Source organism: Arthrobacter sp. ok909, from assembly GCF_900104405.1.
Lineage (GTDB): Bacteria > Actinomycetota > Actinomycetes > Actinomycetales > Micrococcaceae > Arthrobacter > Arthrobacter humicola.
Window position 1 is genome coordinate 1 of sequence record NZ_FNJS01000034.1, and the last position, 49,224, is coordinate 49,224.

Below are 49,224 nucleotides of genomic sequence, written 5' to 3' on the forward strand. Positions count from 1 at the left end.
AGGCGGAAAGCACCCTGGGCCTTCGCGATGTTGTTGGCTTCCTCGATGCCGACGGCGGACTCGACGAGCGGGATGACCGGGGTCTTGCCGTCCATCCGGTGGAAGCTCTCCGTGACCTGGTCCGCCGATTCGGTCTTGGCCAGCATGACGCCCAGCAGGCCGGGGGTGCCGCGCAGCCCGGCGAGGTCGTCGGCCCAGAACCGGCTGGTGGCGTCGTTGATCCGGACCCACGCGCTGCCGCCGGCGATCAGCCAGTTCACCACGTTGTCGCGGGCGGCGTCCTTCTGGGACGGGTCCACCGCGTCTTCGATGTCGAGGATGATCGCATCGGCCCGGGAGACGGCGGACTGGTCGAAAAGTTCGGGCTTCATCGCGTTGACCAGCAGCCAGGAGCGGGCAATGTCGGCCGGGATGTTGCGCTGGGGCCGAAGGGATTCGGCGGTGGTGGTAGAAGTCATGCATCTACGCTATCCGCCCGGAGGCGTTTGCGGCTAAGCGATCCGGCCCTCCGGGGTGACCATTACGACCAAAATCACATCCGCACCCAAGTAGCTGGCAGCTGAAGCCGTTTTCAGCGCGCATAGCGGCCTTAACTGCCAGCCAGTTGGGTGGCATGGTGGGCGGACTAGGGGATGTTGCTGCCCCGCGCTGCCACCCAGAGCCCGTACCACTCGGCGCGGGTCATGGATGCGGCGGCCTCTGCGGCGCCGGCGCAGGCGAGGATCCGGTCCGGGTTGGCGGTGCCGATCACGGGCGCGATCCCGGCGGGGTGTTTCATGAGCCAGCCCAGCACGATTGCCTCCCCCGTGGTCCCCTTCGCGGCGGCCAGGGCGGCGACGAGGGCGGTGGCGGCTTCCTCGGCCGGCGTCGGCACGGCGGCCGGCGTCGGCACGGCGGCCGGCGCCCCGGTGTACCGGCCGCGGGCCATTGAGCCGTACGCCTGCAGCCGGATGCCGTGCCGGACGCAATGCTCAACGGTGCCGTGCGGGAAGCTGTAGTCCGTGCCCTCGGCGTGGTTGACCAGCACCGTGCTCTCGAGCCAGGCCCGCTTCAGCAGGCTCATCTCCAGCTGGTTGGCCACAACCGGCACCTCAAGCCGGTCCTGCAGCATCTCGATCTGCCGACCTGACATATTGGACACGCCCACGGCGCGCACCTTGCCTTCGGTCATGAGCTGCCCGACGGCGGATGCCACTTCCGCCGGATCCATCAGGGGATCCGGGCGGTGCAGCATGAGCACGTCGACGTAGTCCGTGCGGAGCCGGGCCAGGCTTTCGTTGACCCGTTCCAGGATGCCGTCCCGGCTGAGGTCGTAGTACGCTTCCAGACCCTGCTCGTTGAGCCTGATGCCGCACTTGGTCTGGAGCCGGATCTTCTCGCGCAGTCCCGGAGTCCCGGCCAGGATCTCGCCGAAAACGGCCTCGGCCTTACCGTTGGTATAGATGTCCGCGTGGTCAAAGAGCGTGATGCCAGCCTTCAGTGCTGCCTCGATGGCGGCCGCCGCCTGGTCCACCTCCGCGGACGAGTACGGCTCCGCCGACCAGCTGCCGCCCAGGCCCATGCAGCCATAGATGAGCTCCTGGCCGGGGGCCGCCGTCTGGGCCGACGGGCTCACCGCAGCCAGACGGTGGTGTTGGCCGGCAGCATTCCGCCGTCCAGCGGGCCGCTGCTGACCAGCACCTCACCGGCGGGCAGCTCCACGGGCGTGTCACCGAAGTTGGTCATCGTCTGCCAGCCGCCGGGGCGGCTGAAGTGCAGGACGTCGGCGCTGCCGGATTCCTGCCATTCCATTTCCTCCGAGGTCTGCAGTTCGCGGCGGAACTTCAGGGCCGTGCGGTAGAGCTCCAGCGTGGAGCCTTCCACGCCGTCCTGGGCTGCCACGGCGTAGCGGCCGAACCAGGCCGGCTGCGGCAGGTGCGCGCCGCCGTCGCCGAACCCGAACGAGGTGCCTTCCGGCGCCCAGGGCAGCGGCACGCGGCAGCCGTCACGGCCGATCTCGACGCCCTTGTTCCGGAAGAAGGTGGGGTCCTGGCGCTCGGCGTCGGGGATCTCCGCGACTTCCTGCAGGCCCAGTTCCTCGCCCTGGTACAGGTAGGCGGATCCGGGCAGAGCCAGCATCAGGAGCGTGGCGGCGCGGGCCCGGCGCAGGCCGAGTTCGACGTCGAGTTCTTCGGCGGGGGCTCCGGTCAGAAGCCAGCCCTTGCCGTCCTGGCCCTGGGCGTGCTTGCCGCCGCCCTTGGGCAGGCCGTAGCGGGTGGCGTGGCGGACGACGTCGTGGTTGGAGAAGACCCACGTGGAGGAGGCGCCGGATTCGGTGGCCTCGGCGAGGTTCCGGGTGATGATTTCGCGGAACTCATCGGCGTCGAAGTCGGCCTGCAGGAGGTCGAAGTTGAACGCCTGGCCCAGGCCCTGCGGGCTCGCGTAGCGGGCGCGGCGGCTCGCGTGTACCCAGGCCTCCGCGACGGCAGTGCGCGGCGGGTTGTACTCGTTGAAGACCTCGCGCCACTCGGCGTAGACCTCGTGGACTTCGTCGCGGTCCCAGAACGGGTGCGATCCGTCGTCGAATCCGTCGGTTCCGGTGTTGGCGGCGCTGAGCTCGACCTTGGAGATCAGGGGCTCGGTGAGGTCCTTGGTCAGCGCGTGGGCGACGTCGACGCGGAAGCCGTCCACGCCCCGGTCCGACCAGAAGCGGAGCGTCTTCAGGAAGTCGTCCCGGATTTCCCGGTTGGACCAGTTCAGGTCCGGCTGTTCCTTGGCGAAGATGTGCATGTACCACTGGCCGGGCGTACCGTCGGGCTCGGTGATGCGCTCCCAGGCGGGGCCGCCGAACACGGACTCCCAGTCCGAGGGCGCGATCTCGCCGTTTTCGCCCTGGCCGTCCCGGAAGATGTAGCGCTCACGGGCGGCGGAACCCCGCGGGGAGGCGAGGGCTTCCTGGAACCAGACGTGCCGGTTGGAGGAGTGGTTGGGGACGATGTCCGCGATCAGCTTGATGCCGGCCGCGTGCAGGGCGGCGGACATCTCGTCGAAGTCCGCCAGGGTGCCCAGCTTGGGATCGACGTCGCGGTAGTCGTCGACGTCGTAGCCGCCATCGGCCAGCGCCGAGGGGTAGAACGGGGAGAGCCAGACGGCGTCAATTCCAAGTTGCTTCAAGTACGGGACCTTGGCGGTGATGCCCTTGATGTCGCCCAGGCCGTCACCGTTGGAATCGGAGAAGCTCCGCGGGTAGATCTGGTACACCGAGGCCTGGCGCCACCAGTTGGGGTCGGCGGCGAGGTCGGAACCGGACAGGGTTGCCAGCGTGGCGGTGTTGGACAAGGGATGATCCTTCGGGGCTGGGAGACGGCTTCTGGTATTTTAGATACAAGCTAAATATATTGCCTGAACAATTATGGGTCCGGGAACAGAAGAGGTCAAGAAGTGATGCCGCACGCAGCAGCCGCCACGCCGCAGCTGCTGCGCCGCGTCAACGCCCAGGCCGTGCTCCGCCACATCCGCGGCGCCGAAGTTGCCACCGGGACAGAGCTGATGGCCCTCACCGGGCTGACCCGGGCCTCCGTGATCGCCGTCTGCGAGGACCTGATCGGCCGGGGCTGGATCGTGGAGCTGGACCAGCCCGGAACGAACTCTGAAGGTCCCCGGAAAGGCCGCCCGGCCCGGCGGTTTGCCTTCAACCCGGAGGCCGGCTTCGTACTGGGCCTCGACATCGGCGCGGCCACCACCACCGCCGCCGTGGCCGACCTCCGCGGCACCGTCGTTGGCCGGTCCAGTGAGAGCTTCCGTGCCGCGGACATCCCCGCGCAGGAGCGGATCGGCGTCATCGATCGCGCCTGCCGCCGGGCCCTGGAGGCCGCGGGAACAGCCCCCGGCATGGTCCTCGCCGTGGGCGCCGGGATCGCCGCACCGGTGGACCGGGACGGCAACGTCCTCGTGACCCAGCGGTTCTGGAGCCTGTTCGACGTCGGGCTCCGATCCGCGCTGAAGGAACTGCACGGCTGGACAGTGCTCCTGGAAAACGACGCCAACCTGGCGGCTCTCGGTGAGCGCTGGCGCGGTTCCGGTGCGGGGGTGGACGATCTGGTGGTGCTTCTCGCGGGCGAACGCCTGGGCGCCGGGGTCATGGAATCCGGGCGCCTGCTCCACGGCCGCGGCGGGGCCGCCGGCGAGATGGGCTATCTGGACATGGTGGAGGGCGTTGGCTCCACCGACGGCATCGCGGCCCTGGCACGGCAGTGGTCCGCAGCAGGCGGCGGACCGTCCGACGGCGGTGCTGCCAGCGCACCGCGGGTGTTCGAGGACGCAGCGGCGGGAGACCCTGCGGCATTGGCGATCCTGAGCCGGATTTCGGAGCGCATGGCCCGCGTCATCGCCTCGATCGCGAGCCTGATCAACCCCGAGCAGGTGGTGATCAGCGGCGCCGTCGCCGATTCCGCCGGCGCCCTGCTTCCGGAGATCACGGCGCTGCTCCCCCGATTCACCGCGACTCCCCCGCGCGTAACGGCCTCGCCGCTGGGCGACGCAGTCGTCACGGTCGGCGCTGTCCGGCACGCTTTGGACTACGTCGAGGCGAATGCGATGGAGCTGGCGCTGCCCGCGCGGGGCTAACCCTGATCCGTTGCCCTAGTCCGGCATGATCATGGTGCGGAGGTCCAGCTGACGCAACACCCGGTCCGCCACTTCCGGGTCCATGCCCGGCTCGTTCCGGGCCGCCAAGACTTCCTGGCGGGCCGCGTCGAGGGCGATCGTCTGCACGGCAATCGCCAGTTCGCGGCCGCGCTTGCGCTTCTCTCCCGCGCTTTCATTCTTCAGGCTCCCGTCGAGCAGCTCCGCGTGCAGCCGGGTCATCTTCTCTTTCACCAGCGCCACCTTCTCCGCCGGCAACTCCTTCACGAGCTCGTTGTCTTTGAGCGCCGCGATGGCGGCCTGTTGGGCCCGGTAGGCCAGCACGCGGGCGGCGTCCCGTTCTTCCGAGCCGTCCTCGGACGCCTTCAGGACGCGCATGAGCCACGGCAGCGTCAGCCCGGGCAGCACCAGGGTGGCCAGCAGCACCGCGCAGGCGATCACCAGCAGCTCGCTCCGGGCCGGAAACGGCGTGCCGTCCGCAACGGTCAACGGAAGGGCCAATGCCAGCGCCAGCGTGGCCAGGCCGCGCATGCCGCACCAGGTAAGGATCAGCACGTCCTTCGCCGAGGTAGGGCGCAGGACGTCCTTCCTGGCCCGCGACAACCCGGACATCATGGCCAGCCAGGCGAACCGCACGGCGAACACGAGCACGCAGACCACCGCGGCGCTCCCGACCATGCCAAGCACGGACGTGCCTTCGTCGTGGATGACCTGCCGTACTTCCAGCCCCACCAGCCCGAACGCCAGGCCGGTGATCAGCAGCTCCACCACATCCCAGAACGCGGTGCGGGTGACCCGCTCGGCGGCGTCCTGTGGGCGGGAGTGACGCTGTATTTCCAGCGCGGTAACGACGACGGCGATCACCCCGGAGGCGTGCACTTCCTCGGCCAGGATGTACGCGGCGAACGGCACCACGAGGGTCACGGCGCTGCGAGCCACCATGGAGGCCACGAGGCGGGTGATCAGGCTCGTGAGCCAGCCCATGCCGATCCCGACCAGCACCGCGATCGCGGCGCCGAGGACGAACTGAAGGACGACGTCGGAGGCGATCTTGGTGCCGGCCACCGCGGCGGCCACGGCCGCCTGGAAGATGACGATGGCGGCGGCGTCGTTGAAGAGTCCCTCGCTCTGGAGCACGTTGATAAGCCGCCGCGGCATGTGAACCCGGCTTGCGATGGAGTCCACGGCCACGGGATCCGGGGGCGCCACCATGGCCCCCAAGGCGATGGCGGCCGGGATGCCGATGCCCGGGATCATGAGCCACGCCGCGCCGGCCACCACCGCGGTGGAGGCCACCACCAGCGCGACGGCGAGCATGAGCAGCGTGCGCCAGCGGACCCGGAAGACGGCCCAGGAGCTGCGCTGGGCCGTGGCGAAGAGCAGCGGCGGAAGGAAGATCGGCAGGATCAGATCCGGCGCGATCTGGACTTCCGGAAAGCCCGGGATGAACGTCAGGGCCACAGCCAGGAGCAGCATAAGCACGGGGTAGGGCAGCCTGAGCCGATCCCCCAGCCCAACGGCCACCACGGTGGCCAACAGGAGTCCAACGATGAGTGCCAACTGGTCCATGCGCCTGCTCTCCCCGAAATCCGGCCGCGCGCATCCCGGGTGGATGCACGGACCGCCCCCACTACCCTATCGGCCGGCCGCGGCCTCCCAAGGCCCGGATCTGGGCGGGGCTGGGCCCTGGTGCTAGGCCTGTGGGCCCAGGGCCGCGGCGAGCGGCAGGGTGCCGTCCCTGAATTCGATGGTGCGCCCGATCGTGGCGGGCAGGCCGAGCACCGCGGCCGCCACCAGGGCGACATTGGCGCGGGCGGTTCCGGTGCCGTCCGACGTGTCGGCGGGGTCGACGTCGATCATCCCGTTGCCTGGTCCGTTCGTCAGCGTCCCGGGGCCCAGGACGGTCCAGTCAAGGCCCGAGCCGCGCAGGTAGGCATCCGCGGCGGCCTTGGCCTCGGCGTAGGCGAAGAACCCGTTGTCGGCGGGGACCCCGTGGTCCGGCCCGGCGCCGAAATAGGAGACCATGACGTACCGCCCGACGCCGGCGTCTGCCGCCGCGTCCATGGAGCGGATCGCGGCGTCCCGGTCCACGGCGTAGGTCCGTTCGGGGCTGCCGCCCCCGGCACCGGCAGACCACACAACGGCGTCGTGGTTCCGCAGGGCGTCGGCGATCTGCGCCGTCGTCGCGTTCTCCACATCCAGAACGGTGGGCGTAGCGCCGGTGGCGGCGACGTCGGCCGCGTGGTCCGGGTTGCGGATGAAGGACGTGACCTCCTGCCCATCCGCCGCGAGGATCCTGGACAGTTCCAAAGCCACTTTGCCGTGGCCGCCGATGATTGCGATTCGCGTCATGGACCCATTCTGTCCCATGCCGCTCTCCGAGGACGCAACCCCGGCCCCCGTTGCGCTATCACTTTTAGTTGCTTGCAGGCTGCCATAAGGGCCCTAAGTGATAGGGCAACGGAATGGGGCGTTTCACGTCCGCGCCGCTCACCCGCCGTGGGTCCGGTGGCTTCCGGTCACCCCCAATGGTGATCGGCAGCACCGGGCAGGGAAGCCGGTGTCTGAGGTTATGTCAGTTTCGCGATGAAAGGCGCCCGGGGTCGGTGTCTTAGGCAGACGACGTGATCGTCCGCAGCCGGGCTGGGCCCGTGGACGGTTGAAATTCGGTGCGGCGCCACGTCGGACCCGGGGACCCGCGCATGGCTTCCTTAACTCCGCACAGCCGGGCGGTGACGCACCGTCCGGCGGGTCACGGGTGCGCGTTTTCGGGCTGCGCCGAGGGATGCAGAGCATTCACGGGCCCGGAATCGGCCCGGATCGGGTCGGCGCCGGGGGGGCGGGCTGTCTGGTCCGAAATGTGGGACGTGGCAGCGCCTTCCCGCACAGCCTCGACACCCTTAACTGCTGCGGAAAGGTCGGGGTAAGTTCGGGAGAGGGCCAGCACCATCCCGTCCCCGTCAACGAGCCGCAGGAGGAACCCTCCACCGTCGACACGGACGATCTCGAACGTACCGGGCGTCGAGCGCACCGCCAGTTCAGGGACGGGAACGGCGTCGGGAGCGGCCGACGCCGGGACAAATGGCCGGCTCCGGAAAAAGTGTGCGCGGTTAGCGGCGGACGGCAGGCCCTGGGAAAATTTCGGCATGGTTGCTCCACGATGAGATTCCAATGGCCACGTCCTAACCTCGTACGACTATACGCCCCCAAAACAGCGCCGGGATTTGCCGGGCCCCCATTGTAGTGTGCGGATCGACGCTGCTGCGCAGTCGAAGCCGTTCAGCTGTCGGCAGCGGGGGGTCTCGGAGTAATGAATTCCCCGCTGCTGGTGAGGTGTTCGGCGATATCCCGGATTTTGATGTTGGCTTTGGAGCTGGCGCGGCTGAGGAGGAGGAAGGCCTGTTCCGCTGTGAGCTTGTATCGCTCCATCAGGATGCCTTCAGCCTGGCCGATCATCTGCCGGGCAACAAGCGCTTCGCCGAGCTGGCTGATTTTCAGGGAGTCCGCGAAAGCGACGGCGGCGTGCGCGGCAACAAGTAAGCCGACTTGCTCGGATTCGCTGTCGAAGGCATTCGGGTTGGCTCCGTAAAGGTTCAGCGCGCCGAGGCGGTCACCTTCAACGAACAACTGGATCGAAAGCATGCTCCGTGCCCCGAGTTTCACAGCACCCCGGGAGAAAGCGGGCCAGCGGTCCTCCCGGCTGAGGTCCGGAACACGAACCACCCGCTCGTGGTAAGCCGCGTCCAGGCAGGGTCCTTGCCCGGTGGAGCTCTGCAGGGCATCGACCAGGCGTGGCAGGTCTCCCGAGGCGACTTCTGAATCAACTTTCTTCCGACCCGTAACGAGGCTAATCGAGGCATACGCCGTGCCCGGGATCAGGTCCAAGGCAGCTTGGACGATGCCGGACAGGACCGCGTGGACATCGTAGCCCTGCTGCAGCTCCCGTGCGAGGTCACTAAGCTGCGTAGCCAGCCCGGGGCTGACACGGCCGTTTCCTTGCCGGGTATTGCCTACCTCTGGTCGGTCCACGTCCATCACTGGCCTCCGCCGCTCCGTGCAATTCGACAGCGACCCGTTTTCAGGCACGTCATCCGTCTCTGTGCCAGAACAAACAGCGCTGTGATTATCGAGATATTTACAGGTTAGGGCCACACCCTTTAGATGAGCAGGGCAGTTTGTAGCTAATTGGATCGTTTGCGTCCTACTCCAAGGAAGAAGACGGCCACGGCCAGGACCCCGGCGAGTACAAGAAGCGTTCCGCGTCCCCCATTGAGACCCTGACGACTGTTATGTCGCTGAGGCCGATGGCTCCTCAGAGCAGCAACCCAACCGTCGTGTCCCCCTGGCGCGGACCTCGGCGTCACCGTCGCAGTGGACGAGGGGCAGGACGACACGAGAATGATTGAACCCGGACACCCGGCGCGGCATAGAAACAGAAAAACCCCCGGAATCTCAACGGATTCCGGGGGTCTTGCCTGTAGCGGTGGGGAGGCTCGATCTCCCGACCTCACGATTATGAGTCGTGCGCTCTAACCAACTGAGCTACACCGCCATAAATGAGGAAAACCTGCGCTAAGCCGGTCAAAAACCGCCTTGACACAGGCCCTCATTCAGAGCCCCCCACCGGAATCGATCCGGTGACCTCGTTCTTACCAAGAACGCGCTCTACCACTGAGCTAGGGGGGCAACGAGTAAATACTCTACCGGAAGATTCGCCCACCAACAAATCGGCGCCCAAACGACGGCGGTACTGCCGAAAGTCGCGGAAATCAGGGCTTCCAAGGCAGTCCAGGGAGCCAAAATCGATGCCCCCGGTCGGCCGCCCGCGGCGGGTGTGACGAAGCGAACACGGGCGCGGAAGGCTTAAAGAAGAACGGGCCGGCACAGCAGCCGGCCCGTTCTCAGAAAGTGCTAGTGGTTACCACTTGTTGCGGGGCTTGAAGCCGCCTTCGTGGCGGGGCTTGCGGGTGTCGGTGCCGACGCTCCGCTCGGAACGCTCGCTGAAGGAGCGGCCGCCACGGTCAGCGGAAGACCGCTCGCCGTCGCCCTTGCGGAATTCGCGCTTGAAGCCGCCGTTGCCCTTGAAGTTGCCGCTGCCACCGGAGTAGCCGCCACGGTCTCCCCCACGGTCGCCGCCGCGGTTGCCCTGGTAGGAGCCACGCTCGCCGGAGGGCTTGCGGCCGTTGTCGAGCTCGAGGTGGATCAGCTCGCCACCGATCCGGGTGCGGGACAGGGCCTTCAGCTGATCGGGGCTCAGGTCTGCCGGGAGCTCCACGAGGGAGTGGTCCGAGCGGATGTCGATGCCACCGATCTGGGCCGAGGAGATGCCGCCTTCATTGGCAATGGCGCCCACGATGGAACCCGGCATGACGCGCTGGCGGCGTCCGACGGCGATCCGGTAGGTGGCGTTGCCCTCGGTCAGCGTACGGGTCGGCCCGCGGGAGCCGAAGCCGTCCTTGGAGCGTTCGCGCTTCTGGAATTCCGGCGCGGCCGGGAGTTCCTTGACCAGCAGCGGCTGTCCGCCCTGGGCCATGACGGCCAACGCGGCTGCAATCTCGGCGGCCGGCACGTTGTGCTCTTCCTCGTACGAGGAAATGAGGTCGCGGAATGCCGCAACGTCCTCGGACTCGAGCGTCTCCGTGATCTTGTCGGCAAACTTGCCCAGGCGCAGGGTGTTGACGGTTTCGGCCGTGGGCAGGTGCATCTGCTCCACCGGCTGGCGCGTGGCCTTCTCGATGGAACGCAGCAGGTACTTCTCGCGCGGGGTCATGAACAGGATCGCGTCGCCGGAACGGCCCGCGCGGCCGGTGCGGCCGATGCGGTGGACGTAGGACTCGGTGTCGTGCGGGATGTCGTAGTTGACCACGTGGCTGACGCGCTCGACGTCAAGGCCGCGGGCCGCGACGTCGGTGGCGACCAGGATGTCGATCTTGCCGTCGCGCAGGGCCTCGACCGTACGCTCACGCTGCTGCTGCGGGATGTCGCCGTTGATGGCGGCAGCCTGGAAGCCGCGGGAGCGCAGCTTGTCGGCGAGATCCTCGGTGGCCATCTTGGTCCGCACGAAGGCGATGACGCCCTCGAACTCTTCGACCTCGAGGATGCGGGTCAGCGCGTCGAGCTTGTGCGGGCCCATGACCTGCAGGTAGCGCTGGCGGGTGTTGGCGCCCGTAGTGGTCTTGGACTTGACCTGGACCTCGGCCGGGTTGTTCAGGTACTGCTTGGAGAGCCGGCGGATCTGGCTCGGCATCGTGGCGGAGAACAGCGCAACCTGGCGGCCCGCGGGGGTCTGCTGGAAGATCTGTTCAACGTCCTCGGCGAAGCCCATGCGCAGCATCTCATCGGCCTCGTCCAGCACGAGGTACTGGAGTTCGGACAGGTCCAGGGAACCCTTGGAGATGTGGTCGATGACGCGGCCGGGGGTTCCGACAACAACCTGGGCGCCGCGGCGCAGGCCGGCCAGCTGGGGGCCGTAGGCGGAGCCGCCGTACACCGGCAGGACGGTGAAGTCGTCGATGTGCTTGGCGTAGGAGGTGAAGGCCTCGGCAACCTGGAGCGCGAGCTCGCGGGTCGGTGCCAGGACCAGGGCCTGGGTCTTGCGGGACGGGCCGTTGAGGTCGTGGAGCTCGGCCAGGCGGGACAGCGCCGGTACTGCGAATGCTGCAGTCTTACCGGTACCGGTCTGGGCCAGGCCCACGACGTCGCGGCCTTCGAGCAGCAGCGGGATCGTTGCTGCCTGGATCGGGGACGGCTTCTCGTAGCCGACGTCCTGCAGGGCAGCGAGGACGCGGCCGTCGATGCCGAGGTCAACGAACTTGACGCCCTCATCTTCGGTGTCCTCGTCCTTGGACGGGGCGGACTTGGCCTCGGTCGTGGTGTCAGCCTGCGGGGCGGCCTCGGCTGCCGGAGCCTCAACGTTCGCAGGAGCCTCGGTGAATTCCGGGGCGGAGCCGGCTGCGGGGGCAGCCGTTTCAGAAGTCTCGACGTCGACCTTGCTGTTCTCGGTGGCGAGTTCGGTGTCGACGGAGTTGTTCTGATTTTCGGGCATAGGTGAAATTTCCTCATCCATAGGGGCCAAGCGGCACAACCCGAGGTGAGCGGAGCCGCAGTACGCGTGACACGAGTTGCCGGGCGTACGTTGACCGGCGGGTCACAGAAGTCCGGCGCTTTCGCAATCCCGTGGCAGGACTTCCCGCTGCATCTCTTGGCTGCTATCCCAGCAGTCTGTACAGCGTTTTCTTTTGCCGGCTCTCCCTATGAAAATGCCCGCATCACATTTTGCGGGCCCCAACACTTACCAGTCCTGCCTCAAGAATTGGGCAGGAATAAGGGATTTCCGGAGTGGGGGATAGTTCCAGTGTAGGGCATGAACCAGAACAGTGGTAATTGAGCGGCGACGGCGGCGGGTGAGCTTGCGCACACCGGCGCGGCACGGCTACACGCCAAGCTGTCGCTGCAGCCTCTCGAATCGCTCGTGATATTCGGGCTGGAGGCGGATCTCGCCGTCGGCGTCGGCGTCGCGCAGGGCTTCCATGTCCTCCAAGGTGGGATCGGTGAACCACTTGGCAATGGTCACGCCGTGGACCGGGACAAAGATCCGGTGGATGTGGTCTCCGGCCTCGATGCTGCCGGTCCGTACCACCCGGAGGTACGTGCCGACTTTGCCCGCCTCGGTGAACCGCTTGACCCAGTGCGGCTCGCCCATCCGCCGCTGAAACGTGGCGCAGGGGACGCGCGGGGAGGTGACCTCCACCTCGACGTCCAGTCCAATCTTCCAGCGTTCGCCGATCACGGCATTGGAGGCGCTGAGTCCTGAGATCCGCAGGTTTTCGCCGAAGATGCCCGGCGGCATCTCCCGCCCGAGCTCCCCTGACCAGTAGTCGGCGTCGTCCTGCGCGTACGCGTAGAGAGCCTGGTCCTCGCCGCCGTGGTCCATCCTGCTCGCCTGGACATCACCGCGCAGGCCGAGTTTGTGGACCCGTACCGGACCGTCCACGGGGCGCTTGTCGATCGCGGTGACCCCGACGCTGCCGGCATCTTCGAGCAGCTGGTGAACCCGGCAGACGGCAAGCACAGATGCGGTTTCCATGGCACCAGTGTAGGCCCGCCCGGGCGCCGGGGGCGGGAAAGCAAAGGCCCGGCCGATTCCGGGCCATAATCGCTATCCGCGGCGGCCGGTAGCCCGGTTGGGCTGGCATCAAATTTCAGAACCCCTTGGCAGGCAGCGGCCGTTTCGCGGATTGCACTGCAAGCCATCGGGACGGAAACGGGGGGAGAGCGCATGTATCAGCACAGGCACGAGGGCAGTGAACCGCCCACCAGAGGCGGTTCACCGAAACCCCCACCCTGGCAGGTGCCCAAACCTGAACTCCGGCACGGGCTGCAGAATCTTCCCGGCCAGCCCGCCTGCGCCGGAGACGCCGCCGTGGACGGCGCACCGGGGGCCATTTTCGACCCGTTCGAACGCGGACGGGAGCGCGAGCTGGCCGGTGCGGCAGTGCGGAAGAAGCGCTCGCAGCGCCGCACCGTCGTCGGATTGGGCGTCGCGCCGCTCCTGGCCGACACCATCACGGCGATGGTGGCCAGCAACAACGAGGAACCTGACTACGCCAGGTGTGCTTCAACGACGACACCGGCGAGCGCGTCGAGGACACGCAGTGCGACAACAGCAGCACGGACGGGCGCAGCTCTGGCATCTACGCCTGGTACTTCTACTCCCGTGGCGCCAGCGTGAACCAGGGCAACGTTTTCCTCGCGATGAAGGACGCGGTGCCGGGCCCTGGGGCTGGCTGATCGTCGTCGCGGTACTGGCCTCCGTGCTGTCTTCGACTGTGACTGTTGGCTGGGAAAGGCGGGTCCTTCACGGCTCGGTTTGCCGGTTTCGCCTTATGCCGATGACGAGGATCGGGCGTGCAGCCTCAATGAGGTCGTCGATGATGATGCTGAGTTCGTTGATTTTAGTGACCTGTTCGATTCGGGGTGAAGAGCCTGTCGATGAGGCGCCACGCTCCGGGTCGCCGCCTCCAGTTCAGCTTTATTTGTTGGTTGTTAGGCCCAGGGCGTATTCGCGCCACCACTGGCCAGCTGGTGGCTCGCCAGGATGGCAGGCTCCGTCCGAGTCGCCTGGCTGCTTGATCCATAGCCAGGCTTGCACAGGTGCATCGTCCGGGGCGATGGCCGGTGGACGGCCCAGTGCGCGCCCCGGCGGGTTGCACCAGGAGAGCTTTTCGGGGGGTGCGGGGCCGGTGCCGTTGCGGCTGCTGTCCACGATGACTCCGGCCCCGCCGGTCACTGCCGCTACCGCGTTTCCGTAGCGGGCGCTGTCCTGGTCGGTGTAGAAGTTTGCCACGTTGACGGAAATGCCGCGGGTCTGCCCGACGCCGGCTGCCTCTAGCGGTCCGGCCATGTCTTTGGGCGACGTCCAGCCGGGGTTGCCTGCGTCCAAGTACACGAACAGGTCCGGATTCGACACCAGAGTGGTGACGGTCTTTCTCAGTGTGGCAAGACGTTCGGCAGCTGCTTCTCCGGACAGCCTGTGGTCGGCGACCGCGGCGACCCCGTCGGGTTCGACGATCACGATGGCGCGGTGGTGGTCCAGGGCATGTGCAATCCGGGTGGCCCACGCGGTGTAGGCTGCGGCGTTTCCTGCTCCGCCGGCCGAGAGTCCGGCCCCGGCATCGCGTTGGGGAAGGTTATAGAGGACGAAGACCGGGACTGTGCCCTGATTGACGGCTGCTTGAACGATGAGCGCAGCGACGTCCGGGTCGTCCGCAGCACCGGTAAGCCATCGGGCGGTAGGGTGATCCGCGATCGCCGACAATCTGGTAGCTGCTGCATGGTTTCCGGATCGCTCCAGCTCAGCCCTGTCGACGGCAGCGTGTCCGTCGGGGTCAAGGTACAGGTGGATGCCGGCCAGGGGATTGGGCGTGGGTGCGGGTATCTGGGCGTCCGCGGCGCAGCCGGGCAACAGAAACGCACCGGCCGCGGCCGCCGACAGCCGGACGCGCAAGGATCTCTTCATTGCAGCTCCCATATCCACGTGCCCGGGCAGCCTCTTGGCCCTTCACCCCGGACGCAGGCTTCGGATTTACATACCGGGCATCCCGGACATCCCGGACATCCCGCTGCCAGTTTTACTGGCTTCGCCCTCGTGGCCGACCTGGACCCATGTAGCGACCGAGGGGACGCCATGTTTGTCTACGAGGAAGAGCATGTAGTTCCCGGGGGGTACCAAAGTTGCTTCCGTAGGGATCGTTAGGAGGAGTTTGCCGTCGTGTTGGTGCAGGCCCAAGGCTATGGAGCGCTGTTCGACGTCGGTGACGTGAGTAACCGCGCTGGGGCGTATGAGACGTGCCGAGGCGATGTCAGCTGACTGGGGGGAGGCCACAGTCATGGTGTCGCCCAACTGGGCGGTGAGTGGTGCATCGGTTATTTGCGGACGGTCGCCGTGATAAAGATACGGCGGGGTGTAGACCTCGATGCGCTGCTCAAAGGGCGCGGTCTGCGTGTCAGTCTCGCCGGTGAACAGCGGATTCGATCCCAACGTGATGACTCGTCCGTCCGGCAGGAGCAAGGCCTCCGAGTGGTAGTCACGGCCAACCAGAGGGTCCGCGGCATCGCTCAGCGTCCCGTTCACGGGGTTGAAGATCCGCGCCGTGTGGTTGTCCGAGTTGTGTTTGCCGCGGTAGTCGGCGGAACCGCCGGTGATCAGTGCAGTGTCATCGGGCAACGTGACAACGCTGGGGTAACGGGTTCCCTGAGGCAGGCTGGGTCCGGGGACGAACTTGGGGTCGGGGCTGTTGAGTTTGATGAGGTCAATCCTGCCAGTGGACTGGTTCGACTCGCCGACGCCGCCGCCGCCGATCACCATCAGCGTCTGGTTTTGTACGGGGCCGACCCAGGAAGAACTGCTCGTTTCCAGCAGATCAGGGTCCCTTAGCCCGGTCACGGGCTGCATCGTGTTGTTCTGCAGGTTCCAGAATCCGGGGGTCCGGCCCTTGTCCGCCGGACCGTACCCGGCGTTGGAGCCGGTGTAGAACAGGGTGCCGGATTTTTCTGTCTGGAAAATCGCGGGATACGTCGGGAAATACCGAGTCAGGTCTTCCCTGTTTGTCCACTTTCGGGTGGCTGGGTCATAAACCTCGGTTTGGCCCTGCAGGATTTGGCCCTCACCGTCCAACCCCGACGTGGCCATGACATCGCCGTTCGGGAGGCCCGTGAGAGTCGGATACCATCTCTTTTCGTTGAGGTTTCCCGTCTGCTCATATTTTTCCGTCGCGGGGTCGAAGATGTACGACTTGTTCGTGCCTTCGAAGTCGTGCTTGTCCAGTGTCATCTTTTGGGCCATGCCGTACACGTTCTTCGCATCCTCGCCCTCGAGTCCGACGATTCTGTACAACTCGTCCCTGCTCGTTACCGCCGCGTCTCCTTGTGTCACCGCGTCAACCCACACGTTGGTGGCACTGGGGGTGACCGTGACCCGAGTTCCTAGGACCGTTTTCGAGGCCGCAGCGGCGTTCACGTCGGCGTCGCTCTTGTAGACCTGTCCGTTGGGGGCGGTGAAGGCCGTCCCCTTCGGCAGGGCGAGAGGCTTGTCAGGGTTTTCGTTCTTCACGACCATGACGCCGCCGGCATGTGTCGGGTTGAGATCTTCGTAGCGCTGGGTTCCCCCGGCGATCAACATGGTGCCGTCGGGTAGCATGGTCTGGCCGCCGCAAAACATGTCCGCCGGAGTGTCGATCAACCTGCCCGTTCCCCTCGCCGGGTCGTATAGCAGGCTCTTGAAGGTCCCAGCGTCAAACATGGCCGTGCTATTGCCCGAACCGGCGACGATGAGGATTTTCCCGCTGCTGAGCAGCGCGGCGTGAATCGCGTTCACGCGCAGATCGCCAGGCAGGTCGATAACGTCCCAATGGCCTTTCTCCGCTTTGTAGCTGCTGGAGTTTATTTCGATCTCGTGGATGATGGTTGCGGCCATCATGGAATTGGACCCTAGGACAATGGCGGCGATAGATGCGCCTACAGCAAGGTGACGCCCGCGCCGGTCGAGGACTCTAAGTGTCTTTTTCATACCCTCGCTTCTTTCTCTGCGGCAGGTCCAACCGGTGCAAGGGAATGCAGGAAATTGTGCCCGAAGGCGCCCTCCCGGGTACCTTCATGCCCGGTCGTTAAGCGTGTGTGGAGGTGGATCACGGGTGGTGCCAGGCAGGTCAGGATGGCCACCGCAGGCCAAATGTAAACCGCCCAGGTGAAATAGCCCTGAAGCAAAGCTGCTGCTGTCGCGGCAGTGAACACAGCCAGCCAGGCGAAATGGGTTCTATATGAGCGCAGTGAATCCCCTGCAACTACGGCACCCTTCGGGGTCACGGCGAACTTGCCGGCCCTGCCGAAAATACTTTGGACGAAGGCCGCAGCGTAGATTGGCGAGGCAACGATAGACATGGCCATGCCGGCTAGACCGAGGGTTCCAGCCGGTTCCACGGGGCTGACGTTATAGCGCCGGTTGCGCCCGTAGACCCACAATTGGAACAGCGTCGTGTCCGTGTACAGAGCGATCCACACTTCAAGGGGAACACTGATGCCGCTGGCCCCGAATGTCAGGAACAAGACCGCGTTTAGTGCACCGAGCAGCCAGCCGAGGGCCATTGAAGGATAGAACGTGGTGATCAGTGCGTAGTGCAGGAGCCTTGGCGGGCTAAGGCGCCACCCGCAGCGAGGCATTTCATGCCGGAGGACCTCGAAGGTACCGCGGGACCACCGGTTTTGCTGGCCGAAGTAATCCGCCCACGAGCTGGGGCCTTCGCCCAGGGACAGCACATCCGGTGTGTAAACCGACTTCCACCGTCCCTTCGTTGCAGGGTTGTAGGACGTGTGGAACCGCAGTCCGGTGGCCATGTCTTCGGTGATCGAATCGGCAAACCCGCCGATTTCCCTGAGCGCGGAGATGCGCAGCACGTAGTTGGTTCCCACGAGCATGGGAATACGGTAGAAGTTTGCTGCACGCTGGATCACCGAATGGAACGGAAACTGCTGCGATTCGGCGGCCCGGGCTACGAAGTTCTCCACGTTGCCGTATGCCTGGGGCCCGACAACGTAAGCCATCTCCTCATCGCGCAGGTAACCCAGGGTGCGTTCGAGGAAGATTCCACAGGGAACGTGGTCATTGTCTACGGAGGCCAGGAAGTCGTATTCCTCGCCGTGGCTGTCGAGCCATGCGTTGTAGTTCCCGTGTTTGGTTTTCGCCTTGAAGGCACCTGATGCGGTGTTGTAGGAGGGTATCCCGTGGCGGCTGAAGTACCTTATCCCGTGCCGCTGGCACAACGCCGCTATTTCCGGATCTCCACCCTCGTCGAGGAGCCACACATCCACGGTTCCCTCGTAGGTGATGTCCTGCGCAGCCCGGAGTGTGTGCATGACCTGATGAATCGATTCCTTGGCCGGCACGATCGCTGTGACGAACGCGATGCGGTGCCCTGGCTGGGATCGGACCGGAATTGGGTCCCGGGCGACGATCGAGGCCACGGTGAAGGAGATGACGTTGATCACCGACAAAAATGCCACCAAGCAAATTGAGGAGACAACGAGGTAATTCGCGGCCACGGCCACCGGCCCGGCTTCCGGATTCAGTGCACTGATGCTCCGCACCAGCAGGATGACATATGCGCTAAAGAGCGCCACGTTGAAAAGCCCGACGATCACTGAGACCAAGTGCTTGCGCCGCTGCCCTGGTCCGTAGATGCTGCGGTATCGAACGGAGTATTTCTCTTCCTGGGGCGGTTCCATGAGCGGGCCGGCGAGTCTGCTGAAATCCCGGGTATTTGCCCCGGCCGTCACAATTTGCCCTTACCCTGCGACGGGAAACGACATCCATAGAGGCTGCCGCAGGCATCCGGCACACAGACGCCGTCTCCGAACCGCGCCTCATCGTGGACCGCCGGCACGGGCGGGCAGACGTTGCAGGACCGGGCGATGCGGATTGGCTGCCCCGTCTTGGAGGGAACCTCCGCCGCCAGCCGCACCTGGGGAACCCACAGCAGCCCGCGTTCAACGTGTTGGCACCAAAGGGGCGGAGGCTCGGACGGGTAAGGGGTGCCAACGGCGCGCCCCTTTCCCGAATCGGGCGCCGGGGTTCCTGCTTGTATTGGAAAATGTGGTTCGTCAGCGATACCGGTGTGCCGAATTTCTTCGGCGCGCCGGGCAGTATCACAAGAATACATTTGAGACCTGGTTCCTGCATGGTGGTGTCGTTTCCCTAGCACCCCGAGCGTAAAATTTGCGCCACAAACGAACACGCGTAGTCAATACCCGTCTTTCTACCCGTCTCGCCCCGGCTGACTACTGTGTTTATCCGCCCATAGGAGCTGTTGTTGCGAACCGAGTTAACAATTCTGAAGAGCCGAGTTAACCCGGTCGCTGACCGCCCGCGGAGTAAGCACCGGGCTGCCGGACACCTCGAAGAGCTGCTTTGAGTGGTGGCTAAGGCCAGCGCGAAAGGTGCGTGTAGCTGTTTGAAAAGAGGGTCGGCGCGGGGGGGTGCCGGCAGACGATGCCTCATCACCGTGGTCCAACGCCTCCGCAATGCAGCACAGGAGGCTATGACCATGGTCGCCGGAGCCACCTCCCGCCCGAGGCGACGCCGCGATCGGGTGAGCTTCGCCTGCGTCCGGTACTTCCGTGCCGCCCTTCGCAGTTCGGCCCGCAACCTGTGGCTCCGCGGAGTCCTGCCGCTGCTCGGGGCCCTCCTGCTGACCGCGGCCTTCTTCGTCTCGGCCATGCAGATGTGGGATCCGGGCTACGGCGACACGCAGATCTTCGGCGGCGGCGGCGCGTTCGCCAGCGGGGTGGTGCTGCTGGCGCTGGGCGTGGTGCTGGCCTTCGTCTGCCGTTTCGCGCCGTCAACCCGGGGTACTTCCTGCAGCAGCCCGGCCCGGCGCGCCAGGCCGCCCCGGCGCACTCCGGCGGAAGCCGCCGTAGGATGCTGGCATGAGCAACGAGGCCAACCTTTCCGGTGTTTCCGATGTCCTGGCGATCGATTCCCTCCTGAGCCCCGGGGAGCTGGCCGTGCGGGAGCGCGTCCGCGACTTCACCAACCAGCGCATCCGGCCCGGGATCGCCGGCTGGTACGACGACGCCGTCTTCCCCCTGGACCTGGCCCCGGAACTTGGCGAACTCGGCGTGCTCGGCATGCATCTGGAGGGCTATGGCTGCCCCGGCCGCTCCGCCGTCGAATACGGCCTCGCGGCCATGGAACTCGAGGCCGGCGATTCCGGCATTCGCACCTTTGTCTCCGTGCAGGGCTCCCTCGCCATGACGGCCATCCACAAGTGGGGCTCCGAGCACCAGAAACAGGAGTGGCTCCCCCGGATGGCCGCCGGCGAGCTGATCGGCGCGTTTGCCCTGACCGAGCCGACGGCCGGCTCGGACCCCGCCTCGATGAAGACCTTCGCCCGCCGCGACGGCTCCGGCGAGGCCGCCGGCTGGGTCCTGGACGGCGCCAAACGCTGGATCGGGCTCGCGTCGGTGGCGGACGTGCTGGTGGTGTGGGCCATGACCGACGACGGCGTGCGCGGCTTCCTCGTCCCCGCCGGCACCCCAGGGGTCACCGCGACCCCGATCGGGCAGAAGCTCTCGATGCGCGCCTCGATCCAGTGCGACATCACGTTCGACGCCGTCCGGCTGGGTCCCGAGGCGCTGCTGCCGGCGGCGCGGGGGCTCCGGGGCCCGTTCTCCTGCCTCAACGAGGCCCGGTACGGAATTGCGTGGGGCGCAATGGGCGCCGCCCGGGATTCCTACGAGGCGGCCCTGGCCTACGCCCAGGAGCGGCTGCAGTTCGGCAAGCCGCTGGCCGGGTACCAGTTGACGCAGGAGAAGCTCGTGAACATGCTCCTGGAAATCCAAAAAGGCACGCTCCTGGCCCTGCATCTGGGCCGGCTCAAGGACGCCGGCCGGTTGCGGCCGGAGCAGATCTCACTCGGCAAGCTGAACAACGTGCGGGAGGCGCTCAGCATTGCCCGGGAAGCCCGCACCATCCTGGGCGGCAACGGCATCACACTGGACTATTCGCCCCTGCGGCACGCCGCCAACCTGGAATCCGTCCGCACCTACGAGGGCACCGACGAAGTCCACACCCTGGTTCTGGGCCAGCACATCACGGGGATCCCGGCCTTCCGCTAAGCCCGCGAGTCCGCGAGCCCGCGAAGGCGATCCCGGTCGTGCGATACGTGTGAGGCCAGTGATACAAGTGGTGACTGCTGAGTTTTCGGGTAGCCAGCACTCGTGCTCTCCCCGGGGCGCATTCGTAGAGTGGTGCCACCGGTCCGGAGGGCGGCACTCTGCCTTTCCGACGGATCGGAACAGGACGCCGGGTTAGGGGGACATCATGGGTCTCAACGCCAAGTCAGCCGCGTGGACGCTCCGGTTCTTTCCGGCACGTCACGCCACGACCAGCACGGGCGTGAACGACCAGGATATTTCGGGGGCTGACCAGGGACCCCGCAGGTACCGTGCCCGCATCGCCACGGCACGCGTTCTGGACCGCAACCGACTTCAGGCGAGCGCAGGCACACTCCAGTCCTGGAGGTTCCACGACTTCGTCACTACATTCCAGCTCATGCTTCCCCACCGGGTCGAAAAGGTTCACCTGGCCTTGACTGTCGGGGACTGGGAAGACGCGCGCGTTGCCGCCCAAAGCCTGTCTTGGTCCGCGTCCATGGCCGGTGCCTGCCGGCTCCAACTTATGGCCGACCTCATTGATGCCGACCTCCAGTCCGGACGCAACGCCCGGGCACGCGAGACGGCCTGCCTCCTCCAAGGCGCCGCCACCGAATTGGCAACAGCCCTCGCCCTGCTGACCGCCGACTGACCGGATCCGGCCACCACCGGATCAAGGACGTCGGCGTACAGGACGGTGCAGTCCGGGGACGTCAGGCGGAGAAGCCGCCGTCGGCTTTGACCAGCTGCCCGGACATCCAGCGGCCCTCGGGCGAGAGCAGAAACGCGACCGTGCCGGCCACGTCCGCCGGAGTACCGAGCCGGCCGCCGGGCTGCCGGACGGCCAGTTCGCCGCGAAGCACGTCATCCATCCAGCCGGTGTCCACCGGTCCCGGGTTGAGGACGTTGGCGCTGATCGCCAGCGGGCCGAGCTCCCGGGCCGCCGCGATCACGATCCGGTCCAGCGCACCCTTTGACGCTCCGTAGGGCAGGTTGAAGGCGGTGTGATCGCTGGTCAGCGCCACGATGGCCCCGCCGTCGGGACCTGCCTGCCGGGCGAAAGCGGCAATCAACTGCCAGCTGGCGCGGGTGTTGACCGCGAAGTGCCGCTCGAAGCTCGCCAGAGACGTGTCCAGGATGCCGGAGTCCACGGATTCGGCGTGGCTGAGCACCAGGCCCTGCAGGGTTCCGGCCTCGGCCGCCACCGCGGCAATCAGCCCGTCCACGGCCTGCGGGTCTTCGAAATCCGCCGGCAGGACCACGACGGCGGCGCCGGTCGCCTGCAGCTCGACGGTGAGGCGTTCGACGTCGTCGGGCTGGACTCCCCACGGCATCCGGGCGTCGTAGTCCTGCCAGTAGCTCAGGACGAGGTCCCAGCCGTCCGCGGCGAGGCGGCGCGCGATGCCGGCGCCGATTCCGGCGAGCCGGCCGACGCCGGTGACGAGGGCAGTCTTACGGGCTGACGGGGAGCTCATGCGAACAGCCTAGCGGCGGCCGGCGGGGCGGCAGCTACGAGGAGACCGCGGAGGCCCGGACGTCCACTTCGGCGGCTGGCACCGCAACAAGGTCAAGTTCCGGCGCCACCGAGTCCCGGCGCAGGGCGACAAACCAGCAGACCAGGAGCGCCACGGCGCAGAACACCCCGGCGCTGGAGGCCATGATCCACAGGCCCGGTGTCTGAAGGTCGAGGTTCTGCGCGCCCAACGCCGTGCCGATGGTCTTCGGTGAGAACAGGAACACCAGGATCGAAACGCCCAGCACCACGCCCATGGTCCAGCGCATCCGGACGTAGCGGCGCGGGGTTTCGCGCAGGGTCCAGGCGAAGGCCGGGAAGACCGCCGCGACCCACACCCAGTGATGGGACCAGGAGACCGGGCTGATCAACAGCATGGTCAGCGCCGTCGCTGCAACAGCGACAACCCGGGCGCCCTGGTCGCTGGCGGCCTTGACGACTCCTGCGCCCAGGGCCACCACCGCCAGGCTCAGCACGAGCCACGGCACGGTGACGACTGGCTCCGGAACGCCGAAGTGCAGCAGCGCGCCCTTGAGGGACAGGTTGTCCACATAGCCCGCTCCGCCCATCCGGGAGGTGTCCGGCAGCATCTGGAGCCAGAACTGCAGGGACTCGACGGGACGCAGCAGCCAGCCGATCACCACTGTGACGGTGAAGCCGGCGGCCATGTTGCACAGTCCGCGCCAGTCCTTGCGGACCACGTAGTACAGGCCGAACACCAGGGGCGTCAGCTTGATGCCGGCGGCAACCCCCACCAGGAAGCCGCTGCCGGGGATGCCGCGGGTCCACCGCGAGTTCCGGGCCAGCAGGTCCGCGGCCATCAGGCCCATCAGCAGGATATTGATCTGGCCGAACACCAGGCTCTCGCGCCACGGACCGAGATTCAGCACCGCCAGGACCACGACGGCGGCGGCCCAGCAGTTGCGCGGGGACCGGAAGGTGGCGCGCCAATTGGTTTTGGCGTTCCAGTAACGGACCGTGCGGCCGGCGGCCAGGATGCCGACGACGGCGCCGGCGGTATTGAACAGTGTCAGCGCGGTCACCTGCGGCAGCCGGGCCAAGAAGCTGAAGAGCAGTGCGGCGAACGGCGGGTACGTGAACTTCAGCCCCGGACCCCCGGCCCAGTCCACGTTTCCCGCATACAGGTCCGACGGCGCGGCGCCGGCGTCGTTGAGGATCTTTCCGCCGTACCAGTAGACGCTGAAGTCCAGTCCCTGCTTGGCCCAGACCCCGAGCGACACCCAGACGAAGTAGCCGACGGCAGCGATGGCCACAATGACGGAGAGCCACAGCAGTATCCGGACCGGCGGTTTCGCGGTCGGCGGTTTCGGGACGGGCCGTTTCGGCAGGGGCGGTTTCGGGTCCGGCTGCGCAGGGCGGTCCTTGGAATCGAGCACTGACATGAATTCCCCAATCGGGCTGCTGGTGTAGACGCTTGCCGAATGGTCGGTTCCGTCCGGGCGGCCGAAACGCGCCCTCGCTGTCGGGTCAGTCTACAGAACAGCTACGCCGCAACCGGGACCGTGTCCGTCTTTCTGGCGTCCTTGCGGATGGTGGCGCTGATGACAGCGGCGATCGTGCACATCGCGGCGGCGGCGAACCAGGCGTAGGTGTACTGGCCGGTGGCGTCCCGGACGGCTCCGGCCGCCAAGGCCGCTGCGGCCGCGCCGAGCTGATGGGCGGCGAACACCCAGCCGAACACGACGCTGCCGTCGGCGCCGAACACCTGGCGGCAGATCGCGGCGGTCGGCGGCACCGTGGCCACCCAGTCCAGGCCGTAAATGACGACGAACACAATCATGCTGGGCTGGACCGTGGCGCTTAGCAGCAGCGGCAGGACCAGCAGCCCGATACCGCGGAACTGGTAGTACACCGCGAGCAGGATGCGGGGGTTGAAGCGGTCCGTGAGCCAGCCGGAGGCGATGGTTCCGACGATGTCGAAGAGCCCGACGACGGCGAGCAGGCCCGCCGCGGTGGTTTCCGGCATGCCGTGGTCGTGGGCGGAGGGGATGAAGTGGGTGCCGATCAGCCCGTTGGTGGTTGCGCCGCAGATCGCGAAGCCGGCCACGAGGGCCCAGAAGGTACGGACCTTGCTGGCCCGTTTGAGGACCTGCAGGGCCCGGACGGCCGCGTTGCGGCTGGGTTCGGCAGCTGCCGGCCCTGCAGTTTCAGGCCCCGCGGCTTCCGGCCCGACGGTCTCGGGCCCGGCCGTCTCATCGGAGGTCCCGCCGGCGGCCGGCGGCGTGGCTCCGTAAGGCAGCACGCCGACCTCGGCCGGTGAGTTCTTCAGGAACTTCAGCACGAGCGGCACCACCGCGAGCGCGCCGGCACCGATGAGGAGCGAGGCCTGACGCCAGCCCGGGTCCTGGGCCAGGAGCGCAATGAAGGGCAGGAACACGAGCTGCCCGGCGGCGCTGCCGGCGGTGAGGATGCCGATCACCAAGCCCCGGCTCTTGGCGAACCACGTGTTGGCGACGGTGGTGGCGAAGACCAGCGCCATGGACCCGGTGCCGAGTCCGATCAGCAGCCCCCACGTCAGCAGGATCTGCCAGGACTGGTTTACGAGGACTGTCAGTGCGCTGCCGGCGCCGATCAGCATCAGGGCCACGGCGGTGACGGCGCGGATGCCGAAGCGTTCCATGAGGGCCGCCGCGAACGGTGCCGTGAGCCCGAACAGTACGAGGTTGATGCTGACCGCGGCAGAGAGCACGGTAGTGGACCAGCCGAACTCGTTCTGCAGCGGCACCATGAGCACGCCCGGGGCGGCACGGAACCCGGCAGCGCCGACGAGCGCGAGGAAAGCCACGGCGGCCACGCCCCACGCCGGGTGGATCCGGTGGCGGACGGGCGCGGGGGTCAGAGTGTCTTGAGGGGCGCTCATGCGGCGGTTCCGTTCCGGGGCTGGGACTTGGGCTGGCCGGGCACCGGGCTCTGCGCGCGGGCCGACGCCAGCGGCACGGGGTTGGCGGTGCGGGTGAGGCTGTGCCAGCTAGTGTTCCCGGCCGTCAGCCGCTCCCCGCAGGCCGTGCAGGTGTCCGCAGAGGAGGTCCTCGCCCCGCAGCCGTTGTGAATGACGAACATGTGCGCCTGCTCGGAAGGGGCCGGGAGGTGCTTTTCGGCCCAGATCACGACGGCGTTGAGCACCGGCAGGGCGTCCTCGCCCTTGGCGGTGAGGACGTACTCCTGGCGGGTGCGGCCGCCGTCGTCGTAGGGCCGCCGGGTGAGCAGCCCGGCGTCGACGAGCCCGGCGAGCCGCTTGGTGAGCACGGAATCGGCTGCTCCGAGCCGCTGCTTCATGGCCTCGAAGCGGCCGTTGCCGAAGAAGACCTCGCGCAGGACGAGCATGCTCCAGGGATCGCCGAGGATGTCGAGGCCGCGGGCCATGCTGCAGGTCCGCTGGGACCAGTCGGATCGGAGTGCCATGCAGCCAACCCTAGCTGACTCTCTTAGAGAAAGCTAGGGTTGGCTGTATGGCACAGGCGGGCGGCTAGCTAGCTGTTGCCGTCCAGGGCGGAAAGCGCGGTGTCGAGGTCGGCGATGAGGTCCTCGACGTCCTCGATGCCGCACGAGAGCCGGATCAGGTTGACCGGAACGGCCAGTTCAGTGCCCTTGACCGAGGCATGCGTCATTTCCGAGGGGTAGTTCATGAGTGATTCGATCCCACCCAGGGACTCGGCCAGGGTGAACACGGACGTCGATTCGGCCACCTTGCGTGCCGCGGCTTCGCCGCCCTTGAACTGCACGGAGATCATGCCGCCGAATTTCTTCATCTGCTTCCTGGCCAGCTCGTGGCCCGGGTGGGAGGGCAGGCCCGGGTACAGCACGGCCTCCACTTCAGGGCGCTTCAGCAGCCATTCCGCCACGGCCTGGGCGTTGTCGCTGTGCCGGTCCATCCGCACGCCGAGGGTCTTCAGGCCGCGGGTGGTGAGGAAGGCGTCCATCGGACCGGACACGGCGCCGACAGCGAACTGGACGAAGCCGATCTTCTCGGCCAGCTCCGGGTCGTTAACCACGATCGCGCCGCCGACGACGTCGGAGTGCCCGCCGATGTACTTGGTGGTGGAGTGAACCACGACGTCGGCGCCGAGGGCCAGCGGGTTCTGCAGGTACGGCGAGGCGAAGGTGTTGTCCACGACGAGGAGGGCGCCGGCGTCGTGCGCCACTGCGGCGAGGGCCTCGATGTCGGTGATCTTCATCATCGGGTTCGACGGCGTCTCCACCCACACCAGGCGGGTCTTGCCGCCGCCGGAGGCCGAACCCCCGGCGGCCACGGCCTTGGCGACGGCGTCGAGGTCGGACATGTCCACCGGGGTGTTGCCGATGCCCCACTCCCCCAGGACCCGGCTGATGAGCCGGTAGGTGCCGCCGTAGGCGTCGTTGCCGAGCACGATGTGGTCACCGGGCCGGGTCAGGGCACGGATCATGGAGTCCTCGGCCGCCAGGCCCGAGCTGAAGGAGAACGCGGCGGTCCCGCCCTCCAGCGCGGCCAGCTGCTCCTGCAAGGCATCGCGGGTGGGGTTGGTGCCGCGGCCGTATTCGTAGCCGGCGCGCAGTCCGCCGATCCCGTCCTGCGCGTAGGTGGAGGAGAAGTGCACGGGAGGCACCACGGCGCCGGTGCGCGGCTCGAAGGCCTGGCCGGCGTGCACGGCGCGGGTGTTGAAGCCGGCCTTCTTCGCGGAAGAGCTTTCTGGCAGAGACATGGGACTCCTTGAACTGGTCAGTTGCTGAGGTAGGCGAGGAGGTCGTGGCGGGTCAGGATCCCCACCGGAGCGCCGACGAACGTCACCATGAGGGTGTCGGCGTCGGAGAGGAGTTCGCGGGCGGTCGAGATCGATTCGAGCGAGCCGATCACGGGCAGCCGGGCCTCCATGTGTTCGGAGATCTTGTCCGAGAGCTTGGCCTCGCCCCGGAAGAGCTTGGCCGTGAGCGTGCGTTCGTCCACGGCGCCAAGGACCTCGCCCATCACGACGGGCGGTTCCTGGGACAGGACGGGGATGTGCGAGACGCCGAACTCGTTCATGATGTTGATGACATCGCGGACGCTCTCGTTCGGGTGGATGTGGACCAGGTCCGGGAGTTCCCCGGTCTTGGCCTTGAGGATCTCGCCCACCGAGGCTTCGTCCCCGCCGGCCAGGAAGCCGTAGGAGCGCATCCACTGGTCGTTGAAGATCTTCGCGAGGTAGCCGCGTCCGGAGTCCGGCAGGATGACCACCACGACGGCGTCCGCCGGGAGGTCCCTGGCCACCTCCAGCGCGGCCACGACGGCCATGCCCGAGGACCCGCCCACCAGCAGCCCTTCTTCGCGGGCCAGCCGGCGCGTCATCGCGAAGGAGTCGGCGTCGCTGACGGCAATGACGTCGTCCGGGACGGACTTGTCGTAGTTGGCCGGCCACATGTCCTCCCCGACGCCCTCGACAAAGTAGGGTCGGCCGGTGCCGCCGGAGTAGACCGAGCCGGCGGGATCGGCGCCGATGATCTTAACGACGCCGCCCTCGGCCTCGGGCCGTCCGGCGGAGACTTCCTTCAGGTACCGGCCGGTGCCGGTGATGGTGCCGCCGGTGCCGGCGCCGATCACGCAGTGCGTAATCCGGCCGTCGGTGTCGTTCCAGATCTCGGGCCCGGTAGTTTCATAGTGGCTTGCCGGGGCGGCCGGGTTGGAGAACTGGTCCGGCTTGTAGGCTCCCGGGATTTCGGTGACGAGCCGGTCGGAGACGCCGTAGTAGCTTTGGGGGCTGTCCGGCGGGACGGCGGTGGGGGTGACCACCACTTCGGCGCCGTACGCCTGGAGCACGGCCCGCTTGTCTTCGCCGACCTTGTCCGGCACGACGAAGATGCAGCGGTAGCCCTTCTGCTGCGCCACGAGCGCCAGACCGACACCGGTGTTGCCCGAGGTGGGTTCAACGATCGTGCCGCCGGGCAGGAGCTTGCCCGTCAGTTCGGCCTCCTCGATCATCTTGACCGCGATCCGGTCCTTGATCGAACCGCCAGGGTTCAGGTATTCCAGTTTCACCAGGACGGTGGCTGCAATGCCGTCGGTCACGTGGTTGAGCTTGACGAGCGGCGTATGGCCGATGAGGTCCAGAACGGACGGGGCGTACTTCATAGGTACCAAGTTACCGTCTCCGGCGGACGGGCACGTCGGCGCAGTCCCGTCCCCTTGAGGTGCGACGATTGGGCGGTGAAGTGGATCGCCCGGCTGAAGAGGTTCAAGAGCTATGCGCTGCCGGCGGGCATGCTGCTGGCAGGGTGCGCGGCGCTGGCGTCCGGGCTGCTGCCGGCCCAGGCATTCGACGAGCTGGCGGCGCGGACGGTGCCGGTTCTGGCGTTTGTCGTGGCAATGTCCCTGGTCACGGAGCTGGTGGATGACGCCGGGCTCTTCCGTGTGGTCACGGAGCGGCTGGCCGCCCTGGGCCGTGGCCGGGTGTTTCTGTTGTGGCTGCTCGTGATCGCCCTCGCCACCGTGTCCACGGTGTTCTTGTCGCTGGATACGACGGCGGTACTCGTGACGCCCGTCGTCGTGCTGCTGGCCGTTCACGCCCGGATTCCGGCGCTGCCGTTTGCCATGACCACGGTCTGGCTGGCCAACACGGCGTCGCTGCTGCTGCCGGTCTCCAACCTGACCAACCTGCTGGCGCAGGACCGGCTCAAGCTGAGCCCCGCCGCGTTCGCCTCGCTGGTGTGGGCGCCGGCCCTGGTGGGCATCCTGGTGCCGCTGGTGCTCCTGTGGCTGGCCTTCCGGAAGGACCTGCGCGGCCGCTACGGGCCGCAGCCGATCCACAAAGTGCGGGACCGGGTGCTGCTGTACGCGGCGTCCGGGGTGATGGTGGTCCTGCTGCCGGCGCTGGTTTCCGGGGTTCCGGTGCAGATCCCGGCGATCGCGGCGGCGGCCGTCCTGCTCTTGCTGTTCCTTTGGCGGCGCCGCTCCGCCCTGCGCTGGTCCATGATTCCGTGGCGGCCGCTCATGCTCACCTCCGGCCTGTTCATGGTGGTGGAGACCCTGCACGGGAACGGGCTCACCCGTTTCCTGACCGGGATTGCCGGCACCGGGGACAGCCTGCCGGCGCTCCTGCAGCTCGCGGGGCTGGGCACCGGGGCCGCCAACGCCGTCAACAACCTGCCTGCCTACCTGGCCCTGGAACCGGTGGGCGGCTCCCCTGCCCGGCTGGCGGCACTGCTGATCGGGGTGAACCTGGGGCCGCTGGTCACCCCCTGGGCTTCGCTGGCCACGCTGCTGTGGCACGAGCGGCTCCGTGCACTCAACGTAGACATCCGCTGGGGCGGCTTCGCCGTGGCCGGCGTCGTCGCCGTCGTCCTGGTAATCCCGCTGGCGGTCCTGGCGCTCTGGCTCAGCACAGGGATGCACTGACCTGCTGTGCCCGCCTGCCGGGGTCGGTCAACCCGGCGCGTGAGTGCGCCACTCAGGCGCCGATGTCATTCCCGGGGTCGGCGCCGCCCTCCGGCACTGCGTTCTGCCACAACCCCACCACGTTGCCTTCACTGTCCTTGAAATAGGCATTCCATCCCATCCCCGGGACCTCCAGCTTTTCACGGACCACGGACCCGCCGCGGGCGGCGATGCTCGCCAGTGCGGCATCGATGTCGTCGACGTCGATCGTGACAACCGGCGCCGTAAGGTCCCCGCGCCGGAACAACCCGCCGTTGATGGACCCGGTGACGGCGGGCCGGCCGTGCTCGTCCATCGGCGTCGTCATGGCCAGGCTGTACTCCATCTCCGGCATGACCTGGAAACCCCAGCCGAAGATTGAACCGTAGAACTCCCGCGCCCGGTCCTCGTCGTCTGCGGGAATCTCGAAATGCACCACTCCACCGGCCATAATCTGCTCCTGGCGGCCCCGGGGCCCGGGCCAACGGCAGGACCGCCACATGGGTGTCCCAGCCGGATTCTAGCCCCGGAAACCGCGCAGACTTAGGGCCATTTGGCTCACCTGCCGGAACCTCCGGTGCGGGGCTGTCCGTCCGGCGTGGGAACATGTTCGGATGACCCTCGCAGACGTTCCCGCCGGCCATGCCGCCGCGGCGGACGCCTCTTTGCGGTGGCGGCCCGGCGGCCCCTTCGACCTGATGCAGACGCTCGGGCCGCTGCTGAGGGGGCAGGGGGACCCTTCCATCCGCACATCACCGGGCGCCGTGTGGCTTGCGTTCACGACGCCGGCCGGCCCGGCGTCGCTTCGGCTCGTGTCCTCCGGGCCCCGGACCGATCCCGCCGTCGATGTCCAGTCGTGGGGCCCCGGCGCCGCCGAGGCCGCGGCCTCCGTTCCGCGCATGCTGGGCCGTGACGACGACTGGACAGCTTTTGATGAGCCGGCGTTCCACGCAACGCTCCCCCGCATGGTCGTCGAAGCCCGGCGCCGCAACCTCACCGTCCGGCTGCCCGCCACCGGACGGATGGTCGACGCGCTCGTGCCGACCATCCTGGAGCAGAAGGTCACCGTCATTGAGGCCCGCCGCGGCTACCGGTACCTGACGTACCGCTTCGGGACAGCTGCCCCGGGCGCCGGAACGGTGGCCCCGGCCAACCTCATGCTCCAGCCCACGCCCGGCCAGTGGCTGCGCATTCCGTCCTGGGAATGGCACAAGGCCGGGGTGGGTCCGCAGCGCTCGGCGACTGTCATGCGGGCGCTGCGCTCCGCCCCCGCGCTGGAGCGGCTCGCCGACCTCCCCGCCGCGGAAGCAGCGGCGAAACTGCAAACCATCCCGGGGATTGGAGTGTGGACGGCCGCCGAGGTGGTGCAACGCACGCACGGCTGCCCGGACTCGATCGCGGTCGGCGACTACCACCTCGCGGCCTACGTCGGCGCTGCCCTGACCGGTCGCCGGACGGACGACGCCGGCATGCTCAGACTTCTGGCGCCCTGGGCAGGGCACCGGCAGCGGGTGGTCCGGATGATCGGCCTGAGCGGCTTCCGCAAACCGACCTTTGGCCCGCGGATGACCATCCAGGACCACCGCGGGCACTAGTCCCGTCCTCCCACCATTGGGGCTGACCGCGTTCCGGGGGCACTTTGACGCGGACACACCGCCAACCAGGGTGCCGGCGTCGAACACTGCGAGCAAAGTGCCCCCGGACGGAACCACCCCGCCACAAAACAACATGCCCGACCCGGCCACCACCAGCAACGCGGTTAGAGTCCCAGGCGGGCCGCGGCCTCCTGGCGCATGTCCACCTTGCGGATCTTGCCGGAGACGGTCATGGGGAAGCTTTCCCGGACGTCGACGTAGCGCGGAATCTTGTAGTGCGCCAGCTGGCCGCGGCAGAACTCGGCCAGGCCGGCGGCATCCAGCGGCGCGGCCCCGGGTTTCATGATGACGCACGCCATTAGTTCCTCGCCATACTTGGCGTCCGGGATGCCGATCACCTGAACGTCCTGGATGTCCGGATGGGTGTAGAGGAATTCCTCGATTTCGCGCGGATAGACGTTCTCGCCACCGCGGATCACCATGTCCTTGATCCGGCCCTCGATCACCACATACCCGTCCTGGTCCATCCGGGCGAGGTCCCCGGTGTGCATCCACCCGTCGGCGTCGATCGCCTCGGCCGTCTTGTCCGGCTGGTTCCAGTACCCCAGCATCACGGCGTAGCCGCGCGTGCAGAGTTCGCCGATCCCGCCGCGCTCCAGCACCTCCCCCGTGACCGGGTCCACGATCCTGCTCTCCAGGTTCGGCATGGTCCGGCCCACGGTCTCGGTCCGCTGGGCCATCGTGTCCAGGCTCCGGGTCATTGTGGACACCGGCGAGGTCTCCGTCATCCCGTAGCAAATGGCGACGTCTTTCATGTTCATTTCGGAGATGACCCGGTTCATCACCTCGATCGGGCACAGCGATCCGGCCATGACGCCCGTGCGCAGCGTCGAGAGGTCGTAGGAGGCGAAGTCCGGCAGGGCGAGCTCGGCGATGAACATGGTGGGCACACCGTAGAGGGACGTTCCGCCGAAGTCCTGCACGGCTTCCAGCGCCGCGGCCGGCGAGAACGACCGGCCGGGGATGATCGTGGCGGCTCCGTGGCTGAGCGCCGCCAGGTTCCCGATCACCATTCCGAAGCAGTGATAGAACGGCACCGGGATCACGACGCGGTCGTGTTCGGTGTAGCCGAGCTGCTCGCCGATCGAATAGCCGTTGTTGAGGATGTTGTGGTGCGTCAGCGTGGCGCCCTTGGGGAAGCCCGTGGTGCCGGAGGTGTACTGCAGGTTGATGGGGTCGTGCGGATCCAGCGCCGCCATGCGCGCCTGCAGCGCGGAGTGTCCGACGTCGTCAGCCCGCTTGAGCAGTTCGGCGTATGTCCGCTCCGCCTCGTTCTGGGGTTCGCCGGCGGTGAGACCTTCCGCGCCGGCGTCCGGGAGGAAGACGAGCTCGCGCAGCTCCGGGCAGGCTGCCAACGCCTGGCGTGCCATGCCGGTGTAGTCGCTGTTCCTATCCGACGGCGCCGTGACCAGCATGCGCATGCCGCTCTGTTTGACCACGAACTCGAGCTCGTGGCTGCGGTAGGCGGGGTTGACGTTGACCAGGATCGCCCCGGTCTTCGCCGTCGCGTACTGCAGGATGGTCCACTCGGCACAGTTGGGACTCCAGATGCCGATCCGCTCGCCCTTCGCGACGCCCAGGGCCAGGAGCGCTCGGGCCAGGCGGTCGACGTCGTCGTTCAGCTTGGTATAGCTCCACCGCCGGGCCTCTTCGCCGGGCACTGCGGCCGCCTCGATCAGGGCATCGTGATACGGGAACCGCGCCGCGATCCGTTCGAAGTTCGCGCCAATGGTTTCCTCGAGCAGCGGGACGTCAGTGTCCCCGCCTGTGTAAGCAAGCATGGTGTGACGCTACCTTGTGTGCGGAGGCAAGAGAAGAGCAAAGCTTGGAAGTCCTATGAAATTTTCCGGCCATCTTCCGGTACCGGCGCGGACGCCCGGTAGGGTAATTGCCATGAGCGCTCCCATTGACCTCCTGGCCACCTTCATCCCCAACGACGGCGAATTCTTCCGCGTGAAGCTCGCGCTGGAGATCGCGATTGACGAGGTGGTCAACGAGCCCGGTTGTATCCGCTACGAACTCACCGAGGCCAACGAGGACAAACTTGTCCTGACCGAACGGTGGGCAAGCCAGGAGGACCTGGACAAGCACTCCAAGGGCACCGCCGTGCAGGACCTGAACGAATCCCTCAGCGCGCTGCTGGCCCAGCCTGCCATCCTCGAAAAGCTCTGACCCACCACCTCAACGACAACGCGGGGTCACCGCGCGCCCATCCTTGAAGGATTTATGGGCGCGGAGTGACCCCGCGTTGCTTGCGTTGGCGGAGGTTTAGGCGTCCGGGATCTGGGTGCCGTCCTGCGTGGGCGCCGAGGCAGCGGCCTCGGCCTGGGAGCGGGCAACATGCGCGTGGACCTCTTCCATGTCCAGGGCCTTGACGGCGTCCACCACCTGCTCCAGCTGCTGGGCGTTCAGGGCGCCGGGCTGCGAGAACACCAGGACCTTTTCGCGGAAGGCCATCAGCGTGGGGATCGAGGTGATGCCGGCCTCGGCAGCGAGCTGCTGCTCGGCCTCGGTGTCCACCTTGGAGAAGACCACGTCCGGGTGCTTCTCGGAGACTGCTGAGTACGTGGGGCCAAACTGCTTGCACGGGCCGCACCATTCGGCCCAGAAATCGACGAGGACGATGTCGTTATCCTCGACGGTCGATGCGAACTGTTCACCTGTGATGTCTACGGTAGCCATGAGTCAACGGTACGGGAGCAGTCCGGGAATGTCCCCGGCATTTCGCTGTTGGCACATCCTGGCCGGCGCGTGCGCCCGTCAGGTCCAGGCGTGCGGCGCCGGACGCCTGGCGCCGGGCAGGGCGTTGGTTTCGCGCCATTCGTGGATCCACTCAGGCAGCTCCAGATCCGCTGGCGGGGCGCCGAATTCGCGGATGATCTCCTCCTGGCTGACAGGCTTGCCCTTGCTGACCAGCCGGGTCGCGATGTAGGCGCGGGCATAGACTTCGGCGTCCACCACCATCCGCTGCTCGAAGTAGATGGCTTTTGAGTCAAGGCCGATAATCTTGGATTCGATGGTGTACTGCTGCCAGAGCTGCAGCGAACGGCGGAAGGCGATGGTTTCCCCCGCGGCCACGGGGGTCCAGCCCCGTCGGCGCATCTTCTTCCAGGTTCCGCTGCGGGCCATGAGGTCGAAGCGCCCGAGGTCCATGAGCGAGAAGTACATGCCGTTGTTCACGTGCATGGCTATGTCGATGTCCGTGGGCAACACGCGCAGCGGTAGGGACGAACTTTCCCAGATGCTCAGCGGCGGGCGGCGCGAGGCCGTGAACAGCAGCAGGAGGGTACGGAGCAGGAGGTGCATGAGGCAATGTTACCCGCGAGTAACAACGGTGCCAAGGGGTACGGCCCAAGGTGCCCCGCGTCCGCAGGCTAGCTGTGTGCGGACAGCACCGAGACGGTGGCCTTGGGTCCGGCCCCGCGAATCGTCCAGCAGTTCCCGGTGCCGATCACGTCGAGTTGCTGCAGGTCGGCGTGGTGCAGCACCAGGGCGGTGTTCTCATCGACGGCGGCCGCGTGGTCCACGAGTCCCTTCGCCACGGCACCGACGGCCCGGCTGAGTGTTCCGGCCTGCGCGGCATGGACGTCGACGGCGAAGGGCACCAGGCCCAGCCCGTCGCGGATCTCCACTTCCTCGAGCCCCTCGGAACAGTCCATCGCGCAGACCTCGGTGCCCCTGATCCGGTATCCGCCCACGATCGCCCGCGCCGGGGCCACCATCGCCCCGGCGGAGAACCCCATGTACGGCACACCCTCCGAGACCGCACGGCGGATGGCCACCGCGGACGGCAGGAGGCCCTCCAGGTAGGCCGGCGTCGGGCCGCCCCCGACCACGATTCCGTCGACGTCGTCGAACGCGGCCGGATTCGCCTCTTTGTTGAAGCGGAGCAGGACCGGGAGCACCTTGCAGTCGATCCGGGATTCCAGCGGCCCCACATAGGCGGGCAGGAAATACTCAGAGCTGCCCTCGTGGTCAAAGAGAACGACGGCGACGCGCGGGACCCTGCCGGGGGCCCGGTGCCGGAGTTCCCTGACGAACCGGTCGAAGACGGCGGGAATGGTCACGGTGTCCGGGCCTCCGCCGACAAGGATGATGGTCATGGCTTCAAAGTACCCGGATCCGAAGCAATCGCAATGGGCCCGGCGCGTCTGCGCCAGCCTTGGCCGACGCCGAACTTGCTCGCTGCCCGCGCCGCGGGGCCGGGCGAGGCGGGCGGCGTCGCCGGAGTCCGTCGGTGCGCGGACAGAACCGGACCGAACGCCACGGCGGTTCCAAAGTTTCTGTAGTGATTGACCGGCACGGACGGTGAGGAACATAATCGGAATCGGTACTAGCTTCACGCCACGACTGCGCCGACCATGAGGCCGACGGCAGAGCATTCAACGGAAAGCGGTCGGCACTATGACTACTGCCCATCATCCTGTTGCTTCGACTGGCTGGACCGGCTGGGTCCGTTTCGCCGGAGTAATTCTAATCATCAACGGCGTCTTCAGCGGCCTTCAAGGCCTCGTCGCTCTCACCGGTCCTGACACCTACTATTTGGCGACCCCAGGCACGCTGTTCATCTTCGACGCGAAGGGGTGGGGCTGGTGGAATCTAGCTCTCGGGGTGCTCTTGATCCTCACCGCCGTCGCGCTCTTCTCCGGTGCAACGTGGGCTCGAGTCGTTGGTGTTGTCGTAGCGGGCTTCAGCGCGGTCGTTCAACTGATGCTCATTCCGGCACAGCCGTGGTGGTCCGTCATCGTCATCGCCATGGACGTGCTGATCATCTACGCGATCATCGCCCACGGCGAGGAACTTAAGGCCGAACAGGCGCCCCCGCCAACCAACCCGTAGGGCACCAACGCGATCAGTCTGCCGCAATCAACTCCACTTGGTAGCCGTCCGTGTTCACGAGGTAGGCGGCGAAGTGGCCGGGGCCGCCTGCGTGCGGGTATTTGTCCGGAAACAGTTCGGTCCAGCCCAGGTTCAGGCCCTCGGCCGCCATGGCGTCCACCTGGTCCCGGGTCCCCGCGCTGAAGGCCAGATGGTTCCGCCCCGGCGCGGTGCGGTCGTGGACGTTCCCGGTCAGGGCCGGAGATTGCTCGACGTCGATATACGTGGGCCCCCGCCGCCAGCTGCACCCGTGAGCCCAGTCCTGGTAGGCCTCGTAGCCCAGCCGGCCCAGGAGCCAGCCCCACTGGTCCCTGGCCCGCTCAAGGTCCGGCACCCAGAGCTCAACATGGTGCAGGGCACCAAAGGACGCGGGCGCACCCGGAACGGCTGCAATCAGAACAGGATCCGCTGAAACAGGACGTGGTCCTGCCAGGATCCGGCAATCCGGAGGTACCTGGGGGCCAGGCCGATTTCTTCGAAGCCGGCCCGTTTCAGGATTCGCTGGGATGCGGCGTTGTGCCGGAGGGTGGCGGCCTGCAGCCGGTGCAGTCCGAGCTCGGCATGGGCGGCCCCGACGGCGAATTCCACGGCGGCCGAGCCAATCCCCTGTCCTGTCATGTCCTTGTCCACCCAGTAGCCGAGGTGGGCGCTGAGGAACGGCCCGCGGACAATCCCGCTGAGGTTCATCACCCCGACGATGCGGGAACCGTCCACGAGAACCCACGGCACGTCCGATCCCGCGATGAACAACCCGAGTTTGGACTCGATGCTGGCGGCCTGCCCGTCGGCGGTGAAGAATTCCTCGGCCCGCACAGGTTCCCAGGGCGCCAAGTGCTCCCGGTTCCGGAGGTAGGCCTGGGCCAGCCGGCCGGCGTCGGACCTGTGCAGCACCCGCACGCGCACTGTGCCCGTCAAAGCGATGCTGTTCTCGGTCATCCGGCGACTCTAACGGTCATGCCGAATGGCTTCAATCTACGGCGCGGCAGTGCGGGAATGGTCGTCATGCTTCGGCGTCCCGGTTGGCCTGGCCGGGCCCGGCGGTCAGCTTCAGCCGCCGGGTTTGAGTTTCCGCCAGCCGCCTGCCCGGTTGTCCGCGATGATCTGCCGGAGCATCGCGGTGAGGGCCTGCCCGGGGATGGATTCACCCTGGCGGAAAGCGATAGTGCGTGCGGTCTTGTTGTCGTGCCCGCCCGTGATGATCCCCTCCGGGTCCGGGACGATTCCGCCGTCGTAGAGGAAGACGTTGACGTGGTCCTTGGCCGCCAGGAGGGCGCAAATGTTGCCCTCGAGGACGAAGTAAGGCTGAGTGGTGCGCTTGATGGTCTCGGCGACGGCCGGGTCGGCGGCATGGACAAGTTCGCGCACCTGGCGGCAGATCTCTTGCTGCCAGTCCGGCAGTGCCGTGATGAACGCGTCAACCCGGGGGTCTCGAAGCGGGAGGTTGTCAGCCACCGTCGTCGTCCTCGTTCGCGTCGGCACCGTGCACGGTGACGCTCTTCACGCCGGGCACGTCCAGAAGGTAGGGGACGAGCTCGCGCAGCGGTAGGTGCCCGTGGAAGCGGATGTCCATGAGGACGATCGGTTTTTGTTCGGTTCCCGCTTTGCTGGTGCTCAGGATCGAGGAGCTGAAGCCCATGTTGGTGGCGATTGCCAAGACCTCCCTGAGCACGCCCTGGTTGTCGGCGTAGCCCAGGTGCAGGATCTTGTTGGCGTCCTTGGTGGGGATCCTGCGGACCCCGGGAGAGACCACATACAAGGTGATGAGGTGGAAGGCGGTCAGCGAGAGTGCCAGGGAAAGCATCCCGGCGCCGCATGCCATGCCGACGGCGGCCGCTACCCAGATGCTCGCGGCCGTGGTGAGGCCCCGGACAACGTTCCGTCCCTTGAAAATCACGCCGGCGCCGAGGAAGCCGATGCCGCTGACGATTTGGGCGGCAATGCGGGCCGGGTCCATGGTGGCCCCGGGGGCCAGTGCGGCGGAGAACCCGTAGGCGGAAATGAGAGTGAAAGTGCACGATCCGAGGCCGACCAGGACATGGGTGCGGTAGCCCGCGACCTTTTGCCGGACCTGCCGCTCGACGCCGATCAGGGAGCAGAGGACAAAGGTCGCCAGCAGGAGCCCGATTTCCACCAATGTGGTCGGGGTATATAGCCCGTATGCGTCCTGCATCCGCCCTCCGACTCGGCCCGAGAGCGGCGCCCGGTCGTTTCTGAGGTGCGCCAACGGCTCTCGAAGTTGATACTACCGCCGCCCCCGTATGGGGAACAGGGCGGCGAACAGGGGCGGTTCGGCTGTGTTCACGTGGCCAGATCCCGGCGCCGCCAGCCGGCGTAGCCGAGCGCGGCCAGCGCCGCGGCCGTCACGGTGAGTCCCAGCACCGGCCACACGGAGCCGGAATCCAGGGGGAGCAGCGGTGAATGCCGGAACGGGGAGAGCTCCATCACCCACTCCGGGGCGTTCCACAGGACGCCAAACTCGCCCAGGGCGACGAAGAGCAGCAGCAGCCCCCAGACCGTCCCGGTGAGCCGGGGCGCCCAGCCGAACACGGCCAGGACTACTGAGGTCATGACCCAGGCCGCGGGGATCTGTGCCGCGGAGGCCACCGTGATGCGCCCCAGCTGATTTCCGTCGGACAGGACCATGGCGGCGCCGGCCCCGACCGACAATCCGGACAGCAGCATGAGCACGGCGACGCCGGCGAGCGCGAAGGCGAAATGGCTTGTCGCCCACCGCGGCCGGGTGGTGGCCGTGCCCAGCAGCGCCTCCACGTGGCCGTCCGTTTCCTCGTCGCGGAGCCGGTTGGCTGCGGACAGCCCGTAGGCAGCGGCAAGCAGTCCCATGATGCTGATCTCTGCGGCGATGAAGGCGTCCGTCATGGCCTGGGTCCCGCCCAGCATCCTGATCAGGTCCTGGGCGTTGGGGGAACTCAGCAGGTCCGTGACGTTGCCGGCCAGCGATCCGATCACGACGCCGAACGCCACGAATGCCACCGCCCACGCCGCAAGGAGACGGAACTGGAGGCGCACGGCGAGGTCCCAGACGCCGTTGAGTGAGCCGCGCGCCGGGCCGGGGCGTTCCTCCCGCAGCCCCGCGCCGAGGTCCCGGCGGGCACGAAGGACCAGCGCGACCGGCACGAGGGCTGCGCAGAGTGCCAGCGGCAGGGCTAGCACCCACCACCGGTCTCCGGCAAAGGCCCGGATCTGCTGGTTCCAGCCGATCGGCGAAAGCCAGGACAGGGCTGACGGCCCCGGCTCTGCGAGATCCCCCACCGCGCGCAGCGCGTAGGTCACCGCGACAACGCCGAGGCTCAGTCCCGTGGCGGCCCGCGCACTGGCAGTCAGCTGGGCGGTCACCCCGGCCACGGCGCTGAAGGCCATGCCGGTGGCGGCCCAGCCGAGTCCGAACGCGAGCGAGCCGGCGGCGGGAAGGCCGCCGGCGGCCAACGTCACGACCGTGACCAGCCCGAGGACAAGGCTCGCGCCGAAGCTGATGGCGAGGGCCGCGGCGAGCGGGGCATCGCGCCCCAGCCGCCCTCCGCCGAGGAGCTCGAGCCGCCCGGACTCTTCGTCGCTGCGCGTATGCCGGATGGTGATGAAGACCATGAGGACGGCGAGGATGGCGGCCATGAACGCCGTGTACTTGATCAGGGACAGCGCGCCCAGGGACGTGGGGTCGTAGACCCTGCCGAACAGTGCCACTAGCGATGCCGTGGCGTTCAGGGCTGTCGCGGCTTCGACCCGGCTCCCGACATCGGGGTACAGCTCTGCGCCGGCCGCGGCGGTTGAATAGGTCGTGACGGCGAATCCGGCGATCCATGCCGGCAGCAGCCAGCGGTCGCGCCGGAGTCCGAGCCGGATCAGGATGCCCGTCCCCGCCAACGTTTCACGCATCACCGGGCCGCCCGCTGCTCGCCCCGGCCGCAACCGCGGGCACCGCCGCGCCATAGTGGCGCAGGAACAGGTCTTCGAGGGTTGGCGGCTGGCTGGTCAGCGCGAGGAGCCCGGCGTCGGTCAGGGCCCGCATCAGCGGGGCCAGGCCGGACGGTTCCACTTGGGCGCTGACCCGATGGTTCGTGACGACGACGTCGTGGACCCCCGGCAGGGCATCCAACCCTGCCGGTACGGCCGCGACGTCGGCGGTGACGGAGGTCCGGGTGAGGTGCCTGAGCTCCTCAAGCCGCCCGGTCTCCACCACCCGGCCCTCACGGATGATGCTGACACGGTCCGAAAGCGCCTCGGCTTCGCTCAGGATGTGGCTGCTGAGCAGGACTGTGCGGCCCTGGTTCCGCAATTCCCGGACACATTGGCGGAAGGCGTCCTCCATGAGCGGGTCCAGGCCGCTGGTGGGCTCGTCCAGCAGGAAAAGCTCGGCGTCGGTGGCCAGCGCGGCGATCAGGGCCACTTTCTGCCGGTTGCCTTTGGAATACGCCCGGGACTTCTTCGTCGGGTCGAGATCGAATATCTCCAGGAGCCGGTCCCGCCGGGCAGCGTCCTGCCCGCCCTGGAGCCGCCCGAGCAGATCGATCACTTCACCGCCGGTCAGGTTGGGCCACAACGCCACATCCCCGGGGACGTAGGCCAACCGCCGGTGCAGGCTCGCGACGTCGCTCCACGGGTCAAAGCCCATGACCCGGATGGAGCCCGCGTTGGCGCGGAGCATGCCCAGCAACAGACGGATGGTTGTCGACTTCCCTGAGCCGTTGGGGCCCAGGAAACCGTGGACCTCGCCCGCTTCGACTGAAAAGTCCAGCCCGTTCAGGGCAACCACCGGCCCAAACCGCTTCACAACCCCGGCCATCTCCAAGACGCTCGTCATAGCGGACACGATACGCCGGGGTCGGACCATATCGCCCCGGCCGAAGGACCCGTTCACGAGCGTCCGGGCTGTCGCGTTGCACCCCGGCGACGTAGCCTAGCGAGCATGGAAGACCCCTACGATCTTGAACGGTTCGTAACTGCCCAGGACTCCGGTGGGACGTACGGGCAGGCCCTGGCGGAGCTGAGGTCCGGCGCGAAGCGGAGCCACTGGATGTGGTTTGTGTTCCCCCAGCTCGCCGGGCTTGGCCACAGCGAGACCGCCCGCAGGTATGCCATCTCATCGCTGGACGAGGCGCGGGCTTATTACCGGCACGCGGTCCTGGGCCCGCGGCTCGTGGACGTCGCCGCCGCTGTGGCTGCCGTGCAGGGACGGTCCGCGGTGCAGATCTTTGGAGGCATCGATGCCCGGAAGCTGCACTCGTCCATGACGTTGTTCCTGCGGGCCGCCCCCGGAGAGTCCGTGTTCCGCGACGTCCTGGACCGCTACTACGACGGCGCCCCGGACTCGGCCACGGACCAGTTGCTGGAGGGGTAGGGAGCCGGCGGGCGCAGCGGGGCTACCGGCACCTCCGGCCCCGGGCACGGGTTAGGTGTCGGCCGCGGCGAGGGCCGTGATCATCCGTTCCATGCGGGCGATGCCGGCAAAGCGTCCCGCGTTGTCCGTGACGAGCAGGGGGTCAAAGGGGCTGTCCTGGGTCCGCGTCATGGACCGCGCCAGTGCCTCGCTGAGCGGTGTGTCCAGGTTGACCCGCATGCCCGGGCTCACCATCCCCAGCGCCGCGGCCGAGGGATCGAGCACCGCGACGGGCCGCATGTACTCCCCCATCAGCACAACCGACTCCAGGGCAGGGTTACCGTCAAAGGCGGCGGCCGCCGTCGCCGCGCTAGTGGCCGTCGTCGCAGGTTCCACGATGTCGCGGATAATGCCTCGGTGCGTCACGGGCGGTTTTGACGCCGGGCGGTGGGCGATGTCAAGGTCGAGCGCTTCCCATGCCGGCCCCGGTCGGGCCGGGCAATACCCCTGCACCAGGGGAACGCCGAGGGCGGCAGGGGCGTCCAGTTCTTCCACCCGTTCCACGCCTTCGGCCAGGATCCAGGCATCGACGCGGCTGGCAAAAGTTCCGAGCCTAGAGATCAGCGCGCGCTTGGCTTCGTCGCGGTCGACGTCCTGGATGAGCTGGCGGTCGATCTTGATCAGCGAGGGCCGCAGGGCAAGGAGGTGACGGAGCCCCGCATAGCCGGCTCCGGCGTCGTCGACGGCGATCAGGGCGCCTGCGGCGCGCAGCTGGTTGAGGTCAGGTTCCAGCTCCAGATAGGCGTCGATCGGAGTTTGCTCCGTGAGCTCAACCACGAGCCCGCTAAGGTTTCCCTGATCGCGCCAGATCTCGCGGATGCTCTCCGTCAGGAGCAGTTCAGGTGAGACGTTGAGCGTCAGGAAGCAGTTTGGCGGCAACGTGGGACGCGCCGCGAGCGTCAACAATGGGCTGGTAGGCCGCGGAAAGACCTTCGCCGCGGCAGGCGGCCGCCAGATGCTCTTTCCAGCCCGGGGCGGACCCGGCGCCGGGCGGGAGACCGCCTGCCTCGTGAATCAACTAACGGGGACGATGGCTCTGTGGACGGACTGTACGACGTCGGCCGGCAGCTCCTCCAGGCCGTGGGCGGTCGCAGCGTGGGCTGCCACTTTGACCAGAATTTCATCATCCGTGCTGCACACCCAGCGGGCTTCACAGCCGGGAACCACATCACCACAGGGAAACGACAACCCTACGATGCCCCCGCCCCAAAAACTGAGATTTGGCTTGCAGAAAAGCCGGGTGTTTCCAGCAATCAATCATTGGCCGCCAGGGCTTCGGCGGCCGCGGCGGCCGCTTCGATCCGGGCCCGGTGAACAGCCCACCCTTCGGGGGTGCGCGCCGAGAGGTTCGGGTCATTCAGCCGTTGGCCGGCGCTCCCGTCGATGAGCTCACGCAGGATGTCCGCGTGGCCAAGGTGGTGGGCAGTCTCGACGCACATGTGGACGAGGATCTGGTGCAGGGTCACGTGCTTGCGCTCGTCCGGCCACCAGGGCACAACGCCGGGCGCGTCCAGGGCCAGGTCATGGATTGTGGCGTCGCTGTGCGCGGCAGCGAACCGGTGCAACTCGACGATCTGCTCCCGTGTCTCGCCGGGGGCAGCCCACATGTCGGCATCCGGCTCTGCATCGTCGGCCAACCACGGCAGCTCCAGGCTGCCGGGCCGGCCGAAGACCTCGCCGAAGTAGCCGAATTCGACGCTGGCCACGTGCTTGACCAGGCCCAGCAGGTTGGTGCCGGTCGGAGTGAGCGGCCGGCGCACGTCGTACTCGCTCAGGCCCTCAAGCTTGCCGAGGAGGTCGGCGCGGCGGGTGCTCAGGTAACGGTGCAAGATCGCCTTATCGTCCATGACGGGCACTATACCTAACCCGGTCAACGGGCCCGCCGGAAAACAGGTTTCATCTAACGTATGGAATAATCGGCGGCAGCGGGCCTCGGGGGGAGGCCCCGAATGACAGGACACCAACGTGAGTCACGGTCCCGGCGCCAGTCGCCTCGTGCCCGCCACTGCGATTCTTGCCGCATTCTTGGCCGGTTTGCTGACCGCGTGCGGTTCCGGTGCGGACGCGTCCGGCGGACCCGCGGCGGGGCGGCCGGCGGCCGCGGTGCCTGCATCACCCCCGGCAGCCTCCCCGCCTCCGGCGGTCCTGTCGGGGATAACGGAGATGAATGGCTACTTCCTACCCATGCGCTATACGGCCGCCGACGGCGACACCTGGGAGGGCATCGCCGCCCACTTCCGGATGACTCCCGAGATCCTCAGGAGCTTCAACCAACCGGCGCCGCTTGCCGCGGGGCAGATGGTCGATCTCCGAGGCGTGGACGTCCCGCAGCTGGGGGCCGGCGGCCACGTCACCGGGCAGGACGGCCAGGGACGGCTGCTTTACAGGACGGTCCCCGGGGACACCCCGTCGGGCATCGCGAGCCGCTACGGCGTCCCGCTCCATGCACTGCGGATGGCCAATCTGGACTTGCTCACCGGCGGCGAATGGATTCCGCCCGCCGGTTCAACAGTGACGATCCCGAATGCGCCGACCGACTGAGCATTTTCGCTCCTCACCCTAAAGGGCTATCCCCCAGGATCGGAACGGACACTTCTGGTGGCACAGTGGGCGCCGTCGCCTGGCCGCAAATTCCGGCAACGGGCCACTGGCCCGCCATCGTGGAGTAACGTGTGACTCAACTCACTAGGAGGGGTTCACATCAGCTACAAGTATCGAACCGTCAGAGTTCGCGGCACCGACATGGTCGGAACCATTGCGCGAAAACACGGGAGCGCGCCCGAGATATACGAAACTTCAAAAGACCCGAGCACTTCTGTGGTTCCGGTGTTTTTCCAGGCAACGGGCGAGGTCCGTTTCTTTGACCGATCCGTGCTGGAGGACGTACCCAAAGCCGCCGACCAGCAACCGTAACGCATCCTCACGCAGGAAACATGACGGGGCGGCTTGCGGTCCGTTTCACAGGTAAGCGCGCTCACAAAGGTGCCCACACACCATGCCCGGGAAATGGCAAAGGGCCCTACTTCCTTGCTATTGCTAGGAAGTAGAGCCCTTTGCTTGGGTGGCAGATGAGGGATTCGAACCCCCGTAGGCGTTGCCAGCTGATTTACAGTCAGCCCCCTTTGGCCGCTCGGGTAATCTGCCGAACTTCAAAAGAAGATCACTCGCGGTCCCTAGCCCCGGAACGTCTGTTTCCAGTCCGTTCCGCTTCCAGAACCCGCGGGCAAGACAACTTTACAGAACTTCCGCCGAAGAATCGAATCGGCGTCTTGCAGAGCCAAAAAGCCCGGAAATTCAGGCGTCTCCGAGAATGCGTCCGGCCAGTCGGGCCTCGAAACGCGCCGCCTGCTCCGCAGTGACCTGGTTCAGCTGAACGGCGCGGGCCAGATCGGCGTGGACGCCGTCCAGGCGGGCCGAGGCATCCGCGGCCGGGCTCAGAATAATGGAGGCCGCCAGCGCGGCGGCGGCAACGGAAGTCGCCGTCGTGGCCAGGGTGCTGGCAGCGGCGGCGGTGGTGCGGGTGACGTAGCGGACGGCTTTGTTGTGCATGCTCTTTGCCTTTCAGCGTCGGTTCCAACCCTTGCAACTCTGCTCAGCCCGGCTTCGTTCCCGCACGGAGTTAGCTATGAAGGGACTGTGAAACGTAGCCCCGCCGGCGGGCCTCCGGATCGGGGGTATCCGTATTAGGCTGGAATGCAGACATCCCGGCCTTTCACCAGGCACCCGGCAACCATCAGGAGGACAGTCATGGCAGGCGAATCCACGTTCGACGTCGTCAGCAAGGTAGACAAGCAGGAAGTCGCCAACGCGCTGAACCAGGCGCAGAAGGAAATTGCCCAGCGCTACGACTTCAAGGGCGTCGGCGCCGAAGTCGATTTCAGCGGCGAGAAGATCCTCATGAAGGCCAACTCCGAGGAGCGGGTGCTGGCAGTGCTGGACGTGCTGCAGTCAAAGCTCATCCGCCGCGGCATCTCGCTGAAGTCCCTCGACACGGGCGAGCCCTACGCCTCCGGCAAGGAATTCCGGCTCGAGGCCTCCATCAAGGAGGGCATTGCCCAGGACCTCGCCAAGAAGATCAACAAGCTGATCCGCGACGAGGCCCCCAAGTCCGTCAAGTCGCAGATCCAGGGCGACGAGCTCCGGGTGACGTCCAAGTCCCGCGACGATCTCCAGGAAACCATGAACCTGCTGAAAGGCTTCGACGAGGCCGACCTGCAGTTTGTGAACTTCCGCAGCTAGCGGTCCCACCCCGGCGCAATTTTCCTCACGACGCGCAAAAGAGCTGGCGACACCGGAGTTCCGGTGTCGCCAGCTCTTTTGCGTGTCGCGAACGTATCCGCGCGTCGCCAGACCGCAGCTAACGTCAGCTGAGCGGGCGGCCGGCCATCCGCTCGAGCCGGTCGATCCGCTCCGCCATCGGCGGGTGGGTGGAGAACATCTTGGCCACGCCTGCGCCGCGGAACGGGTTGGCGATCATCATGTGCGAGGCGTTGACGAGCTTCTGGTCCTGCGGCAACGGCGCCAGTTGCACGCCCTGCTCGATCTTGCGCAGGGCTGAGGCGAGCGCCAGCGGATCGCCGGTCAGCGACGATCCGTCCTCGTCGGCGTCGTACTCACGCGTGCGGGAGATGGCCATCTGGATCAGGGAGGCAGCGAACGGGGCCAGCAAGGCCATGGCGATCGCGGCAAACGGGTTTGCGTTGCGGCGGTCCCCGCCGCCGAACAGCAGCATCATCTGCGCCACCGACGTGATGACGCCGGCGACGGCGGCGGCCACCGACGCCGTCAGGATGTCCCGGTTGTAGACGTGCATCAGTTCATGGCCCAGGACGCCGCGCAGTTCGCGGGCGTCCAGCAGCCGCATGATGCCCTCGGTGCAGCAGACGGCGGCGTTCTGCGGGTTCCGGCCGGTGGCGAAGGCATTCGGCGCCATGGTGGGCGAGACGTAGATGCGCGGCATCGGCTGGTTGGCCCGGCCGGACAGCTCCCGGACGATCTGGTACAACTGGGGCGCCTCGGCCTCCGTGACGGGATAGGCCTGCATGGCACGAATGGCCAGCTTGTCGCTGTTCCAGTACCCATAGGCCGTGGTGCCGATGCCGACCAGGGCCATGATCCAGATCGGCGCGGCACTGCGCGTCCCGGCCGCGATGAAAGCGCCCAGACCCAACAGCACCGCCCACAGGACCCCGAAAAGGGCCGCGGTCTTCAGTCCGTTGTGATGCTGATGCACTGGTCCTCCTGATGACCCGTATTTCACTGACCTGCAGTTCACAGACCTACCAAGGAAAACGAACCGCTACGGCACAGGGTTCCGCGCGTCGTAGCGCAGGAATCCCGACTGCAGGCGGGCCGCCGTCCAGGCTACGGCAATGCATAGCGCGCCGCCGAGCAACAGGACCCATCCCTCGTTCCAAAGTTTAGTCGCGCCGCCGGCCAGCATGTCCCCGATCCGGGGTCCACCGGCCACCACCACCACGAACACACCCTGCAGCCGTCCGCGCAGGTGGTCCGGTGTGGAGGCCTGCAGGATGGTGGTGCGGAAGACGGCGCTGACGGAATCCGCGATGCCGGCGAGCGCGCAGCACAAGGCGGCGGGCAGCAGCCACACCGTCACGCCGCCGTCGCCGGTATGCCCCGCGAGGACAACCACCAGGCCGAACGCCACGATGGAAGCGCCCCAGCCCATCACGGACCACACGACGGCGGCACCCTGCCGGCGAACCCGACCCAGCGGCCCCGAGAACAGGCCGGCCAGGAACGCCCCGACGGCCGTGGCGGCCAGCAGGATGCCTACCGTTGCCTCGCCGCCGCCGATCATCAGGGCGCCGATGGCAGGCAGCAGCGCTCGCGGCTGGGCAAAGATCATGGCCACGAGGTCGATCACGAACGTCATGCGAAGGTTGGGCCGGGTGCCAAGGAAGCCGAAACCCTCCACCACGGAACGCAGCCCGGCCGGCCTGGCATGTTTCCCGGGCGGCATGGGCGGCAGATTCAGGAGCGCCCAGAACGCAAAGGCGAAGCTGACGACGTCGATCGTGTACGTCCAGCCGAAACCGATCCAGGCCACGAGCACGCCTGCCAGGAGCGGGCCGGCGGTCATGGTCAGGCCGAAGCTCATCATGCTCAGGGCGTTGGCGGCCGGCAGCAGCTCTTTGCGGACCAGGGCCGGGATGATGGCGCTGCGGGCCGGCTGGTTGATGGCCTGGGCACCGCTTTGCACCGCCACGAGGACGTACAGCAGCCACACGTTGCCCAGCTGCAGCCACGCCTGCAGGGCCAGGGCGACGGTGGTCAGCCAGAGGACGGACGAGGCCAGGAGGGCGACCGTGCGGCGGTCATGTGCGTCGGCGATCGAGCCGCCCAGCAGTCCCCCGAACACCAGCGGAACGAGGGCGAAGATGCTCAGCAGGCCCACATAGAGGCTGTCCTGGGTCAACCGGTACACCTCAAGGCTGACGGCCACCACGGTCAGCTGGCTGCCCAGGGCCGAGACGGAGGACCCAAGCCACAGGCGGCGGAAGGCGGGACTTTCGCGCAACGGCGTCATGTCCGCCAGAAATTTCCCCACCGGGCAACTCTAGCGGCGGCCCGGGCGGCTTGTGACGAGGACGGACGTAGTTAGCCCTGCCTTATTGTGAGACAGTCATAATAAGTGCTTCAATGGGACCATGACGGATTCCTCGGGCAGCCACGACGCATGGGCGGCCGCCCTGCGTGCCCACGGCCGTCGGGTGACCAAGCAACGCCTGGCCGTGCTGGCCGCCGTCGAACATCACCCGCATTCGCCGGCGGAGGCGATCCTTGCCGCCGCCCGGCAGGAACTGCCGGACCTGACCGCCCAGTCCGTCTATGTGGTCCTGGGCGACCTCACCGATCTGCACATGCTGCGCCGGTTCGAACCCCCGCACTCCCCTGCGCTGTACGAGACCAGGGTGGGCGACAACCACCACCACGCCGTCTGCATCAGTTGCGGCCGAGTGGAGGACGTCGAATGCGCCGTGGGCCACGCGCCCTGCCTCACCCCGCATTGGGACGCGAACGCCAAGCCGATGACCATCCAGATCGCGGACGTGCTGTACCAGGGCATCTGCCAGGACTGCCAGCGCACCCAACAACTTCCCTCCGAACGAAACTAACAAACCCAACCAAAGGAGAATGATGACTGAGAACATCTCTGTGCCCGCCGTGTCAACGACACAGTCCGGCGCTCCCGTCACGTCCGACGCGCACTCCAAGTCCGTCGGCGCCGACGGTGCGATCATCCTGACCGATCACTACCTGATCGAAAAGCTCGCGCAGTTCAACCGCGAACGTGTCCCGGAGCGTGTTGTCCACGCCAAGGGCGGCGGCGCCTTCGGTACCTTCAAGACCTCCGAGGACGTCTCGAAGTACACCAAGGCCGCCCTGTTCCAGCCCGGCACCGAGACGGACATGCTCATCCGTTTCTCCTCCGTTGCCGGCGAGGCAGGCTCCCCCGACACCTGGCGCGACCCCCGCGGGTTCGCCGTGAAGTTCTACACCACCGAGGGCAACTACGACCTCGTCGGCAACAACACCCCGGTGTTCTTCA

The 49,224-nt window shown here is 67.1% G+C and carries 47 protein-coding genes, 3 tRNA genes and 2 pseudogenes; 14 read left to right on the forward strand and 38 right to left on the reverse strand.

Annotation, left to right across the window (positions count from 1 at the left end; all coding sequences use genetic code 11):
- The 3 genes from BLR03_RS19870 to BLR03_RS19880 all read right to left on the reverse strand — a co-directional run.
- On the reverse strand, nt 1-458 hold a 458-nt coding region (locus BLR03_RS19870), incomplete at its 3' end, for an HpcH/HpaI aldolase/citrate lyase family protein (protein ID WP_254788605.1).
- Nucleotides 459-625: 167 nt separating this feature from the next.
- A complete protein-coding gene (locus tag BLR03_RS19875; RefSeq protein ID WP_302846606.1) occupies nt 626-1,615 on the reverse strand; it encodes an aldo/keto reductase in 990 nt (329 codons plus the stop codon).
- Nucleotides 1,612-3,318, reverse strand: a complete 1,707-nt coding sequence (locus BLR03_RS19880; RefSeq protein WP_091255920.1) for a glycoside hydrolase family 13 protein — start codon at nt 3,316-3,318, stop codon at nt 1,612-1,614. Before BLR03_RS19880 ends, BLR03_RS19875 begins: the two co-directional genes overlap by 4 nt.
- Before the next feature lie 105 nt (nt 3,319-3,423).
- Here BLR03_RS19880 and BLR03_RS19885 point away from each other — a divergent pair, with 105 nt between their 5' ends.
- Nucleotides 3,424-4,605: an ROK family protein gene (locus BLR03_RS19885; RefSeq protein ID WP_091255922.1), complete on the forward strand. Its 1,182-nt coding sequence runs from the start codon at nt 3,424-3,426 to the stop codon at nt 4,603-4,605.
- 15 nt (nt 4,606-4,620) lie between these two features.
- Here BLR03_RS19885 and BLR03_RS19890 read toward each other — a convergent pair whose 3' ends face one another.
- The 8 genes from BLR03_RS19890 to BLR03_RS19925 all read right to left on the reverse strand — a co-directional run bounded on the left by BLR03_RS19890 (nt 4,621) and on the right by BLR03_RS19925 (nt 12,709).
- Nucleotides 4,621-6,192: a Na+/H+ antiporter gene (locus BLR03_RS19890; protein ID WP_091255924.1), complete on the reverse strand. Its 1,572-nt coding sequence runs from the start codon at nt 6,190-6,192 to the stop codon at nt 4,621-4,623.
- A gap of 123 nt (nt 6,193-6,315) precedes the next feature.
- Entirely contained in the window at nt 6,316-6,975 is a 660-nt protein-coding gene (locus BLR03_RS19895; protein ID WP_091255926.1) for an NAD(P)H-binding protein, read from the reverse strand.
- 400 nt (nt 6,976-7,375) lie between these two features.
- Nucleotides 7,376-7,771: a YegP family protein gene (locus BLR03_RS19900; RefSeq protein WP_091255927.1), complete on the reverse strand. Its 396-nt coding sequence runs from the start codon at nt 7,769-7,771 to the stop codon at nt 7,376-7,378.
- A 131-nt stretch (nt 7,772-7,902) separates the two neighbouring features.
- The gene (locus tag BLR03_RS19905) at nt 7,903-8,652 is read right to left on the reverse strand and encodes a GAF and ANTAR domain-containing protein (RefSeq protein ID WP_254788606.1); all 750 of its coding nucleotides are present in this window, start codon (nt 8,650-8,652) and stop codon (nt 7,903-7,905) included.
- Nucleotides 8,653-9,101: 449 nt separating this feature from the next.
- Nucleotides 9,102-9,175, reverse strand: a tRNA-Met gene (locus tag BLR03_RS19910).
- 62 nt (nt 9,176-9,237) lie between these two features.
- Nucleotides 9,238-9,309 (reverse strand) — tRNA-Thr (locus BLR03_RS19915).
- A 232-nt stretch (nt 9,310-9,541) separates the two neighbouring features.
- Nucleotides 9,542-11,668: a DEAD/DEAH box helicase gene (locus BLR03_RS19920; RefSeq protein WP_091255930.1), complete on the reverse strand. Its 2,127-nt coding sequence runs from the start codon at nt 11,666-11,668 to the stop codon at nt 9,542-9,544.
- Nucleotides 11,669-12,055: 387 nt separating this feature from the next.
- Complete coding sequence (locus tag BLR03_RS19925; protein WP_091255931.1) at nt 12,056-12,709, reverse strand: MOSC domain-containing protein; 654 nt, start codon at nt 12,707-12,709, stop codon at nt 12,056-12,058.
- 192 nt (nt 12,710-12,901) lie between these two features.
- Here BLR03_RS19925 and BLR03_RS19930 point away from each other — a divergent pair.
- Nucleotides 12,902-13,353, forward strand: a pseudogene (locus tag BLR03_RS19930) (hypothetical protein); the annotation flags it as partial.
- 301 nt (nt 13,354-13,654) lie between these two features.
- Here BLR03_RS19930 and BLR03_RS19935 read toward each other — a convergent pair.
- The 3 genes from BLR03_RS19935 to BLR03_RS19945 all read right to left on the reverse strand — a co-directional run bounded on the left by BLR03_RS19935 (nt 13,655) and on the right by BLR03_RS19945 (nt 18,402).
- Nucleotides 13,655-14,641 (reverse strand): glycoside hydrolase family 6 protein, encoded by a 987-nt coding sequence (locus tag BLR03_RS19935; protein WP_175460630.1) that lies wholly within the window; start codon nt 14,639-14,641, stop codon nt 13,655-13,657.
- Between the two features lie 66 nt (nt 14,642-14,707).
- The gene (locus BLR03_RS19940) at nt 14,708-16,690 is read right to left on the reverse strand and encodes a radical copper oxidase GlxA (RefSeq protein WP_091255933.1); all 1,983 of its coding nucleotides are present in this window, start codon (nt 16,688-16,690) and stop codon (nt 14,708-14,710) included.
- Nucleotides 16,687-18,402: a glycosyltransferase family 2 protein gene (locus tag BLR03_RS19945; RefSeq protein ID WP_139184615.1), complete on the reverse strand. Its 1,716-nt coding sequence runs from the start codon at nt 18,400-18,402 to the stop codon at nt 16,687-16,689. The genes BLR03_RS19940 and BLR03_RS19945 overlap by 4 nt, the downstream gene beginning before the upstream one ends.
- An 869-nt stretch (nt 18,403-19,271) precedes the next feature.
- On the opposite strand from BLR03_RS19945, the pseudogene BLR03_RS24995 reads away from it, so the two are divergent.
- From BLR03_RS24995 to BLR03_RS19960, 3 genes and pseudogenes are all read left to right on the forward strand, one after another.
- A pseudogene (locus BLR03_RS24995) lies at nt 19,272-19,526 on the forward strand (amino acid transporter); the annotation flags it as partial.
- A 76-nt stretch (nt 19,527-19,602) separates the two neighbouring features.
- Nucleotides 19,603-20,793, forward strand: a complete 1,191-nt coding sequence (locus tag BLR03_RS19955) for an acyl-CoA dehydrogenase family protein (protein ID WP_091255935.1) — start codon at nt 19,603-19,605, stop codon at nt 20,791-20,793.
- A gap of 205 nt (nt 20,794-20,998) precedes the next feature.
- Nucleotides 20,999-21,481 (forward strand): hypothetical protein, encoded by a 483-nt coding sequence (locus BLR03_RS19960; protein ID WP_091255936.1) that lies wholly within the window; start codon nt 20,999-21,001, stop codon nt 21,479-21,481.
- A 61-nt stretch (nt 21,482-21,542) separates the two neighbouring features.
- On the opposite strand, the gene BLR03_RS19965 is transcribed toward BLR03_RS19960, so the two are convergent.
- From BLR03_RS19965 to BLR03_RS19990, 6 genes are all read right to left on the reverse strand, one after another.
- Nucleotides 21,543-22,304, reverse strand: a complete 762-nt coding sequence (locus BLR03_RS19965) for an SDR family oxidoreductase (protein ID WP_091255937.1) — start codon at nt 22,302-22,304, stop codon at nt 21,543-21,545.
- Nucleotides 22,305-22,338: 34 nt separating this feature from the next.
- Nucleotides 22,339-23,745, reverse strand: coding sequence for a glycosyltransferase 87 family protein (locus BLR03_RS19970; RefSeq protein ID WP_091255939.1), 1,407 nt, complete (start codon nt 23,743-23,745; stop codon nt 22,339-22,341).
- 101 nt (nt 23,746-23,846) lie between these two features.
- Nucleotides 23,847-25,223, reverse strand: a complete 1,377-nt coding sequence (locus tag BLR03_RS19975; protein ID WP_091255940.1) for an MFS transporter — start codon at nt 25,221-25,223, stop codon at nt 23,847-23,849.
- Nucleotides 25,220-25,765: a winged helix-turn-helix transcriptional regulator gene (locus BLR03_RS19980; protein WP_091255942.1), complete on the reverse strand. Its 546-nt coding sequence runs from the start codon at nt 25,763-25,765 to the stop codon at nt 25,220-25,222. The genes BLR03_RS19975 and BLR03_RS19980 overlap by 4 nt, the downstream gene beginning before the upstream one ends.
- A 68-nt stretch (nt 25,766-25,833) precedes the next feature.
- Nucleotides 25,834-27,042 (reverse strand): cystathionine gamma-synthase, encoded by a 1,209-nt coding sequence (locus BLR03_RS19985; protein ID WP_091255944.1) that lies wholly within the window; start codon nt 27,040-27,042, stop codon nt 25,834-25,836.
- A gap of 17 nt (nt 27,043-27,059) precedes the next feature.
- Nucleotides 27,060-28,445, reverse strand: coding sequence for a cystathionine beta-synthase (locus tag BLR03_RS19990; RefSeq protein WP_091255946.1), 1,386 nt, complete (start codon nt 28,443-28,445; stop codon nt 27,060-27,062).
- A gap of 129 nt (nt 28,446-28,574) precedes the next feature.
- Here BLR03_RS19990 and BLR03_RS19995 point away from each other — a divergent pair, with 129 nt between their 5' ends.
- Nucleotides 28,575-29,708, forward strand: a complete 1,134-nt coding sequence (locus BLR03_RS19995; RefSeq protein WP_091255990.1) for an SLC13 family permease — start codon at nt 28,575-28,577, stop codon at nt 29,706-29,708.
- A 52-nt stretch (nt 29,709-29,760) separates the two neighbouring features.
- Here BLR03_RS19995 and BLR03_RS20000 read toward each other — a convergent pair whose 3' ends face one another.
- Nucleotides 29,761-30,177, reverse strand: coding sequence for a VOC family protein (locus BLR03_RS20000; protein WP_091255947.1), 417 nt, complete (start codon nt 30,175-30,177; stop codon nt 29,761-29,763).
- A gap of 163 nt (nt 30,178-30,340) precedes the next feature.
- On the opposite strand from BLR03_RS20000, the gene BLR03_RS20005 reads away from it, so the two are divergent.
- Complete coding sequence (locus tag BLR03_RS20005; protein WP_091255949.1) at nt 30,341-31,321, forward strand: DNA-3-methyladenine glycosylase family protein; 981 nt, start codon at nt 30,341-30,343, stop codon at nt 31,319-31,321.
- Nucleotides 31,322-31,485: 164 nt separating this feature from the next.
- On the opposite strand, the gene BLR03_RS20010 is transcribed toward BLR03_RS20005, so the two are convergent.
- A complete protein-coding gene (locus tag BLR03_RS20010; protein WP_091255950.1) occupies nt 31,486-33,162 on the reverse strand; it encodes an AMP-binding protein in 1,677 nt (558 codons plus the stop codon).
- Nucleotides 33,163-33,274: 112 nt separating this feature from the next.
- Between BLR03_RS20010 and BLR03_RS20015 the strand changes: the two genes are divergently transcribed.
- A complete protein-coding gene (locus BLR03_RS20015) occupies nt 33,275-33,553 on the forward strand; it encodes a putative quinol monooxygenase (protein WP_091255991.1) in 279 nt (92 codons plus the stop codon).
- A 96-nt stretch (nt 33,554-33,649) separates the two neighbouring features.
- Here BLR03_RS20015 and trxA read toward each other — a convergent pair whose 3' ends face one another.
- The 3 genes from trxA to BLR03_RS20030 all read right to left on the reverse strand — a co-directional run bounded on the left by trxA (nt 33,650) and on the right by BLR03_RS20030 (nt 35,484).
- Nucleotides 33,650-34,063, reverse strand: coding sequence for a thioredoxin (trxA, locus tag BLR03_RS20020; RefSeq protein WP_091255952.1), 414 nt, complete (start codon nt 34,061-34,063; stop codon nt 33,650-33,652).
- 78 nt (nt 34,064-34,141) lie between these two features.
- Nucleotides 34,142-34,687 (reverse strand): acyl-CoA thioesterase, encoded by a 546-nt coding sequence (locus tag BLR03_RS20025; RefSeq protein WP_091255953.1) that lies wholly within the window; start codon nt 34,685-34,687, stop codon nt 34,142-34,144.
- A gap of 68 nt (nt 34,688-34,755) precedes the next feature.
- Complete coding sequence (locus BLR03_RS20030; protein ID WP_091255955.1) at nt 34,756-35,484, reverse strand: Type 1 glutamine amidotransferase-like domain-containing protein; 729 nt, start codon at nt 35,482-35,484, stop codon at nt 34,756-34,758.
- Nucleotides 35,485-35,785: 301 nt separating this feature from the next.
- On the opposite strand from BLR03_RS20030, the gene BLR03_RS20035 reads away from it, so the two are divergent.
- Nucleotides 35,786-36,220, forward strand: a complete 435-nt coding sequence (locus BLR03_RS20035; protein ID WP_237563235.1) for a DUF7144 family membrane protein — start codon at nt 35,786-35,788, stop codon at nt 36,218-36,220.
- 13 nt (nt 36,221-36,233) lie between these two features.
- On the opposite strand, the gene BLR03_RS20040 is transcribed toward BLR03_RS20035, so the two are convergent.
- From BLR03_RS20040 to BLR03_RS20065, 6 genes are all read right to left on the reverse strand, one after another.
- A complete protein-coding gene (locus BLR03_RS20040; protein ID WP_175460631.1) occupies nt 36,234-36,653 on the reverse strand; it encodes a VOC family protein in 420 nt (139 codons plus the stop codon).
- Nucleotides 36,653-37,195 (reverse strand): GNAT family N-acetyltransferase, encoded by a 543-nt coding sequence (locus BLR03_RS20045; RefSeq protein ID WP_091255957.1) that lies wholly within the window; start codon nt 37,193-37,195, stop codon nt 36,653-36,655. The genes BLR03_RS20040 and BLR03_RS20045 overlap by 1 nt, the downstream gene beginning before the upstream one ends.
- A gap of 111 nt (nt 37,196-37,306) precedes the next feature.
- On the reverse strand, nt 37,307-37,711 hold the full coding sequence (locus tag BLR03_RS20050) for a DUF1801 domain-containing protein (RefSeq protein WP_091255959.1): 405 nt from the start codon (nt 37,709-37,711) through the stop codon (nt 37,307-37,309).
- Nucleotides 37,704-38,429, reverse strand: a complete 726-nt coding sequence (locus tag BLR03_RS20055; RefSeq protein ID WP_091255961.1) for an MgtC/SapB family protein — start codon at nt 38,427-38,429, stop codon at nt 37,704-37,706. Before BLR03_RS20055 ends, BLR03_RS20050 begins: the two co-directional genes overlap by 8 nt.
- A gap of 128 nt (nt 38,430-38,557) precedes the next feature.
- Nucleotides 38,558-40,150 (reverse strand): ABC transporter permease, encoded by a 1,593-nt coding sequence (locus tag BLR03_RS20060; RefSeq protein ID WP_091255963.1) that lies wholly within the window; start codon nt 40,148-40,150, stop codon nt 38,558-38,560.
- Nucleotides 40,143-41,075 (reverse strand): ABC transporter ATP-binding protein, encoded by a 933-nt coding sequence (locus tag BLR03_RS20065; protein WP_091255970.1) that lies wholly within the window; start codon nt 41,073-41,075, stop codon nt 40,143-40,145. Before BLR03_RS20065 ends, BLR03_RS20060 begins: the two co-directional genes overlap by 8 nt.
- A 105-nt stretch (nt 41,076-41,180) precedes the next feature.
- On the opposite strand from BLR03_RS20065, the gene BLR03_RS20070 reads away from it, so the two are divergent.
- Nucleotides 41,181-41,612 carry a DUF1810 domain-containing protein gene (locus BLR03_RS20070; protein WP_091255971.1) on the forward strand — a complete coding sequence of 144 codons (432 nt, stop codon included), beginning with the start codon at nt 41,181-41,183 and terminating at the stop codon, nt 41,610-41,612.
- A 51-nt stretch (nt 41,613-41,663) separates the two neighbouring features.
- Here BLR03_RS20070 and BLR03_RS20075 read toward each other — a convergent pair whose 3' ends face one another.
- The 3 genes from BLR03_RS20075 to BLR03_RS20085 all read right to left on the reverse strand — a co-directional run bounded on the left by BLR03_RS20075 (nt 41,664) and on the right by BLR03_RS20085 (nt 43,498).
- Nucleotides 41,664-42,554: an EAL domain-containing protein gene (locus BLR03_RS20075; RefSeq protein ID WP_254788608.1), complete on the reverse strand. Its 891-nt coding sequence runs from the start codon at nt 42,552-42,554 to the stop codon at nt 41,664-41,666.
- 111 nt (nt 42,555-42,665) lie between these two features.
- On the reverse strand, nt 42,666-42,908 hold the full coding sequence (locus BLR03_RS20080; protein ID WP_368086986.1) for a DUF1059 domain-containing protein: 243 nt from the start codon (nt 42,906-42,908) through the stop codon (nt 42,666-42,668).
- Entirely contained in the window at nt 42,905-43,498 is a 594-nt protein-coding gene (locus tag BLR03_RS20085) for a DinB family protein (RefSeq protein WP_091255973.1), read from the reverse strand. Before BLR03_RS20085 ends, BLR03_RS20080 begins: the two co-directional genes overlap by 4 nt.
- A gap of 316 nt (nt 43,499-43,814) precedes the next feature.
- Between BLR03_RS20085 and BLR03_RS20090 the strand changes: the two genes are divergently transcribed.
- Complete coding sequence (locus BLR03_RS20090; RefSeq protein ID WP_091255975.1) at nt 43,815-44,192, forward strand: LysM peptidoglycan-binding domain-containing protein; 378 nt, start codon at nt 43,815-43,817, stop codon at nt 44,190-44,192.
- Between the two features lie 521 nt (nt 44,193-44,713).
- Here the strand turns inward: BLR03_RS20090 and BLR03_RS20100 are convergent.
- Nucleotides 44,714-44,795 (reverse strand) — tRNA-Tyr (locus tag BLR03_RS20100).
- A gap of 150 nt (nt 44,796-44,945) precedes the next feature.
- On the reverse strand, nt 44,946-45,200 hold the full coding sequence (locus BLR03_RS20105) for a hypothetical protein (protein ID WP_091255982.1): 255 nt from the start codon (nt 45,198-45,200) through the stop codon (nt 44,946-44,948).
- A gap of 198 nt (nt 45,201-45,398) precedes the next feature.
- On the opposite strand from BLR03_RS20105, the gene BLR03_RS20110 reads away from it, so the two are divergent.
- A complete protein-coding gene (locus BLR03_RS20110) occupies nt 45,399-45,890 on the forward strand; it encodes a YajQ family cyclic di-GMP-binding protein (protein ID WP_018773569.1) in 492 nt (163 codons plus the stop codon).
- Between the two features lie 124 nt (nt 45,891-46,014).
- Here the strand turns inward: BLR03_RS20110 and htpX are convergent, their stop codons facing one another.
- Nucleotides 46,015-46,884 carry a zinc metalloprotease HtpX gene (gene htpX, locus BLR03_RS20115; protein WP_091255984.1) on the reverse strand — a complete coding sequence of 290 codons (870 nt, stop codon included), beginning with the start codon at nt 46,882-46,884 and terminating at the stop codon, nt 46,015-46,017.
- A gap of 66 nt (nt 46,885-46,950) precedes the next feature.
- Nucleotides 46,951-48,222, reverse strand: coding sequence for an MFS transporter (locus BLR03_RS20120; protein WP_091255986.1), 1,272 nt, complete (start codon nt 48,220-48,222; stop codon nt 46,951-46,953).
- A gap of 100 nt (nt 48,223-48,322) precedes the next feature.
- Here BLR03_RS20120 and BLR03_RS20125 point away from each other — a divergent pair, with 100 nt between their 5' ends.
- On the forward strand, nt 48,323-48,790 hold the full coding sequence (locus BLR03_RS20125) for a Fur family transcriptional regulator (RefSeq protein ID WP_091255988.1): 468 nt from the start codon (nt 48,323-48,325) through the stop codon (nt 48,788-48,790).
- A 40-nt stretch (nt 48,791-48,830) separates the two neighbouring features.
- Nucleotides 48,831-49,224 (forward strand): catalase (locus BLR03_RS20130; RefSeq protein WP_139184616.1); only part of this gene is annotated, 394 nt, incomplete at its 3' end.

Bases quoted from the DNA above. Each gene is read 5' to 3' on its own strand.
- BLR03_RS20070 (WP_091255971.1), top strand. From the start codon at position 41,181: ATGGAAGACCCCTACGATCTTGAACGGTTCGTAACTGCCCAGGACTCC.
- BLR03_RS19890 (WP_091255924.1), bottom strand. From the start codon at position 6,192: ATGGACCAGTTGGCACTCATCGTTGGACTCCTGTTGGCCACCGTGGTG.
- BLR03_RS20110 (WP_018773569.1), top strand. From the start codon at position 45,399: ATGGCAGGCGAATCCACGTTCGACGTCGTCAGCAAGGTAGACAAGCAG.
- BLR03_RS20085 (WP_091255973.1), bottom strand. From the start codon at position 43,498: ATGGACGATAAGGCGATCTTGCACCGTTACCTGAGCACCCGCCGCGCC.
- BLR03_RS19945 (WP_139184615.1), bottom strand. From the start codon at position 18,402: ATGGAACCGCCCCAGGAAGAGAAATACTCCGTTCGATACCGCAGCATC.
- BLR03_RS19960 (WP_091255936.1), top strand. From the start codon at position 20,999: ATGGGTCTCAACGCCAAGTCAGCCGCGTGGACGCTCCGGTTCTTTCCG.
- BLR03_RS19895 (WP_091255926.1), bottom strand. From the start codon at position 6,975: ATGACGCGAATCGCAATCATCGGCGGCCACGGCAAAGTGGCTTTGGAA.
- BLR03_RS20045 (WP_091255957.1), bottom strand. From the start codon at position 37,195: ATGACCGAGAACAGCATCGCTTTGACGGGCACAGTGCGCGTGCGGGTG.
- BLR03_RS19990 (WP_091255946.1), bottom strand. From the start codon at position 28,445: ATGAAGTACGCCCCGTCCGTTCTGGACCTCATCGGCCATACGCCGCTC.
- BLR03_RS19925 (WP_091255931.1), bottom strand. From the start codon at position 12,709: ATGGAAACCGCATCTGTGCTTGCCGTCTGCCGGGTTCACCAGCTGCTC.
- BLR03_RS19955 (WP_091255935.1), top strand. From the start codon at position 19,603: ATGAGCAACGAGGCCAACCTTTCCGGTGTTTCCGATGTCCTGGCGATC.
- BLR03_RS19965 (WP_091255937.1), bottom strand. From the start codon at position 22,304: ATGAGCTCCCCGTCAGCCCGTAAGACTGCCCTCGTCACCGGCGTCGGC.
- BLR03_RS20010 (WP_091255950.1), bottom strand. From the start codon at position 33,162: ATGCTTGCTTACACAGGCGGGGACACTGACGTCCCGCTGCTCGAGGAA.
- BLR03_RS20035 (WP_237563235.1), top strand. From the start codon at position 35,786: ATGACTACTGCCCATCATCCTGTTGCTTCGACTGGCTGGACCGGCTGG.
- BLR03_RS20015 (WP_091255991.1), top strand. From the start codon at position 33,275: ATGAGCGCTCCCATTGACCTCCTGGCCACCTTCATCCCCAACGACGGC.
- BLR03_RS19940 (WP_091255933.1), bottom strand. From the start codon at position 16,690: ATGAAAAAGACACTTAGAGTCCTCGACCGGCGCGGGCGTCACCTTGCT.
- BLR03_RS19900 (WP_091255927.1), bottom strand. From the start codon at position 7,771: ATGCCGAAATTTTCCCAGGGCCTGCCGTCCGCCGCTAACCGCGCACAC.
- BLR03_RS20125 (WP_091255988.1), top strand. From the start codon at position 48,323: ATGACGGATTCCTCGGGCAGCCACGACGCATGGGCGGCCGCCCTGCGT.
- BLR03_RS19920 (WP_091255930.1), bottom strand. From the start codon at position 11,668: ATGCCCGAAAATCAGAACAACTCCGTCGACACCGAACTCGCCACCGAG.
- BLR03_RS19975 (WP_091255940.1), bottom strand. From the start codon at position 25,223: ATGAGCGCCCCTCAAGACACTCTGACCCCCGCGCCCGTCCGCCACCGG.
- BLR03_RS19885 (WP_091255922.1), top strand. From the start codon at position 3,424: ATGCCGCACGCAGCAGCCGCCACGCCGCAGCTGCTGCGCCGCGTCAAC.
- BLR03_RS19970 (WP_091255939.1), bottom strand. From the start codon at position 23,745: ATGTCAGTGCTCGATTCCAAGGACCGCCCTGCGCAGCCGGACCCGAAA.
- BLR03_RS20060 (WP_091255963.1), bottom strand. From the start codon at position 40,150: ATGCGTGAAACGTTGGCGGGGACGGGCATCCTGATCCGGCTCGGACTC.
- BLR03_RS20030 (WP_091255955.1), bottom strand. From the start codon at position 35,484: ATGACCATCATCCTTGTCGGCGGAGGCCCGGACACCGTGACCATTCCC.
- BLR03_RS20025 (WP_091255953.1), bottom strand. From the start codon at position 34,687: ATGCACCTCCTGCTCCGTACCCTCCTGCTGCTGTTCACGGCCTCGCGC.
- BLR03_RS20090 (WP_091255975.1), top strand. From the start codon at position 43,815: ATGAATGGCTACTTCCTACCCATGCGCTATACGGCCGCCGACGGCGAC.
- BLR03_RS20005 (WP_091255949.1), top strand. From the start codon at position 30,341: ATGACCCTCGCAGACGTTCCCGCCGGCCATGCCGCCGCGGCGGACGCC.
- BLR03_RS20105 (WP_091255982.1), bottom strand. From the start codon at position 45,200: ATGCACAACAAAGCCGTCCGCTACGTCACCCGCACCACCGCCGCCGCT.
- BLR03_RS20055 (WP_091255961.1), bottom strand. From the start codon at position 38,429: ATGCAGGACGCATACGGGCTATATACCCCGACCACATTGGTGGAAATC.
- BLR03_RS20065 (WP_091255970.1), bottom strand. From the start codon at position 41,075: ATGACGAGCGTCTTGGAGATGGCCGGGGTTGTGAAGCGGTTTGGGCCG.
- trxA (WP_091255952.1), bottom strand. From the start codon at position 34,063: ATGGCTACCGTAGACATCACAGGTGAACAGTTCGCATCGACCGTCGAG.
- BLR03_RS19980 (WP_091255942.1), bottom strand. From the start codon at position 25,765: ATGGCACTCCGATCCGACTGGTCCCAGCGGACCTGCAGCATGGCCCGC.
- BLR03_RS19935 (WP_175460630.1), bottom strand. From the start codon at position 14,641: ATGAAGAGATCCTTGCGCGTCCGGCTGTCGGCGGCCGCGGCCGGTGCG.
- BLR03_RS19995 (WP_091255990.1), top strand. From the start codon at position 28,575: ATGCTGCTGGCAGGGTGCGCGGCGCTGGCGTCCGGGCTGCTGCCGGCC.
- BLR03_RS20000 (WP_091255947.1), bottom strand. From the start codon at position 30,177: ATGGCCGGTGGAGTGGTGCATTTCGAGATTCCCGCAGACGACGAGGAC.
- BLR03_RS19985 (WP_091255944.1), bottom strand. From the start codon at position 27,042: ATGTCTCTGCCAGAAAGCTCTTCCGCGAAGAAGGCCGGCTTCAACACC.